This is a genomic window from Pseudomonas sp. P1_C12, from assembly GCF_056406435.1.
The window spans coordinates 1-57045 of sequence record NZ_JBFUAE010000022.1 but is presented as its reverse complement, the minus strand read 5'-3'; the positions used below and the strand labels follow the sequence as shown (position 1 = coordinate 57045).

General features: G+C 60.2%; 51 protein-coding genes, 1 rRNA gene and 3 pseudogenes (1 of these 55 only partly in view). 25 read left to right on the top strand and 30 right to left on the bottom strand.

Features of this window, described 5'->3' with window-relative positions; genetic code table 11:
- From mgtA to AC1D19_RS27160, 3 genes and pseudogenes are all read right to left on the bottom strand, one after another.
- A protein-coding gene (gene mgtA, locus AC1D19_RS27170) for a magnesium-translocating P-type ATPase (RefSeq protein WP_477765168.1) crosses the window boundary here: on the bottom strand, positions 1-331 show its beginning. Its footprint begins 2384 nt before the window's first position; 331 of the gene's 2715 nt are visible here — the first part of the coding sequence; it begins with the start codon at positions 329-331; the stop codon falls past the left edge of the window.
- Between the two features lie 587 nt (positions 332-918).
- Positions 919-1086 (bottom strand): annotated as a pseudogene (locus AC1D19_RS27165) (SidA/IucD/PvdA family monooxygenase); the annotation flags it as partial.
- Complete coding sequence (locus AC1D19_RS27160; RefSeq protein ID WP_477765167.1) at positions 1083-1565, bottom strand: sigma-70 family RNA polymerase sigma factor; 483 nt, start codon at positions 1563-1565, stop codon at positions 1083-1085. The pseudogene AC1D19_RS27165 and the gene AC1D19_RS27160, both read right to left, overlap by 4 nt.
- A 192-nt stretch (positions 1566-1757) precedes the next feature.
- On the opposite strand from AC1D19_RS27160, the pseudogene AC1D19_RS27155 reads away from it, so the two are divergent.
- A pseudogene (locus AC1D19_RS27155) lies at positions 1758-2172 on the top strand (hypothetical protein); the annotation flags it as partial.
- A 217-nt stretch (positions 2173-2389) separates the two neighbouring features.
- On the top strand, positions 2390-4807 hold the full coding sequence (locus AC1D19_RS27150) for a TonB-dependent siderophore receptor (RefSeq protein ID WP_477765166.1): 2418 nt from the start codon (positions 2390-2392) through the stop codon (positions 4805-4807).
- 113 nt (positions 4808-4920) lie between these two features.
- Here AC1D19_RS27150 and AC1D19_RS27145 read toward each other — a convergent pair whose 3' ends face one another.
- The 6 genes from AC1D19_RS27145 to relB form a co-directional block, all read right to left on the bottom strand.
- Positions 4921-5415: a PaaI family thioesterase gene (locus AC1D19_RS27145; RefSeq protein ID WP_477765165.1), complete on the bottom strand. Its 495-nt coding sequence runs from the start codon at positions 5413-5415 to the stop codon at positions 4921-4923.
- Between the two features lie 45 nt (positions 5416-5460).
- A complete protein-coding gene (locus AC1D19_RS27140; protein ID WP_477765164.1) occupies positions 5461-5922 on the bottom strand; it encodes a GyrI-like domain-containing protein in 462 nt (153 codons plus the stop codon).
- A 114-nt stretch (positions 5923-6036) separates the two neighbouring features.
- On the bottom strand, positions 6037-6573 hold the full coding sequence (locus AC1D19_RS27135) for a glyoxalase superfamily protein (protein ID WP_477765163.1): 537 nt from the start codon (positions 6571-6573) through the stop codon (positions 6037-6039).
- 275 nt (positions 6574-6848) lie between these two features.
- Positions 6849-7310 (bottom strand): GNAT family N-acetyltransferase, encoded by a 462-nt coding sequence (locus AC1D19_RS27130; RefSeq protein WP_477765179.1) that lies wholly within the window; start codon positions 7308-7310, stop codon positions 6849-6851.
- A 50-nt stretch (positions 7311-7360) separates the two neighbouring features.
- Entirely contained in the window at positions 7361-7768 is a 408-nt protein-coding gene (locus tag AC1D19_RS27125) for a VOC family protein (RefSeq protein ID WP_477765162.1), read from the bottom strand.
- A 104-nt stretch (positions 7769-7872) separates the two neighbouring features.
- The gene (relB, locus tag AC1D19_RS27120) at positions 7873-8064 is read right to left on the bottom strand and encodes a type II toxin-antitoxin system RelB family antitoxin (protein ID WP_477765161.1); all 192 of its coding nucleotides are present in this window, start codon (positions 8062-8064) and stop codon (positions 7873-7875) included.
- Positions 8065-8609: 545 nt separating this feature from the next.
- Here relB and AC1D19_RS27115 point away from each other — a divergent pair.
- Positions 8610-8969, top strand: a complete 360-nt coding sequence (locus tag AC1D19_RS27115) for a DUF6124 family protein (protein WP_477765160.1) — start codon at positions 8610-8612, stop codon at positions 8967-8969.
- 75 nt (positions 8970-9044) lie between these two features.
- On the opposite strand, the gene AC1D19_RS27110 is transcribed toward AC1D19_RS27115, so the two are convergent.
- Entirely contained in the window at positions 9045-10217 is a 1173-nt protein-coding gene (locus AC1D19_RS27110; protein WP_477765159.1) for an MFS transporter, read from the bottom strand.
- 256 nt (positions 10218-10473) lie between these two features.
- Between AC1D19_RS27110 and AC1D19_RS27105 the strand changes: the two genes are divergently transcribed.
- The 4 genes from AC1D19_RS27105 to AC1D19_RS27090 all read left to right on the top strand — a co-directional run bounded on the left by AC1D19_RS27105 (position 10474) and on the right by AC1D19_RS27090 (position 14435).
- The gene (locus AC1D19_RS27105) at positions 10474-12297 is read left to right on the top strand and encodes a glycoside hydrolase family 15 protein (RefSeq protein WP_477765158.1); all 1824 of its coding nucleotides are present in this window, start codon (positions 10474-10476) and stop codon (positions 12295-12297) included.
- Positions 12298-12474: 177 nt separating this feature from the next.
- A complete protein-coding gene (locus AC1D19_RS27100) occupies positions 12475-12864 on the top strand; it encodes a hypothetical protein (protein WP_458370074.1) in 390 nt (129 codons plus the stop codon).
- An 11-nt stretch (positions 12865-12875) separates the two neighbouring features.
- Positions 12876-13508, top strand: coding sequence for a BRCT domain-containing protein (locus tag AC1D19_RS27095; protein ID WP_477753891.1), 633 nt, complete (start codon positions 12876-12878; stop codon positions 13506-13508).
- 24 nt (positions 13509-13532) lie between these two features.
- Positions 13533-14435 carry an alpha/beta fold hydrolase gene (locus AC1D19_RS27090; protein ID WP_477753892.1) on the top strand — a complete coding sequence of 301 codons (903 nt, stop codon included), beginning with the start codon at positions 13533-13535 and terminating at the stop codon, positions 14433-14435.
- On the opposite strand, the gene AC1D19_RS27085 is transcribed toward AC1D19_RS27090, so the two are convergent.
- The gene (locus AC1D19_RS27085; protein WP_477765157.1) at positions 14404-15387 is read right to left on the bottom strand and encodes a GlxA family transcriptional regulator; all 984 of its coding nucleotides are present in this window, start codon (positions 15385-15387) and stop codon (positions 14404-14406) included. The two genes, AC1D19_RS27090 and AC1D19_RS27085, sit on opposite strands and share 32 nt — an antisense overlap.
- Before the next feature lie 88 nt (positions 15388-15475).
- Between AC1D19_RS27085 and inhA the strand changes: the two genes are divergently transcribed.
- Positions 15476-16162 (top strand): isonitrile hydratase, encoded by a 687-nt coding sequence (gene inhA / locus AC1D19_RS27080; RefSeq protein ID WP_477765156.1) that lies wholly within the window; start codon positions 15476-15478, stop codon positions 16160-16162.
- A gap of 284 nt (positions 16163-16446) precedes the next feature.
- On the opposite strand, the gene AC1D19_RS27075 is transcribed toward inhA, so the two are convergent.
- Complete coding sequence (locus AC1D19_RS27075) at positions 16447-16935, bottom strand: SRPBCC family protein (RefSeq protein ID WP_477765155.1); 489 nt, start codon at positions 16933-16935, stop codon at positions 16447-16449.
- Between the two features lie 196 nt (positions 16936-17131).
- On the opposite strand from AC1D19_RS27075, the gene AC1D19_RS27070 reads away from it, so the two are divergent.
- Positions 17132-17530, top strand: a complete 399-nt coding sequence (locus AC1D19_RS27070) for a GFA family protein (RefSeq protein ID WP_477765154.1) — start codon at positions 17132-17134, stop codon at positions 17528-17530.
- Positions 17531-17595: 65 nt separating this feature from the next.
- Positions 17596-18000 (top strand): lysozyme inhibitor LprI family protein, encoded by a 405-nt coding sequence (locus AC1D19_RS27065; protein WP_477765153.1) that lies wholly within the window; start codon positions 17596-17598, stop codon positions 17998-18000.
- Positions 18001-18120: 120 nt separating this feature from the next.
- On the opposite strand, the gene peaD is transcribed toward AC1D19_RS27065, so the two are convergent.
- From peaD to peaA, 4 genes are all read right to left on the bottom strand, one after another.
- Positions 18121-19239 (bottom strand): quinohemoprotein amine dehydrogenase subunit beta, encoded by a 1119-nt coding sequence (gene peaD, locus AC1D19_RS27060; RefSeq protein ID WP_477765152.1) that lies wholly within the window; start codon positions 19237-19239, stop codon positions 18121-18123.
- Positions 19240-19260: 21 nt separating this feature from the next.
- A complete protein-coding gene (qhpC, locus tag AC1D19_RS27055) occupies positions 19261-19584 on the bottom strand; it encodes a quinohemoprotein amine dehydrogenase subunit gamma (protein ID WP_008016081.1) in 324 nt (107 codons plus the stop codon).
- Between the two features lies 1 nt (position 19585).
- Positions 19586-21016: a quinohemoprotein amine dehydrogenase maturation protein gene (gene peaB, locus AC1D19_RS27050; RefSeq protein WP_477765151.1), complete on the bottom strand. Its 1431-nt coding sequence runs from the start codon at positions 21014-21016 to the stop codon at positions 19586-19588.
- Positions 21017-21108: 92 nt separating this feature from the next.
- Positions 21109-22689 carry a quinohemoprotein amine dehydrogenase subunit alpha gene (peaA, locus tag AC1D19_RS27045; RefSeq protein ID WP_477765150.1) on the bottom strand — a complete coding sequence of 527 codons (1581 nt, stop codon included), beginning with the start codon at positions 22687-22689 and terminating at the stop codon, positions 21109-21111.
- A gap of 567 nt (positions 22690-23256) precedes the next feature.
- On the opposite strand from peaA, the gene AC1D19_RS27040 reads away from it, so the two are divergent.
- The gene (locus tag AC1D19_RS27040; protein WP_477765149.1) at positions 23257-24747 is read left to right on the top strand and encodes an aldehyde dehydrogenase family protein; all 1491 of its coding nucleotides are present in this window, start codon (positions 23257-23259) and stop codon (positions 24745-24747) included.
- Positions 24748-24870: 123 nt separating this feature from the next.
- Here AC1D19_RS27040 and qhpG read toward each other — a convergent pair whose 3' ends face one another.
- The 7 genes and pseudogenes from qhpG to AC1D19_RS27005 all read right to left on the bottom strand — a co-directional run bounded on the left by qhpG (position 24871) and on the right by AC1D19_RS27005 (position 33525).
- The gene (qhpG, locus tag AC1D19_RS27035; protein ID WP_477765148.1) at positions 24871-26166 is read right to left on the bottom strand and encodes a flavin-dependent monooxygenase QhpG; all 1296 of its coding nucleotides are present in this window, start codon (positions 26164-26166) and stop codon (positions 24871-24873) included.
- Positions 26163-26840 (bottom strand): subtilisin-like serine protease QhpE, encoded by a 678-nt coding sequence (gene qhpE, locus AC1D19_RS27030; RefSeq protein WP_477765147.1) that lies wholly within the window; start codon positions 26838-26840, stop codon positions 26163-26165. The genes qhpG and qhpE overlap by 4 nt, the downstream gene beginning before the upstream one ends.
- Positions 26830-28548: an ABC transporter ATP-binding protein gene (locus tag AC1D19_RS27025; protein WP_477765146.1), complete on the bottom strand. Its 1719-nt coding sequence runs from the start codon at positions 28546-28548 to the stop codon at positions 26830-26832. The genes qhpE and AC1D19_RS27025 overlap by 11 nt, the downstream gene beginning before the upstream one ends.
- On the bottom strand, positions 28548-30452 hold the full coding sequence (locus AC1D19_RS27020; protein ID WP_477765145.1) for a sigma-54-dependent Fis family transcriptional regulator: 1905 nt from the start codon (positions 30450-30452) through the stop codon (positions 28548-28550). The genes AC1D19_RS27025 and AC1D19_RS27020 overlap by 1 nt, the downstream gene beginning before the upstream one ends.
- Before the next feature lie 259 nt (positions 30453-30711).
- Positions 30712-31737: a histone deacetylase family protein gene (locus AC1D19_RS27015; protein WP_477765144.1), complete on the bottom strand. Its 1026-nt coding sequence runs from the start codon at positions 31735-31737 to the stop codon at positions 30712-30714.
- Positions 31738-31888: 151 nt separating this feature from the next.
- Positions 31889-32371, bottom strand: a pseudogene (locus tag AC1D19_RS27010) (M20/M25/M40 family metallo-hydrolase); the annotation flags it as partial.
- Between the two features lie 380 nt (positions 32372-32751).
- Positions 32752-33525, bottom strand: a complete 774-nt coding sequence (locus AC1D19_RS27005) for a ParA family protein (protein WP_477765143.1) — start codon at positions 33523-33525, stop codon at positions 32752-32754.
- Between the two features lie 180 nt (positions 33526-33705).
- Between AC1D19_RS27005 and AC1D19_RS27000 the strand changes: the two genes are divergently transcribed.
- The 6 genes from AC1D19_RS27000 to AC1D19_RS26975 all read left to right on the top strand — a co-directional run bounded on the left by AC1D19_RS27000 (position 33706) and on the right by AC1D19_RS26975 (position 39507).
- Positions 33706-33975, top strand: a complete 270-nt coding sequence (locus tag AC1D19_RS27000; protein ID WP_008051067.1) for a hypothetical protein — start codon at positions 33706-33708, stop codon at positions 33973-33975.
- Between the two features lie 295 nt (positions 33976-34270).
- Positions 34271-35122, top strand: coding sequence for a sugar phosphate isomerase/epimerase family protein (locus tag AC1D19_RS26995; protein WP_477765142.1), 852 nt, complete (start codon positions 34271-34273; stop codon positions 35120-35122).
- A 14-nt stretch (positions 35123-35136) separates the two neighbouring features.
- A complete protein-coding gene (locus tag AC1D19_RS26990; protein WP_477765141.1) occupies positions 35137-36207 on the top strand; it encodes an isopenicillin N synthase family dioxygenase in 1071 nt (356 codons plus the stop codon).
- A gap of 45 nt (positions 36208-36252) precedes the next feature.
- Positions 36253-37047 carry an ABC transporter substrate-binding protein gene (locus AC1D19_RS26985; protein WP_477765140.1) on the top strand — a complete coding sequence of 265 codons (795 nt, stop codon included), beginning with the start codon at positions 36253-36255 and terminating at the stop codon, positions 37045-37047.
- Between the two features lie 64 nt (positions 37048-37111).
- The gene (locus AC1D19_RS26980) at positions 37112-38659 is read left to right on the top strand and encodes an amino acid ABC transporter permease/ATP-binding protein (protein WP_477765139.1); all 1548 of its coding nucleotides are present in this window, start codon (positions 37112-37114) and stop codon (positions 38657-38659) included.
- A gap of 59 nt (positions 38660-38718) precedes the next feature.
- Positions 38719-39507 carry an SDR family oxidoreductase gene (locus AC1D19_RS26975; RefSeq protein WP_477765138.1) on the top strand — a complete coding sequence of 263 codons (789 nt, stop codon included), beginning with the start codon at positions 38719-38721 and terminating at the stop codon, positions 39505-39507.
- A 74-nt stretch (positions 39508-39581) separates the two neighbouring features.
- Here the strand turns inward: AC1D19_RS26975 and AC1D19_RS26970 are convergent, their stop codons facing one another.
- From AC1D19_RS26970 to AC1D19_RS26950, 5 genes are read right to left on the bottom strand one after another with little or no spacing between them, the layout of a single operon-like run.
- Positions 39582-40415 (bottom strand): class I SAM-dependent methyltransferase, encoded by an 834-nt coding sequence (locus AC1D19_RS26970; RefSeq protein ID WP_477765137.1) that lies wholly within the window; start codon positions 40413-40415, stop codon positions 39582-39584.
- Positions 40409-41566 carry an acyltransferase family protein gene (locus AC1D19_RS26965; RefSeq protein WP_477765136.1) on the bottom strand — a complete coding sequence of 386 codons (1158 nt, stop codon included), beginning with the start codon at positions 41564-41566 and terminating at the stop codon, positions 40409-40411. Before AC1D19_RS26965 ends, AC1D19_RS26970 begins: the two co-directional genes overlap by 7 nt.
- Positions 41563-42447, bottom strand: a complete 885-nt coding sequence (locus AC1D19_RS26960; RefSeq protein ID WP_477756417.1) for a class I SAM-dependent methyltransferase — start codon at positions 42445-42447, stop codon at positions 41563-41565. The genes AC1D19_RS26965 and AC1D19_RS26960 overlap by 4 nt, the downstream gene beginning before the upstream one ends.
- Positions 42444-43739 carry a glycosyltransferase gene (locus AC1D19_RS26955; protein WP_477765135.1) on the bottom strand — a complete coding sequence of 432 codons (1296 nt, stop codon included), beginning with the start codon at positions 43737-43739 and terminating at the stop codon, positions 42444-42446. Before AC1D19_RS26955 ends, AC1D19_RS26960 begins: the two co-directional genes overlap by 4 nt.
- Positions 43733-45310, bottom strand: coding sequence for a glycosyltransferase (locus tag AC1D19_RS26950; RefSeq protein WP_477765134.1), 1578 nt, complete (start codon positions 45308-45310; stop codon positions 43733-43735). The genes AC1D19_RS26955 and AC1D19_RS26950 overlap by 7 nt, the downstream gene beginning before the upstream one ends.
- A 424-nt stretch (positions 45311-45734) precedes the next feature.
- Here AC1D19_RS26950 and AC1D19_RS26945 point away from each other — a divergent pair, with 424 nt between their 5' ends.
- From AC1D19_RS26945 to AC1D19_RS26910, 8 genes are read left to right on the top strand one after another with little or no spacing between them, the layout of a single operon-like run.
- The gene (locus AC1D19_RS26945) at positions 45735-46649 is read left to right on the top strand and encodes a GDP-mannose 4,6-dehydratase (protein ID WP_477765133.1); all 915 of its coding nucleotides are present in this window, start codon (positions 45735-45737) and stop codon (positions 46647-46649) included.
- Entirely contained in the window at positions 46646-47617 is a 972-nt protein-coding gene (gmd, locus tag AC1D19_RS26940; RefSeq protein ID WP_477760257.1) for a GDP-mannose 4,6-dehydratase, read from the top strand. The genes AC1D19_RS26945 and gmd overlap by 4 nt, the downstream gene beginning before the upstream one ends.
- Before the next feature lie 3 nt (positions 47618-47620).
- Entirely contained in the window at positions 47621-49063 is a 1443-nt protein-coding gene (locus tag AC1D19_RS26935; RefSeq protein WP_477765132.1) for a mannose-1-phosphate guanylyltransferase/mannose-6-phosphate isomerase, read from the top strand.
- On the top strand, positions 49064-49861 hold the full coding sequence (locus tag AC1D19_RS26930; protein ID WP_477765131.1) for an ABC transporter permease: 798 nt from the start codon (positions 49064-49066) through the stop codon (positions 49859-49861). It begins immediately after the preceding gene.
- Complete coding sequence (locus AC1D19_RS26925) at positions 49861-51114, top strand: ABC transporter ATP-binding protein (RefSeq protein WP_477765130.1); 1254 nt, start codon at positions 49861-49863, stop codon at positions 51112-51114. The genes AC1D19_RS26930 and AC1D19_RS26925 overlap by 1 nt, the downstream gene beginning before the upstream one ends.
- A complete protein-coding gene (locus AC1D19_RS26920) occupies positions 51111-52478 on the top strand; it encodes a glycosyltransferase family 4 protein (protein WP_477765129.1) in 1368 nt (455 codons plus the stop codon). The genes AC1D19_RS26925 and AC1D19_RS26920 overlap by 4 nt, the downstream gene beginning before the upstream one ends.
- Positions 52462-53592 (top strand): glycosyltransferase family 4 protein, encoded by a 1131-nt coding sequence (locus AC1D19_RS26915; protein WP_477765128.1) that lies wholly within the window; start codon positions 52462-52464, stop codon positions 53590-53592. The genes AC1D19_RS26920 and AC1D19_RS26915 overlap by 17 nt, the downstream gene beginning before the upstream one ends.
- Positions 53593-54723 (top strand): glycosyltransferase family 4 protein, encoded by a 1131-nt coding sequence (locus AC1D19_RS26910; protein ID WP_477765127.1) that lies wholly within the window; start codon positions 53593-53595, stop codon positions 54721-54723.
- Between the two features lie 36 nt (positions 54724-54759).
- Here the strand turns inward: AC1D19_RS26910 and mrdA are convergent, their stop codons facing one another.
- Both mrdA and rrf read right to left on the bottom strand, forming a co-directional pair.
- The gene (gene mrdA, locus AC1D19_RS26905) at positions 54760-56652 is read right to left on the bottom strand and encodes a penicillin-binding protein 2 (RefSeq protein ID WP_477765126.1); all 1893 of its coding nucleotides are present in this window, start codon (positions 56650-56652) and stop codon (positions 54760-54762) included.
- A gap of 187 nt (positions 56653-56839) precedes the next feature.
- Positions 56840-56955: ribosomal RNA gene (gene rrf / locus AC1D19_RS26900) — 5S ribosomal RNA — on the bottom strand.
- Between the last annotated feature and the right edge of the window lie 90 nt (positions 56956-57045).

Genomic DNA, 57045 nt, shown 5'->3' with positions numbered 1-57045 from the left:
GCAGCAGGTTGAACGGATTCTTGTAGCAGTGCCACAGGTGCGTCCACCACGGCAGCGGCTGTTCGTGCTCGACTTCATTGAGGCCGAATTGCTCGCGCAGGGCATCGGCTTCGAGTTCGCTCAAGCCGTCGGTGTGACTGCCCAGGGTGTTGAGCAATTGACCGGTGTCGCTGCCGGCAGCGGCCACCAGGGTTTGCGCCAGGGTGGGCGGGACTTCACGGCTGACCGTGGTGTCGGTGAAGGTTTCCAGCAACGCCAGGCGACGGAAGTGCCGGGCGATGTGGCGGTTACGCAGGAAGCCTGCGAAGAATTCCTTGAGGGTAAGTTTCATGGCTGGTGCCCCTTTGGTCAGCCGGGAAACCGTCGAGCAGGCAGGTCCACGCCGCTGCCGCCGGAACAACCGGCAAAGCAAGGCCTGGCGCGCCGGTCACGAATGACAGGCGTGTCGATAGAGCGGCGGCCACGACAAAAAGTCGAAACCACGCACTGTTCAGCGTCGATGAGAGGGACGTCGGGACATGGCCCGGACTGGCCATGATCAGGATGCCGCTGCTCGCTTTTCGGCGAGACAACGGCACAGGAGACTGCGCGTTATCTTGCCGAGAAAATGCCGGTTACCGAGACCGGCCGACAACTGTCACTCGAACAAGTACCCACTGTGGGTCTCCGTAATGGATGAAAACGCGCGAAGCTTACGCCCCGATGTTTGGCGAGTAAACCCGTTACAAAAGCTTGCAGGGGCAATCTCGGGGATCTTCAGGAAGGGTTCAGGATTGAGTGTATTGGGTGATTTCAATCGCCCCATCGCGAGCAGGCTCGCTCCCACAATGGACCTGTGTTCACTGGACTACTGTGGGAGCGGGCTTGCTCGCGAAGGCGGCCTTACAGACGCAGCAAATCTCAGCTCGCCGTCGCCAACAACAAATCCATCACCACCGAGTAATAGGTGTTGTGGTACTCGTTCACCAGTCGTTCGCGCTCGCTGTCGGGTTGCTGGAGCACCAGGTCGGTGAACTCCGGCGAGAACACTGCGTTGACGAAGGGGCTGTCGTCGACCGGCTTGAGTGCCGAGCCGCGCAGAATCACTGGGCGTCCCACTGGCGCATCCGCACACGGCAATGCTTCATGGCATTGACGATGTTCTTTTCGACCAGCGCACGGGAAATACCCAGTTGCTCGGCGATTTGCGGATGGGACAGGCCCTCGATCTTGCGCAACAGGAAGCTCTCGCGGCACAACCGTGGCAGCTCCGCCAAGGCCCGCTGGAGCATGTCCAGGCGCTGGCCGTGATCGAGGACCTTGTGCGGCGAAGGCGTGAAGTAGCGTTCTTCGCTGTCGAGTACGTCCAGCGGCTCGGCGCGACGCAAGGCGTTGCGTCGATGGTCATCGATGACCAGATTCAATGCAGTGCGATAAAGAAACGCCCGGGGCTGCTCGATCGGCGCTTCGCTGGTGCGTTCCAGCACGCGCAGGTAAGCGTCATGCACCACATCTTCGGCCACCTGGCGGTTGCCCAGCCTGGCGTTCAGGAAACACACCAGCTCGCGATAGTAGTTTTCCAACATGACTCCCGTCCGCATGGGGTGCGGTTTCTGTCCTTGAGCCGTTCCGGCGACCGCTGAATCACGCAGCGGCACGATAGTGGCAATTTGAGTCGCGTAATTTATAGTAATTCTCATATAGATTTAAAGTACTGCTTCGACTTGCCCGCTAATTAGCCACGGGCCCTGTAGGAGCGAGCTTGCTCGCGAAGGCGGCGGCACGTCATTGCCAAACTGCGCAAAGCGCTGGGGGAAAAAGTACTCTCGGCGCCCATCGAACAGATCGAGCGCTACCGCAGCCACCGGCTGATGATGGTGCTGGCGATTGCCATCGGCACCGGCATCCAGGGCACCGCCGATTTCATCTGTAACACCCAAGTGCGCTCGATCAACACCTTCGATCGCGGAGCTGTCCAGCCAGTTTTCCTCGCCCGAGCCGCACCTGCTGCTCAACGACAACGGTACCCGGCCGACCGTGGTCAACCATCTGCAACTGGACAACGTCAGCTACACCTTCCCGGCCGCACCGGGCAGTGATGCGTTTCGCCTGGGCCCGGTAAACCTGAACATCGAGCAAGGCGACATCATTTTCATCGTCGGCGAAAACGGCTGCGGCAAAACCATCATCGTCATCTCCCACGACGACCGCTATTTCGACATGGCCGATCAACTGGTGCGCATGGAATCGGGCCGGGTCGTCACCGAGCGCGCGACCGCCTGACGGTGGTTGTCGCACGCAAATCATTGTTTTTTTGAAGTTTGTTTTCCGGTTTAGCCAAAGTGGTCCGTCTAATAATAATTATCATTAACTAAAACGCTGCACACACCATTCTGGAGCGATTAGAGCAATGCAAAGCCTTACTCTGTCCCGCGCACCCTTGGCATTAGCCATCGAACGGCAAAAGAAATTCCGAACGGTCGTGCCGGGCGCGCTGTTGACCCTGTTGCTGCTGGGCACATCCCAGGTCGAGGCAGCCCCGGTCAGCGTCAATGTGCCGGCTCAATCGCTGGCCAGTGCATTGCGCCAACTGGGCCAGCAGACCAACCTGCAGATTCTCTACAGTCAGGACATGGTCAACAGCATCAAGTCCACGGCGGTGTCCGGCAACATGGAACCGGAACAGGCACTGAAAACCTTGCTGCTGGGGAGCGGCATCAATTTTCAGTTGAATGGCAACACCGTGTCGCTGGTGCCTGCGGCCGGTGACTCCAGTGCGTTGCAGCTGGTTGCGACGTCCATCACCGGCCTGGCGCTGGGGCCGACCACTGAAGGCACGCACTCCTATACCAGCGATGAAGTGACCATCGGCAAAGGCAACATCAAGGTCAAGGACATCCCGCAGTCGGTGTCCGTCGTCACGCGCCAACGCATGGACGACCAGAACCTGAACAGCCTGCAGGACGCCCTGCGTCAGGTCACCGGCGTGACCATCAAGACCTACAACTCCGGCTCCAGCCTCAACGACATCTACATGCGCGGCTTCCTCGTCGATCAGGTGCAGGTCGACGGCGTCTCGCAACCCACCGGCCAGGGCGACATGGCCACCAGTTTCGACCTGGCGATGTACGACCGCATCGAAGTGCTGCGCGGTCCTTCGGGCCTGTACCAGGGCGCGGGTGAACCCGGCGGTACGATCAACGTTGTGCGCAAGCGCGCCCTGAGCCAATTCGCCCTCGGTGGCGAACTGGCCGCAGGCTCCTACGATCGCTACCGTTCTTCGGTGGACGTCACCGGCCCGTTGAACGACCAGGGCACCGTGCGCGGTCGTTTCATCACCGCTTACGAAAACAACAAGTCTTTCGTCAACTACGCGCAGAACGCACGTCCGATGGTCTACGGTCGCCTGGAGTTCGACCTCGACCCGGCCACCACCCTGTCGGTCGGCGGCGCTTACCAGCAGAACCATTCCACCCCGGCCTTCGGCTTGCCGGCCTACGCCGACGGCTCATTGCTCGACGTGCCGCGCTCGACCTTCGTCGACGCCAAGTGGAACACCCTCGACGAAAAAGTCTGGGAAACCTTCGCCGAACTCGACCACGGACTGGACAACGGCGGTCAGTTCAAGACCACCCTGACCTACCGCGACGCCGAAACCCCGCAGCGTAACTTCACCTGGGCCGACGGCGCGGTCGACCCGGCCACCGGTGACAGCTGGGCCGTGGCCTACGACTACTACACCCACATCAAGACCATCGGTGTCGACAGCTTCGTCACCACGCCGTTCGAATTCGCCAATCGCCGACACGAGTTCACCCTGGGCGCCGAGTACCAGCACCTGGACAAGGACTTCACCTACGGCGGCGGCGAGTACTTCCCGATCAACGTGTTCGACCCGGGCAGCATCGACATTCCCCACAACGACTATGCGCACGTCAACGGCAACTGGTCCAAGTCCGATCAGTACGGCGTCTACACCCGTGCCAAGTTCAACGTCACCGACTGGCTCGATGTCATCGGCGGCAGCCGCGTCACCTGGTACGAAAGCGATGCGAAAAACGCCAACGCCTTCTTCAACAACTTCGGCGAAGCCCACACCAGCATCAACCGCAAGGTCGTGCCGTACGGCGCCATCATCGGCAAGATCACCCCGCAGCTGTCGACCTACTTCAGCTACACCGGCGTGTTCAAACCGCAGAGCGAAATCGGCACGGATGGCAAGCCGGTCGGCCCGCGCGAAGGCAAGCAGTACGAGATCGGCCTCAAGCGCGAATTCTACGACGGACGCCTGAACGCCAGCGTTGCGGCCTTCCGCATCTACGATGAAAACCGCGCCGAATACGACAACACCTCCGGTGCCTACATGACCGAAGGCAAGGCCCGCAGCCAGGGCTGGGAAACAGAGTTGAGCGGCAATCTGACCGAGAACTGGAGCATCGTCACCGGTTACGCCTACACCTCCACCAAGTTCCTGGACGGCGATCAGGCCAACAAAGGCAAGACCTTCAGCACCATTACGCCCAGGCACAACTTCAACCTGTGGAACAAGTACGAGTTCACCGACGGTGCGCTCAAGGACTTCAGCGTCGGCGGTGGCGTGCGTGTGGTCAGCGACACCTACTACCAGCGTGACGTGAAGTTCCAGCAAGGCGGCTTTGCCATCGCCACGGCGCAGGTCGGCTACAAGTTCAACGAACACCTGTCGTCGACACTGACCGCCAACAACCTGTTCGACCGCAAGTACTACGACCGCGTCGATGCCTCCTGGGGCACCAACTTCTACGGCGACCCGCGTACCGTGACCCTGAGCCTGCGCGCGCAGTACTGACGGCCGGCAGCTTCCACATGTAGGAGCGAGCATGCTCGCGATGGTCGTTAACGATAACGCGTGTTTACTGGTTGAACGCTGCGCCTATGAGTCCATCGCGAGCGAGCTCGCTCCTACATTGGCTGCGCGGCGGCCCTGAGTTGCTCGGTATCGGCGCGGACAAAGATGGAGTCCCCGACTGCGGTCAGGACATCTCCGGCGAAGACCTCACAGATGACGCGACTTTTGCGCCCGACATCGCCCTCGACTTTGGCACGCAGTGTCAGGGGTACGCCCATCGGGGTGGGCTTGATGAACTTGATGCCCAGGTTACCGGTGACGCAGGTGATGTGAGGCAAGCTGCCCGCTTCGCGCTGTTCTGCCCGGTAGTGATAAGCCATCGCGGCCCAGTTGGAATGACAATCCACCAGCATCGCAATCAAACCGCCGTAAACCAGATCCGGCCAGCCGCAATACTTGTCATCCGGCAAATGCTGCGCCATGACATGCACGCCGTCTTCATGCCAGAAGCTCTTGATGTGCAGCCCGTGCGGATTCTGGCTGCCGCAGCCATAACAAACGCCTTCAGGCGCGGCGATGTCTTGAAGCGAAGTGTCCTGCGTGGTCATAGCGTGTTCGTCCTTAAGATTTAACCCACACATTTCGTTCAGCGCTTATGCCACAACGCCAATATGAATCCGGACTTCGTCAGGGCTGCCATAGGATTCAAAGTCCGTGGCGTAACGACGTTGCACCTGTTGATGCTGTTCAAAGTAGTTCCAGATGTCCCCCCAGGCCTGAATGACCGCAGCGGGCATTGGGCCACGGGCTTCGAAGACCAGATACTTGCCTTCCTGAATCTCGATGCTGTCGAAGTCCGCGCTCGTCGCGGTCACGGGCACACCTGCCGTCACGTTGTACAAACCGTTGGCGTCAGATTCATAAGTTGAGTACACACCAACAACAGGGGCGTTGGGTAAACGGTCCGGGATCTGGTCAGCAACGCTGGCCGAAAAGAACTGGCCCCACAACCCGGGGATCTTCGCACTCTCCTGCCGGAATTCATCCTGGTTCTTCGTACGTACGGTCAGACCTGATACGAGGAAGCGAGAAATGTGTGCGATGTTGGGTTCCATTCCGAGATCTCCTGATTGAAGGTTTCAGATTAAAGCACAGCCTGAATCGGTGCGAGCGAGGTCGAATCGTTGTGCCTTGAAGCGGACCGGGTCACCCCGGTCCGCACCGTCGAATCAGTATTGGCAGAAGCGAATCCGATTGCCGAACGGGTCGTAGACTTGCAGCTCTTTACCCCAGCCCTGCTGAACAATATCCGGACGCCCGTATCCGTAGCGCTTGCCGAGCAATTCGTCCCGCAGCAGTTCAATATTTTTCATCGGCACAAATACCGTCGAGCCAGGACTGGCATCGCCATGATGTTCGGAAAGATGCAGTTGCAGCCCGTCGCGACTGATGCCCAGGTACAGCGGCAGATCAACCTCGAAGCGGTGCTCGAACTCGACGCTGAACCCCAGGAAATCCAGATAAAACTCGCGCGCCTTGCCTTCGTCGAACATCCGCAGGATTGGAATGGGTTTGTCGAAAGTCGCAGCAGGCGTGGACGGTATGCTTGCCGGGGCAAGCATCGCTGACGCGGTGTTCCAGTCCTTGTAGCCCAGTTGCTGCGCAACCAGTTCCAGCGCGGTGGAATGGGTCACCACTTGATTGCGTTCCTCCAGCGAGGCGCGCAACTGTTTGGCCATTTGCTTGGCTTGCTCGATTGAAAACATGACTGCTCCTGTAGCCGAGATGCCTTGGTGCTCGCATTGCCAAACCTCGACCGTCAAGAGAGGCGACAGGGTTCGTACAAGAAGGAGATGCTTTCACCTTTCCCAGCGGGAGCGAGCGGCGGGCAGCATCGGGCCGATGCCGATAATACATAGGCGATACGGGATGCGGAAGACGGCTCGGCAGAACCCTGTCCGAGGCCTGAGGACTATTCCTTCAGGCGTGAAAGTTGCTGAACCACAAATGCCCCGACGGTCCATCAGTGAGTTCGCATTGGCTATGTCACATCCACCAATGACTTCATATGCGTCGCAAAATCATCCTGTATCGGCCGGAACCCGCAGCGAAGGTAAAAGGCAGCGCCCTCGGGTGTGTCCGTGGTCAGTCGCACAACGCGGAAATGCTCAGACGCCAATTCCAGCAGTTGCTGCACCAACGCTTTGCCTACGTTCTGGCCCCTTGATGCACGTGCGACGTAGACCCGCCGTAATCGCCCTACATCCGGTTCGGCAAAGGGGTCGGATGAAAGACCTCCGATGGCAATCAGCCGTCCGTTGCGGAACGCCCCGAAAAGACACTCACCCTGCTGATCGAATCGATTGGCACCGTTTTCCCATTCCTCGATCAACCGGGAGAGGAACCTGAAGCCTTCTGCAACGGCCTCCGTTTCCAGCTCGCGGATTTGCGGCGCGAGCCCAGAGATTTTACATATCACCAATTCGTCCATTGACGTGACCATATGCTGGCTGCTGCCTGAGTTGTCCGCGTGGTTCGCTACACGCCCGGCTTTCAAGACTCACTCTCGGTAGCGTTTACGGGTGTGCACAGCTCAACCAGCGTTCCGTCAGGGCATCGAACGTAAGACACGGTTTGCCCCCAGGGCTTGGTAGTCGGGGCAGCGATTTCGCTAGCGCCTGCTTGAATCGCTTTGGCATGGGCTACGGGGACATCCTCGGTTATCAGCCCGACTTCGATGCCTAACGGTTTGAGGGAAGAGTGTGCCGGGACGTGGCCAGTACTGAAGTTCGTGGAAGCCAGCTCATCGGCGGCGAACGCCAGCGCGGTTTCGCCTGTTTCGAGTTCGCCATAAGTGCCCGACTCATGGAGAAACCGAACGCTGAGCCCGAAAGCCGATGAGAAGAATTTGAGTGAGGCCTCTACATCCTTGACGTAGATGATCAGGTAGCCAAATTTCATCAACGAACATTCCTTGTCGTGCCAATCGGGCGGTGAATTTAGCAGTTTTGAACCGAGTGTCGAAGTAGTAATAGTGAGACGGTGGACCGCGCAGCGATCACCACTCAAGCACCATCGTGTCCATTAGACTTTGATTCGAGAAGAGCTCGCATATCAGCCATTACCTGATCATGCGGGACGTTCGGGTACGGGCCGTCAAGCGAAGCTTGCACTTTGATGCGGAACCAGCAGTCATAGCTGGCGGCATGTTCGTCAGTCTCAACCTCTGGGGCGGTGGTGGAAAGCTCGGCGCTCACATTGACCTCCGGGATCGCTGTCGTCGCGGGCAAGATGAGGTGTCATTTGCCGGACCAGCTGTTCATTGCGCGTTAGATCGTAAGCAACGGACTTCCGACGGCCAACCGCAAAGTTACGTAGGATTCTTCCCGGCATTTTCCAATGTTTCTGTCGCACTTTGGTAAGGCATAACAGCAGGTTAAATACCGCTCTGCGGCACTTGTTTAAGCGGCCTACAGGTTACTTCGTGAAAGCCACAACGCCTTGCGTCGTTGCCTACAGGTACGCCAGAATCCGCCGGCTTGTGCGCCTTGGGGGTGGTCGGTAACTTGATTCGGGTCACTGATTGTCAGTGATCGGGTTTAGTAGCCCACCTCATCATCCAAAATCGGTGCATAAGTGTCCTTCAGTCAGGTGTTTGCCTGCATTTGATGGTGGCTGTGCGCATGGCGCCTTCGGGTGCGCCGGATTTGGATGGTTGTCCGGTCTACTAACTTGCGTACAGCCGCCACCCTTCCGTTTAGTAGCGAGACAGGTTGCGGCTCAACTGAGAGGTTTACCATCCATGTTCAAGCCCACACCCAATCCGCCAGACACCGACCCGGCATCCCCGTACGAAAGCCCCGACTCAAAACAATTCCACGAAGCCGCCGAGCGCGCCCTCGACCACGACCTCAACCCGGGCGCCCACATCATGGCCACCCCGCGCAAACCCAGCTCCATGTTCATCGTCAATCCCGAACTCAGTACCGAAACCCTGCTGGTGCATGCGTGCGAATCGCTGGCTTCGGCCAATGTCATGGCCAACGATCTGGTGGATCATCTGCAGGGGACAAGTCGCCATGCGCTGTTGGGGATTGCGCAGGTGATCATGCTCGGGGAACTGGCGGTGAGTCGGGCGCTGGATCGGCTCGATCCGCCTTAGTTATCTGAGTCAGTGCAAGACAACCTGTGGGAGCGAGCTTGCTCCCACAGGGGGGCTGTTTTCAGCAATGGATCTTCATTTCAGATGGCGATAGCTCGGGATCGCGGAACCGAGCACCGCCGCCCCCGCCGCAATCGCCAGCCAGAACCCGCTGCGCGCGCCGAAGGCGTCCACCAGCCAACCGGAGCCGGCGGCACCGATCGCCACGCCGATGCTCAGGCCGGTGACCAGCCAGGTCAGGCCTTCGGTGAGTTTGGCCGGCGGCACGATCTGCTCCACCAGGGCCATGGCGACAATCAGCGTCGGCGCGAAAAACAGGCCGGCGACAAACACCGCCAGGGACAAGCCGAAAATGTTCACCGCCAGCAGCAACGGCAAGGTGGTCACCGCCGTCGCTACCCCGCCGTACAGGAACAGGCGCGCCAGCGGCACTTTCGAGCGCAGTGCGCCGAACGCCAACCCGGCCAGGCACGAGCCGATGGCGTACACCGACAGCACGATGCTTGCCGCCGCCGGTTGGCCCTGCTGCTGGGCGAAGGCGACGCTGACCACGTCCACCACGCCGACGATGGTGCCCATGGCCACCATCAACAGCATCAGCAACTGAATGTCGCGGGAACGGATGATCGAGCCCTGGTGATGTTCTTCATGGGGATGCACCGGCGGTTCCGTGCTGCGCTGCAACACGAACGCGGTGACGCCGATGGCCAGCGCCAGCAAGGCCGCCAGCGGCCCGGCCTCGGGGAATGCCACCACGCACAACCCCACCGACAGCGGTGGCCCGACGATGAAGCAGACTTCGTCCAGCACTGACTCCAGGGCGTAGGCCGTCTGCAACTCGGGACGGCCGCGATACACCTCGGTCCAGCGCGCCCGCACCATTGCCGACATGCTCGGCATGCAACCGGCCAGCGCGGCGAAGACAAACAGCGTCCAGTGCGGCGCCTGCAACCGCGTGCACAACAACAGCAACAACAGTGCCCCACCGCCCAGCAACGCCGCCACCGGCAGAATCCGCCCCTGGCCATATCGATCCACCAGGCGCGAGACCTGCGGCGCACAAAAGGCCGTGGCCAGGGCGAACGTCGCCGCCACCGCACCGGCCATTCCGTAGCCACCCTGCAACTGCGAGAGCATGGTGATCAGGCCGATGCCGGTCATGGAAATCGGCATGCGCGCGATCATTCCGGCCAGCACGAATGCGCCACTGCCGGGGGCTTTGAACAACTCGCGATAGGGGTTTGCCATGGGTCCGGCCTCAGTCAGGGCATGCACGTTGCCATAACGGCGAATCGAGGGGGAAGCAGCAATTTGTTGGTTGAATGTGAAGGCCCCTTCGCGGGCAAGCCCGCTCCTACATTGGACGGTGTACACCCATCAACTGTAGGAGCGGGCTTGCCCGCGAAGAGGCCCTCACAGACAACTCACCCCCCTCGCCAAGTGAACTCTCGGCCACCCAAACCAGTCAGCTGATTAGGCCCCCGGTTCCCGGAGTTTCGCGACAATGGCTGATCCCCCTGAACGCCAAAGCCCCATCGACGCCCACGGCATCATCGGCGACATGCGCAGTGCGGCGCTGGTCAACGACAAAGGCAGTGTGGATTTTTTCTGCTGGCCGGAATTCGACAGTCCGTCGATCTTCTGCTCACTGCTGGACACCCCCGAGGCGGGGATTTTCCAGTTGTCGCCGGACTTGCCCGATGCCCGCCGCGAACAGATTTACCTGCCCGACACCAATGTGCTGCTGAGCCGCTGGCTCAGTGATCGCGCCGTGGTCGAAGTCACCGATCTGCTGCCCGTCGGCGACACCGAAGATGACCTGCCGCTGCTGATGCGGCGGATCCGTGTGGTCAGCGGCAGCGCCACTTTCCACATGCGTTGCGCTGTGCGCCATGACTACGCCCGTGCCACGACCCACGCACGCGTGGACAAACGGGACGTGATCTTCGAGGCCGACAGTCAACCGTCGCTGCGGCTATCTTCGGATCAGGCCTTACGCATCGACGCCAATGTGGCGGTCGCCGAATTCACCCTCGAGCAAGACCAGACAGGCCAGTTCCTGCTCGGCGCCGTCAACGATGCTCGCTTCAAGGAAGGCGCAGCCGAACTGTGCCTGGAGCGCACCCTGAAGTTCTGGCGCGACTGGATCGGCCAGTCCAACTACCGCGGCCGCTGGCGCGAAATGGTCAACCGTTCGGCCCTGGCGATGAAGCTGCTGACCTCGCGCAAACACGGCGCGATTCTCGCCGCCGCGACGTTCGGCCTGCCGGAAAGCCCTGGTGGCGAACGCAACTGGGACTATCGCTTCACCTGGATCCGCGACGCCTCATTCACCGTTTATGCGTTCATGCGCCTGGGCTTCGTCGAAGAGGCCAACGCCTACATGCGCTGGTTGCGCGGGCGGGTCAGCGATTGCCATGGCAAACCGATGAAACTCAACATCCTGTACGCCATCGACGGTCGCCAGGAATTACCGGAGGTCGAGCTGCCGCACCTGTCCGGCCATGCTGGCGCACAACCGGTGCGCATCGGCAATCAGGCCTACGAACAGGTTCAGCTCGATATCTTTGGCGAGCTGATGGACGCGATTTACCTGGTCAACAAATACGGCGAAGCCATTTCCCATGAAGGCTGGAAACACACGGTGGAAGTGGTGGATCAGGTCTGCGAAACCTGGGAGCAAAAGGATGTCGGCATCTGGGAAATGCGCGGCGGGCAATACCATTTCCTGCATTCACGGCTGATGTGCTGGGTCGCCCTGGACCGCGCCATCCGCCTCGCCTCAAAACGTTCGCTGCCGGCACCGTTCGCACGTTGGGACCAGACCCGTCAGGCGATCTACGCCGACATCTGGGAGAACTTCTGGAATGAAGAGCGCGGGCATTTCGTCCAGCACATCGGCGGCACCGGCCTGGACGGTTCGATGCTGCTGATGCCGCTGGTGCGTTTCGTCAGCGCCCGCGACCCGCGCTGGCTGGCGACCCTGCAAGCCATCGAAAAGAGCCTGGTGCGCGACGGCATGGTCTACCGCTACCGCAACGACGACAGCCAGATCGACGGCCTGCCCGGCAGCGAAGGCGCCTTCGCCGCGTGCTCGTTCTGGTACGTCGAATGCCTGGCCCGCGCCGGCCAGCTCGACAAGGCTCACCTGGAGTTCGAACAGTTGCTCAGGTACGCCAACCCGCTGGGGTTGTATGCCGAAGAGCTCGACAGCCATGGGCGGCACATGGGCAACACACCGCAAGCGCTGACGCACCTGGCGTTGATCAGTGCGGCGTGTTTTCTGGACCGGAGGTTGAGTGGGGAGAAAAACGTCTGGCAGCCGTGAGTACAAGCTTCCAACACCATCCACAGGTTTCGCAAACTTAGCCCTACACTTTTTAAACACCTGCCGTCAGCAAACACCCCCGAAATTACCCTTTGCCAGCCACTACATCCCCACCTAACATCCTTGCTCAACGGGTACAGCGGAGCTGTCCAGCCTCCCCGAATTCAAGGAACCAGAATGACCCAACGCATCCAACGCAGTATCGATTCCCCGCTCCGAACCGGTTTGAACCGCGAAGAACTCTGGGAGGCCGGTGACAAGGGCTTGATCAAATGCTGGGAAGTCGGCCGCCAGCGCGCCGCCCGCTTCCCTGACCTCGCCCGACAGTGCCTCGCCGGCGAGTTGCCGGTACTAGGCTGGAAAGGTGGCGTGAGCCGCAGCCTGAAGAAACTCGAAAAATATGGCTCCCTCAAATACCTCGCACAGTGGCAAGGGTTGCGTGGGGAAGACCTGGACGTGGATCTGGCACAGGAACGAGCACTGACATGTACTCGGACCGGCATGGTGGTGACGTTTACGCCGGATCGGGCGAAGTATTTCAATCAAATAGCGGAAGTTGAATCCTAGGAGCATGGACGATGGTCGATTTGCATCAGGAATTTCAAAACAGTGGATTCTTCCACGAAGCACGCATTGATAAACGTTCAGCCGACGCGCTGGTAGGCATTGCGGCTGGACTCGCTGCCGATGGCAAGATCAACCAGCAGGAAGCCGAGTTTCTCAAGAGCTGGATCGAAGTTCATTTGTGTCATCTGGGTGATCCAGTCGTGAACATCCTCTATAAACGCCTCTCCAACATGCTGAGTGATGGCGTGCTGGACTCCGAAGAATCGGCTGAGCTACTGGACATGCTGCACCAGTTTGCAGGTCTGCCGATTGGCTCTGACCAGATCTTCACAACTCCTTGCTGTCTTCCACTCGATAACCCTGCACCCGCACTGAACTGGATTGATCGGGTTTTCCTGTTCACCGGAGTTATGGCTTACGGTCCGCGCAAAGAATGCGAGTCGCTGATAGTCGAACGCGGCGGCCTGATTGGTGGCTCGGTCAGCAAAAAAATCAACTATCTGGTGGTTGGCAGCATCGGAAACGATCAATGGCTTCATAGCACTTATGGCACCAAGATCAAAAAAGCCGTTGAACTGAGAGAGAGCGGTGTTCCTATCGCGATCATCAGTGAAGAACACTGGCAAAGGGTGCTGTTCGGGTAACACAACTATCGGCACCAAGGGGGGATGATGATTGAGCAGCCACTAAAGACCGTCCGCACGTCACAACTCGACATTGCCTACGAAGAACACGGCCCCGCTACCGGCGACCCGGTCATCCTGCTTCATGGCTTTCCCTATTCACCGCGCGCCTACGACGAAATCGCCCCTGCTCTCGCCGCTAAGCGTTACCGCGTGATCGTCCCGTATCTGCGGGGATACGGCCCGACGCGCTTCATCAGAGCCGATACGCTGCGCTCTGGCCAGCAAGCCGCCCTTGCCCAGGATTTGCTTGACCTGATGGATGCCCTTTCCATTAAACAGGCGTCCCTCTGTGGCTACGATTGGGGCGGTCGGGCGGCGTGCATTGTGGCGGCACTGTGGCCGGAACGGGTGCGCTGCCTGGTTACGGGCGATGGCTATAACCTTCAGGACATCCCCCATTCGACACTGCCTCTGGCTCCTGAGGCTGAGCATCGCTATTGGTATCAGTACTATTTCCACACACCTCGTGGCGTCGCGGGCCTGACCGAAAATCGCCACGCTTTTTGCGAATTGCTCTGGAAACTGTGGTCACCCACCTGGGCCGACAACGCTGCACGCTATCCGTTGAGCGCCCCGGCCTTCGATAACCCGGATTTCGTCGACGTTGTGATTCACTCCTACCGCCACCGTTTCATGTATGCCCTTGGCGATCCGACGCTGGAATGGATGGAGCAGGCCCTGAGCAAACAGCCGAGTATCAGCGTACCGACGATTTCCTTGTGCGGTGCCGATGATGGCGTCGGTCCCGCGGAAGAAATCGACGAAGATATCAGGCATTTCACCGGCTCCTATGAGCGTCGAGTGCTGGCAGGCGTTGGCCACAACATTCCCGAAGAAGCGTCAGAAGCAACACTCAAGGCGCTATTGGATCTGCTCCAGCACTGACCGAAAACCGCTCCCGATAAGCCTGTGGCGTCACGCCCATGGCCCGCAGGAAGCTGCGGCGCAGGGTTTCTTCGCTGCCGAAGCCGCATTGCACCGCCAACCGTTTGATCGGCACACCGGTGTCGCTGAGCAAACGCCGTGCGGTTTCGACGCGGATCAGTTCGATGGCCCGGGCCGGGGTCTGGCCGGTGTCGGCGCGGTAGTGGCGCACGAAGCTGCGTTCGCTCATGCCGGCCTGCAAGGCCAGGGTCGGGATGCCAAGGTCGTGGGTCAGGTTTTCGCTGATCCAGGCGTGAAGTTCGTCGAAACGGTTGCCTTCCTGTTGCAGGGACAGGGTCACGCTGAATTGCGACTGGCCACCCGGACGCTTGAGAAACACCACCAGTTGCCGGGCGACCTCCAGGGCCATGTTGCGCCCCAGGTCCTGTTCGACCATGGCCAATGCCAGGTCGATACCGGCAGTCACTCCGGCCGAGGTCCAGACCGGACCGTCGTTGATGAAGATCGGATTGGGCTCGACCTGCAAGCGCGGGTGCTGCTGCGCCAGTTGCTCGCAACGGGTCCAGTGGGTGACCACGCGCCGGCCATCGAGCCAGCCGCTGGCCGCCAGCAGAAACGCACCGGTGCACACCGAAGAAACCCGCCGGCAGCCATGGGCATGTTCGCGCACCCAGGCGACCAACGGCGCATCTTGCGCCGCTGCGTAAACGCCCCAGCCACCGGCGATGATCAGGGTATCGCTGCCCCCCTCCGGCAATGGTTCGGCCAACAGCGCCAACCCCGCCGACGACATCACCGCCCCGCCGCCGCTGGCAATCACCGTCGGCGTGTAGGGTCGCGGCAGGCCTTGCTGACGGGCAATGTCGTTGGCCGAAGCGAATACCTGCAGCGGCCCGGTGACGTCGAGCAATTGCACGTTGGCGAAAGCGAGTACATGGATGGTTTTCGACACTTGGCGTAATTCGTGGGGATATTGGCGTATGCGCCAAAGCCTACGAGCCTACAGTCAAACCGTCCACCCACTTCACGAGAAAAACACCATGACGTTGCAGATCGGTTTTCTGTTGTTTCCACAGGTTCAGCAGCTGGACCTGACCGGCCCATATGACGTGCTGGCCTCGCTGCCGGATGTGAAAGTGCATCTGATCTGGAAAGACCTGATGCCGGTCACCGCCAGCACCGGCCTGCTGTTGAAACCGACCACCACCTTCGATGATTGCCCGGCACTGGACGTGATCTGCGTGCCCGGTGGCAGTGGCGTCGGGCCGTTGATGGAAGATGACCAGACCCTGGACTTTCTCAAGGCACAGGCCGCCAACGCCCGCTACATCACGTCGGTGTGTACCGGCGCACTGGTGCTGGGCGCGGCGGGATTGCTCAAAGGCAAACGCGCCACCACTCACTGGGCATATCACGAACTGCTCAAGCCGCTGGGCGCAATCGCGGTGAAAGACCGGGTGGTTCGCGACGGCAATCTGTTGACCGGTGGCGGCATCACCGCCGGTATCGACTTCGCCCTGACCCTGGCCGCCGAGCTGTTCGACCAGGCCACCGCCGAACTGGTGCAGCTGCAACTGGAATACGCCCCGGCCCCACCGTTTAGCGCAGGCAGCCCGGAGACGGCCCCGGCCAGTGTGCTGGAGGAAGCTCGCCAGCGGGCTGCCGGCTCGTTGAAGCTGCGGGCGCAGATCACCGAGCGCGCGGCGGCGAAACTCGACCGACAGTGAAAAAATGGCGGCGGGAACCCGGTTCCTGCCGCCATGACTTTTCATGCGCGCAAAAAAAACCCGCCGAAGCGGGTTTTTCCAAGACCATGACGACTCCTTGTCGTAGCGTTCCTTGCAGATGGTCGATCATCCATGATCCTGAGCACATCCTGTGCTTCAGTGGGTGAAGCAAGATTACGCATCGGATCCAATTTGTAACAGGCGACATTGCTACCATCGCGTGTAAGACATTCGCCATATACCCCTTCCGAAAACCCTCAGACGCCACAGGCTCCGAGCCGACTTCAGCCATTCTGTTGCTCGTGGGCTTTGGCACTGTCGATCAAAAACTGCTCGATATTGTTCATTTGCTCTTCCCAGCCACGACTGTCCATGCGGAAAGCCCTTTCGCGACGGGCCTGGGGAATGTGATCGAAACCGGACTCGGAGACCTTGAGCAACGTGCCGTTGTCCATGTCTTCGAGCTCGAATTTCACCAGTGTGGTGGGCTCCTGGGAGTAATCGACTTCCGGTCTCACGGCATAAGGGTGCCAGCGAAACGAAAACAGCCGTTCCGGCTCGACTCGCTCCACCAGTACATTCCAGCGCAAATGCTCATAACCGGGGTAGGTAACCTGCCCCTGGGTCCACTCGCCTGCCACAAAACGCTTGCCCTCCAGCGCCACGCCAAACCACTGTCCGAACATTTCGGCATTGGCCAGCACGCGCCAGACCTGTGAACGCTTGGCCTTGAGCAGGATTTTCCTTTCGATGCGATCAGATGCTGGGTTCATAAGTCACCTCCTGTACTGGAACAGTAGTCAGTAAGACCACACGACCACCCCTAAAGTTGTACCAATCGGGATGTGCAATCAACCATGCCCGAGACATTCGATTGCATTTGTGCGGATAGTTCTGGGGCAATCACAAAGCCAGAGGGTCGAAACTGCTAACGTTCTCCCTCGAAACAGCATCGAAAAGGATAGCGCCATGAAAAAATTGCGCGGCAGTTGCCTGTGCAAAGCCATCGAATACCAGCTCGACAGCCTCGACATGCCCATCAGCCACTGCCATTGCCAAACCTGCCGCAAGGCACACGCAGCCGCTTTTGCATCGACCGCCGGGGTCATGCGCGAGCATTTTCGCTGGACCAAAGGCCAGGATCGCCTGAGCCGCTACGAATCGTCACCGGGCAAGTTTCGGTATTTCTGTTCGGCCTGCGGTTCACACCTGATAGCCGAACGGCTGGCCCAGCCGCACGTGATTGTTCGTGTGGCGACACTGGATACCGATCCGCAGATGACGCCACAGGTGCATATCTGGACATCCCATGAGCAGCCTTGGCTTGAATATGAGTCGGTAAAAAAGTACCCGCAATGGCAGGCGTAGATGGCTGAACGTCCCACAGCGCTACACTGCCCCCCAAACTTCCCCTGTCACAGCGAGGTTCTGCCATGCACGCACGCTTTCTCCTGGCACTGACGCCTTTGTTGTTCACCTCCCTGGCCCATGCTGCCGTGAACTGCGACAACGCCACCGACCAGGCCACGATGAACCAGTGCGCGGCGCAGCAGCATGCGGCGGCGGACAAGGAGTTGAATGCGCTGTACCAGCAGATCACTTCGCGACTCAAGAGCAACCCGGACAGCAAGAAGCAGTTGGTGGGTGCGCAGCGGTCGTGGATTGCGTTTCGCGATGCCGAGTGCAAGTTCTCGGCGTCCGGGGTGGAAGGCGGGAGTGTGTATCCGCTGATCTACAGCAATTGCGTGACGGAATTGACCAAGGCGCGGGTGGAGACGTTCAAGACTTACCTGAAGTGTCAGGAGGGGGATTTGGGGTGTCCGGTGCCGGGGGTTTGATTTTGTGCTGTTCTTGAGGGCCTCTTCGCGGGCAAGCCCGCTCCTACAGTGGATTTGTGGTGTTCACGAAAACCTGTAGGAGCCGGCTTGCCGGCGAAGGCGTCAGGTCAGGCGCCGCAATTACCGGACAAATATCTGCGCCGTGGTAATTGCCATGTCCCCGCCCGGCAACTTGATGCTGCCCGTCTGCTTCAGGCTGTCGGCATCGAAGATCGCCACGTCGTTGAACGTCCCCGCCAGGTAAATCTTGCTGCCGTCCTTGTTGAAGGAAATGCAGTAGTAGGAATGATCCAGTGTGGCGGACTGGAGCATTTTCTTCTGTTTGATGTCGTACTTGGCCAAGCGGTTGAGCACGCCAAACATCAGGTTCGGGTCTTTGGGCGAGCGCATGCCGCTGAAGTAGATTTCGGTCAAGGGCCCGAAGTCGGTGGTTTCGGTCTTGCCGGTCTTCAGGTCGACGCTGAACAGGCCGTACAGGTATTCGGCGGTGGCCGGGTCCTGTTTCTTGTCCTTGAACTTCGCCGCGGTGTACAGCAGCGAGAAGTCATGCCGATACGTCTGCTGGTTCCACACGTAGAGCACGTCTGGCGCGCTGTAGTTCGGGCGTTTCCAGTGACGGCTGGGGATCAGCACGTCGAACTTGCCGGTTTGCACATTGACCTTGTAGACATCTGCCCCCGCCACATACAAGGTGCCATCGTTGCCACTCTGCATGATGGTCAGTTGCCGCGGTGCCGGGAAACTGCGCACCGGCTTGGCGTCCATACCGGCATCGGTCTTGTACACGTCGAGCCGTGGCTGCTGCACTTCGTAGCGATCATTCATCATCAGCGTCGGGTTGGCGACGGTGTACAGCTCCTTGCCGTCGTGGCTGAGGGTGAAGGCGAACATCGACTTCGCTTTCTCCCCCGGTTTCTGGGTGATGCTGGCGTGGAACACCTGCTTGCAGCTGTCCAGTTCGACACCGTAGACATCCGCATAGTGATTGTTCAGCACGTAGGCGGTCTTGCGGTCCGGCGACAGTTGCACGGTGCCGGGGCCGAAGGCATCGGGCATCTTGCAGGTCTTGAACAGGGTGTCGGTGGCCAGGTCGATCACGTGCAGGTTGTTGGGGTAATTGGTGGTCAACATGTATTCGTGACCGGCTTGCAACGCGGTGTTTTCATCGGCCAGAACACTGACCGAACAGCTGCTCAGGACGGCGAACGCGGCCAGGCCGCAGGCTTTGATGTTGTGCATGCTGGAATCCTTCTTCTGTGATCACTTGTCTTTGGGGAAGACAGTGCCGAGGTTGCGCCAGTTGTCGTTGGACGCCTGGGCATCCTTGTTCCAGTCCGGGTAGGTGCTCATCATGTCGGGCACCTGGGCCGGCCACCAGCAAGGGTCGGAGCAACCGTAGAGGTCGGCCTCCATCGGCTGGCACAGCGACGACACACCGCCAAACGCATCGATTTCCCAGCCCGGGTCGGTGGTCGAGGCACAGCCCGCCACGGAACTCATGGCCACCACTTCTTCAATGCGGTTTTCATCCGCGGCCTGATCCAGCTTCAACGCTTTGTTATTGATTGCCTTGAGATGTTTCATATCAGTGAGCCTTGCGCGGAGTGATGTAGCTGCTGATGAACGCAGGGTTATTGGCCATGATCCGGGTGTAGACCTCGATGCCGAAGTCGACCCAGTCACGCATCAGTTCGCAGTAGTGATAGGTCGGATGCGTCGGGTCGCCGTAGCGGGCGTAGCTCTCGTGGTAGCAGCCTCCGGAGCACAGGTTGCGGATCTGGCAGTCCTCGCAACCGGTGTTGGTGCGATCCAGACGCTGGGACAGGAAGTCGTTCAACTCCACCTGTTTCACGCCGCTGTGGACGTTGCCGAAGGTCGGCAGACTCGAACCGGTAAAGCGGTGGCACAGGTTCAGCTCGCCCTTGTGATCGACCGCCAGCATCTTCAGGCCCGCGCCGCACGGTAGGGCTTTTTTGTGGCCTTCGTGGATGTCGGTGATCAACTGGTGCAGGTTGGAGAAGCCAATGTTGCGATGCTCCAGCGCCGCTTCCAGGTAACGCCGACCGAGCTTCTTCATGTTGGCGAAGACTTCGATCAGCTCGTCACTGGTCAGGTTGAACGTGCTGATATCGCCGGAGGTCACTGGGGCGAAACCGACTTCGGCAAAACCCAGTTCATTGAACAGGTGATCCCAGATGGTTTCGACGTCGGTCACGCCGGTGGTCAGAGTCACCCGCGCGCCCACCGGGCGACTGTTGTAGCGCGACAGCAACATCTCGGCCTTGCGCCGCACCACGTCGTACGTGCCCTGCCCGCCCACGGTGATGCGGTTGCGGTCGTGCACGGTTTTCGGCCCGTCGATGCTCACTGACAAACCAAAGCGGTGGGCATTGAGGTAGTCCACGGTTTCTTCGGTGAGCAGCGTGGCGTTGGTGGTCATCACGAACTCGACGAACTTGCCGGCCTCGCGAAAACGCTTCTCGCAATAGTCGACCATGTACTCGATCAGCTTGCGGTTGCTCAGCGGTTCGCCGCCGAAGAACACCACGGTGAAACGCTCTTCGTCCGGGGATTCGCGCAGCAGCATTTCCACCGAGGCAATCGCCGTCTCGACGTCCATCTTCTTGCCGGCCGAGGGCTTGTCGAGGTCTTCCTTGTAGCAATAGGTACAGCTCAGGTTGCAGCCGGTGTTGACGTTGAGTACCACGGTATTGATCGCCGTGCGCTCGACACGCTTGGTGGCGATGTCCGGGGTCAGCGGCGAACCGTCGCTGACCAGTTCCAGGGCCATCAGCTCGCGCAGGGTCTCGGTGATTTCCTCGCCGTTGAAACGCGCGGCCAGGCGCTGGATCAGGTCGTCCGAGGAGCAGCCAGGGCCGCGCAGGGTATCGATGATGGTGCCCGTCAGTTCATCGCTGGCGAACAGCGAACTGCTGGGGATGTGAAACAGCATGCGGTCGGCATCGACCTGCACTTCGTGCAGGTTGCGTTCGACCAGATTCAAGATAGCGCCCATTGCCAACCTCCTGTGCAAGCCCCGGTCTGCGGGGCTTGCGGTCATTCCGAAAAGTGTCTGAAAACGTTTTCAGCCAAGCTCACGTTTCAACATCACGGAATGGGTGGATTGTTCCAGCGTTGCACGGTCACGATCATGTGGCCTTCGCCGGTCAGGGATTTCCCAGCGTCGTCGACGGCGGCGATCACCTTGAGGTTGCCGGCATTGTTGGTGGACATCTTGCGTGCCGGGTTCGGTCCGGCATCGCCCGGGGTGAACACGCCCGCGTCGGCCTGCATGGTGCCGGCGAACTTGACGTCTTCGTCTTCCTTGGCGCGGTCGTCGAAGGCTTCGACTTTCCATTGCGCCGGGAACACGCCGATGCGATACGGCTTGCCGTCAGCGCCCTTGCCCCAGGCTTCCGCGTCGAAACGGCCCTGGACCTTTGGCGTCGAACCGCCGCCCTCGCCGATCCGCGCCACCGAAAATTCCGGCACCACTTTGACCGAAGCGATCTTGCTGTACACCGACAGGCTCGGGCCTTTCAGCGTGCCGACGCTGACCGCGCGTGCACCCGGTTGGGCATTGGCGGCGGCCTTGAGTTTGACTTTGATCTGCTGCGGGCTCTGCGAGACCACTTCGAGCACTTCCACGCCTTTGCCAAAGTTCGGCTTACCGGCCAGGCCACTGCCGATCAGGGTCACTTCGGTTTCACTGCCGGCCTTCAGGTAGCCCGGTTGCACCGCCAGCAAACGCTGGGAACCCTGTTTGGCGGCGACGAAGTCCAGGCCACGCTCGTCGTGCTCGGCCTCAAACATCCGGCCCTGCATCGCATTGCCCTGGGCGGCGAACACCTGGCGCATGGTCACGCCATCGATGGTCACGTTGCCGCGCCATTCGTAGCCGGTGTAGAGAATCGCACTGCCGTCGCCATTGAACGGGCTGCCGTCGGCGTACTGGCCCTTGACGCTGACCTTGAAGGTGTCGCTGCCATCGGCACTCACGGTCATGACACCGGCCAGTTCACCCTTGCCCGGCAAGTGACCGCTGAAGCTCCAGTCGCCCACCAGCGCATCGGCTTTCGGCGTCACGCTCTGCCATTTTTTCCAGGCCGGATTGTCCAGCGGATAACGCTTGGCCAGCAGCGGCACCATGTCCTTGCGGGCGATGTCGAACCAGTCGCGGTCCCGGGCCAGCGCCTGATACTCCAGGGACGGCCACTGACCGAGGTGGAAGTTCACCAGGCGTTCCCACTCCTGCGCCGGACGCCGTTGCAGGGCCACCCGCGCACCGGAGTGGCAGCGGCCGCACATCTGGCTGGTCTGGTCGTCGAAGTGTTCGACGGTGTTGAGCCGACGCTCCAGCGCATAGCGCACGCCGTCGGTCTCGCTCGGCGCCAGGCCCTGGGTGTCGGCCAGGTACTTGACCAGCGTCCGGCGGTCGTCATCGCTGATCTGCAAGCCGTGCATGGTCTGCATGCGGGCGATGCTCATCAACCAGCCTTCCGGCGTTTTGCGCTGGTGGCTGATGCGGCTGAGGGCGTTATCGGCTTCGGGGGTGTGACAGCCCTGACAGGTTTCCTTGAGGATGGTCTGGGCGTCGCGAGCTGCCAGGCTATGAGGCGAATGCAGCGCTACACAAGCGGCTACGGCCAGCAGGCTGGCGCTCATGCCTGATCGGAGTTTTCTCTTCATCAACGTCGAACCTCGCACGGTGCGTTCTTATTGTTGTGGCTTATCGTTTTTATGGTTTCTGCCGCCGGCTTTGATCCGCTGACGGAGGCAAGAGAAACGTCTGAGATGAGCAATACACGGAGCGTGCCAGCTTGCGAATACCTCAATGAATCAATGATTTGCCGGAATCGGCGGGAGTTTTTCCAGTCATGCCATCGCGGCAACACGTTCAATTTCGCGACAACTGTTGCACTCTGAGACGAGCATAGGTGAGCGTGCGGCGGGCGGATGACCTTCTATCAATTCACCCGGCTTTTGTAGGAGCTGGCTTGTCGGGTCGCCGCATCGCAGCGATGGTCGTTAACGATAACGCGTGATGACTGGTTCAACGCGGCGCATTCGAGTCCATCGCTGGCAAGCCAGCTCCTACAGGACGCTACGAGTGTGTCAGCGACGTCTCAGTTTGCGACAGTCCTGCGCTCGTTCAAGAGCTGCTTTTTCCGCCAAAGCCTGCTAACACGGCGCTTTTGGCAAACTGGCACAACCGTTGCGAAAGACCTCGCCACACGAACAAGACGAGGTTTCAACATGTCGCTCCCAAACCTGCTTCCCGCCACTTCGGCGTTTATCCAACGCGCCCCGCGCATGCTGATCGGCGGTGACTGGGTCGAGGCCGCCGACGGCCAGACCATGCCCCTGCACAACCCGGCCACCGGTGAGGTGCTGTGCGTGGTGCCACGGGCAACGCCGGAAGATGTCGACCGCGCCGTTCTCGCCGCCCGCCAGGCGTTCGACGATTCAGCCTGGGCCCGCACCCGTCCCCGGGAGCGGCAGAACCTGTTGTGGAAACTCGCCGACCTGATGCAGCGCGACGCCGAGCTGCTGGCGCAACTGGAATGCCTGAACAATGGTAAGAGCGCGGCGGTGGCCCAGGTGATGGACGTGCAACTGGCCATCGACTTCCTGCGCTACATGGCCGGTTGGGCGACCAAGATCGAAGGCTCCACGGTTGACGTGTCGGCACCGCTGATGCCCAACGACCAGTTCCACAGCTTCATACGTCGCGAAGCGGTGGGCGTGGTCGGCGCCATCGTTGCCTGGAACTTCCCGCTGCTGCTGGCCTGCTGGAAACTCGGCCCAGCCCTGGCCACCGGTTGTACCGTGGTGCTCAAACCCGCCGACGAAACCCCGCTGACCGCACTGAAACTCGCCGAGCTGGTGCTGGAAGCCGGGTATCCCGAAGGCGTGTTCAATGTGGTCACCGGCACCGGCATCACGGCCGGTTCGGCCCTGACTCACAACCCGCTGGTGGACAAGCTGACCTTCACCGGTTCCACCGCCGTGGGCAAGCAGATCGGCAAGATCGCCATGGATTCCATGACCCGGGTCACCCTGGAACTGGGCGGTAAATCGCCGACCATCGTCATGGCCGACGCCGACCTGAAAACCGCTGCGGCCGGGGCTGCCAGCGCGATTTTCTTCAATCAGGGCCAGGTCTGCTGCGCCGGTTCCAGGCTGTATGTGCAGCGCAAGCATTTCGACAATGTGGTGGCGGACATCAGCGACATCGCCAACGCCATGAAACTCGGCAATGGCCTGGACCCGAGCGTCGACATGGGGCCGTTGATCTCGGCGCGCCAGCAGGAGCGCGTCTACGGGTACATCGAAAAAGGCCGCGAGAGCGGTGCGACCATTGCCTGCGGCGGTGAGCAGTTCGGCCCGGGGTTCTTCGTCAAGCCGACGGTGATCGTCGATGTCGATCAGAAGCACTCACTGGTGCAGGAGGAAATCTTCGGGCCGGTGCTGGTGGCGATTCCGTTCGATGATGAGGCCGATGCATTGCGCATGGCCAATGACAGTCCGTATGGATTGGGCGCGAGTATCTGGTCCAACGACCTGGCGGCGGTGCACCGGATGATTCCACGGATCAAGTCAGGGTCAGTGTGGGTCAACTGCCACAGCGCCCTGGACCCGGCGCTGCCGTTCGGTGGCTACAAGATGTCCGGGGTCGGGCGTGAGATGGGGTATGCGGCGATCGAGCATTACACCGAGTTGAAGTCGGTGTTGATCAAGTTGTGATTCGTAGCGTCCTTTAGGCCGCCTTCGCGGGCAAGCCCGCTCCTACAGGGGATTTGTGTTCAACGCAAAACCACTGTAGGAGCGGGCTTGCCCGCGAAGAGGCCGGTCCAGGCAGCTCAAATATCAGGGTTTGAAACCTTGAGCCAACAACCAACTCCTGACCATCCTTCCCTGTTCTGTGGTTAACCCAGCCAACACCTGCTCTGCCGGTTCACTGCGCAACCGCCGCACCAACGCCGCCACCTCAATCCCCTGCACATGCCAGATGCCCAACGGCTGATCCGACGTGATCACCACCTCGGCCTCATCGACAAAACCTTCACGCAACACCGGCGCCCGTTCGATTTTCAGTGCCGCAAAATCCACCGCGGCATGGGCCACCTCGGCGTCCGGCCAACTCCGTCGTGCCTGCCAGAACGGCTGATCCGGCCAGCGCTGCTCATCGGCATAAAAATCCCGGCCGATTCGCGCAAAACGCAAAAACAACTGCTCCACCCGCTGCTGATGGAAACGCTGGGCCAAAGCCGCTCGTTCGGGTTTGCACAGCAGCGTGTTGATCACCGCCGGCGCCTGCAACGCCGAGGACAACGACTGAAAGATCCCGTTGCCCGACAGCGGGTCGACGGCCATTGCCGCATCGCCGACCCGAATCCAGTTTTCGCCACACACCTGCGGGCTCAGAATCGCCGTGCTGCTGCGGGCGTGCAGTTGTAGATCACACTCCGCTTCGCCGACAAAAAATGCGGCGGCCAGCTTCGAACCCAGGCGCCGCTGCCGGCAGTAATCGAGCAACATGGCCTTGCCCGGCAACCCGGCGCTGGCCACGTCCACCGTCCATTGCCAGTAGCACTGACCGTCGGTGCGTCGCGCCATCCACGCCCAGCCATCCTCAAGGCTTTCCACGGCACTGGCGGTGCTGCCCGGCGAGCCTTGCCAGCGATTGAGCAAGCTGACCGTCTCGGGTCCACGCAAGCCTTTGCCGATAGCGGGGGCCTGACGTCCGCGGGCCTCGACGAGAAACGGAGTGAGCAGCGGTTCGCGGCCGTCGATTTCGATTCGATGGCCATTGGTCGATGACTGAACCGTCAGCACCCGGCCTTCGATCAGCTCGACCCCCGCCAGGCGCAAATCCTCACGCAGGCCTCGGTCAAACACCGGACGGTCGAGCAAGTACTCGATGTTCTGCGCATGGTGCTGGCCATTCCACGAGACCTGGCGTTGAGAAGGCGGCGCCGCTTCCGCCAACGCCTGATGCAGGCCCGCGCTGCGCAAGGCATCCAGAACCCGCACGGACACGCCTTCGAGCGCGGCAAACCGGCGCCATTCGCTGATCAGCGTGACGCCATGGCCCAGCCGCTGTAGCCCCAGCGCGACGGCGGCGCCGGCCGGTCCGGCGCCAAGAATGACGATGTCGGTCATGGCCCGAAGCGCCGTTCAGGGCCACGGTAACGGGCATGCTCGCGCAACCACTCGATGACTTGCGCATTGCTGGCGTCAGGCTGTTCGGCGAGGAACCCGGCGATGTGCCCGCTCAAGGCGGCACAACCGAGGCTCGCCCCGGATTGCCCCGGATAGGTGCCCTGCACACACGCGGCGAAATCCGCCTGGGCAGTGTTGAGCCACGACCATTCCTGCTCGGCGCAGCGCGCATCGCCGGTCACCCGCACCACCTGCGGATAGTTCGCCGGGAACACCCCTTCCCCCTGGGCCGGGCTCGACGCACACAGCAGCACGCCCCGCGCCACTGCCGCCGCGCAGGCCACGCGCAACAGGCTGCGATCCTGGCGCAGGCCAAGGCTCAGATTGATCAGTCGCACGTCCTGCGCCAGCAGCCAGTCAATCGCCGTGGCGATCTGCAAGGCGCTGGTGACACCGCGCTGGTCGAACACCTGCGCCACGCAAAACAGCGCCGAGGGGGCACGCCGGCCGATCGCCTCGATCACCGCGCTGCCATGCCCCAGCGGGTCGTCGCGCAACTCGCCCTCGGCCAGACCGTCTTCGAGCAATGCAAAGCGCCGACCGGCGATCACTCGCACCCGCTGTGCCGCCGAGTGGCCGCTGTCCACCACACCAATACGCAATTCAGGTTTCATGCAGCACCGTCTTCGAGGTCAGCACGCCGTCGAGCAATTCGAAACGCAGATCGGCATCGGCCAGGGTTGAGGGGCGATGGCTGATCAGGATGCGCGTACGCCCGGCGAACAAGCGGTCGATGGCGTCGATGACTTCGCGCTCGGTGGCTTCATCCACCGCGGACGTGGCTTCATCGAGCACCAGGATCAAAGGGTTCTGCAACAGCGCCCGGGCAATCGCGATGCGTTGCTTCTGCCCGCCGGACAACTGCTGACCGCGCTCGCCCAACGGACTGTCGAGGCCTTCGGGCAAGGACTCGATCAGGCTGTCGAGTTGCGCCAGTCGCGCCACTTCGGCAATCGCTTCGCGGCTGGCGTCCGGCACCGCATAGGCCAGGTTGTCGGCGAGGCTGCCGCGAAACAGCACGATGTCCTGGCTGACGATGGCGATGCGCCGACGCAACTGGAACAGGTCCAGTTCGCGCAGATCGACGTCGCCCAGCAGTACCCGGCCCGATTGCGGATCGTGATGACGTTGCAGCAGGTCAATCAGGGTGGATTTACCTACGCCGGAGCCGCCGCTGAGGGCCACTTTCATACCGTAGGGAATCCGCGCCTCGATGCCGCGCAAGGTCGATTGGCGGCCGGGATGGGCGAAGTGCACGTTGTCGAACCAGAGATCGCCGCCATTGGGCATCGGGCGTGGCGTGGCGGGCGTCAACACGGTCGGTTGTTCGCCGCGCAATTCCATGACCCGGCCGAGGCTGACCGTCATCCGCTGAATCGCGACGTAAAGCCCGAGCAGACTCTGCACCGGCCCCACGGCCATGCCCAGGTAAGTGGAAAACGCAATCAGGGCGCCGAGTTGCCAGGTGCCCTGCACCACCCAGTAACCGCCGATCAAGAATGCGCAGGCCCGGGACAGCGAGGTCAGGGTACCGGGCACGGCCTGGGTGAAAAACTCGGTGACTTGCAGGCGCAGCAACTGGCTCATGTAGCCCTGCCCCAGCGTCTCGAGGCGCCGCGCTTCGCGCTGTTGCTGGCCGGCGGACTGGATGAACTTCATCACCGGCAGCGTCTCGACCATGAACGACGACATGTCCGCCGAACGCTCGCGCAACTGCCGCACATCGCGCTCGACCTTGCGCCGCATCCAGCGCAGCCAGAGGACATCGAGGGGAATCAGCACCACCGCCAGCAGCGAGAGTTTCCAGGACAGCGTCAACAGCATCGCGATGGCAACCACCAGGCCGATCACACTGGACACGGCCGAGAACAGCGAATCCACGGCAAACCGCTGGATTTCCGCGACATCGCCATCGAGGCGCGACATCAGGTCGCCGATGCGCCGCTGGCCGTAGAAGCTCGGCGACAGGGTTTGCAAATGCCGGTAAAGGTCATCGCGCAGGGCAAACAGCATGCGCCCGGACAGGCGCGTGTGCAGGTAGCGGTTGATGCCCGACAGCGCCGTGCCCAGCAACCCGGCGACGATCATCAGCCCGGCAATCAACACCAGCATCGGGAAGTTGCGCGCCAACAGGCCATCGTCGATCAGCAGTTTGGTCAGCCACGGCTGCACCAGCACCAGCGCCGAGGCGCAGACCGACAGGCCCAACAGCCCGGCAATCGCCAGGCGATGGGGCCGCACAAAGCTGTACAGCCAGCGCAGCGACGCTTGCAGCGCCTCGGGGTTCTGGCTGTCGATCAGCCGAACGATCAGGCGCTGCATCACGAACGCAACTGTTTGAGCTTGCGATAAAGGGTCGCGCGGCTGATGCCCAGGGCGTCGGCGGCGGCCGAGACGTTGCCCTGGTGCGTGTCCAGGGACTGACGGATCAGCTCCAGCTCGTTTTCCCGGATGCTGCCGGCCTGGGGCCGTTCGCTGGCGGTCAGCTCGTCGAGCATGCTGTCGGGCAAGTGATCGATGGTCAGCACGGTTTCATCCGGCTCGCGCATGGCCAGCGCGGTGCGCAGGACCATCTCCAGTTGGCGGATGTTGCCCGGCCAGTGATAACCGCCGAGCAAGCGATTCAGATCGTCGTGCAGGACAGCGTTGGGGGCGCCCAGTGTCGTCAGCATGCGGTTGACCAGCGCGGCGAAATCTTCGCGCTCGCGCAGGGCCGGGAGCATCACGCTGATGCCGTTGACCCGGTAGAACAGGTCCTCGCGAAAGTGTTTTTCTTCCACCAGACGCTTGAGGTCGCGATGGGTGGCGCAGATCAGCGCAACGTCGATGTCCTGCTCTTCCCCAGCGCCCAGGGGCGCGACCTTGCGATCCTGCAATACCCGCAACAGTCGGGCCTGCAAGGCCAGGGGCATGTCGCCGATTTCATCGAGGAACAAGGTGCCGCCATGGGCCTGCTGCAAGCGCCCGACCATGCCGCCCCGGCGTGAACCGGTGAACGCGCCTTCGCGATAGCCGAACAGTTCGGACTCGATCAGGCCTTCGGGAATGGCCGCGCAGTTCACTGCCACGAAGGGTTTGTCGCAGCGCGCTCCGGCCATGTGCAGGGCGCGGGCGATAACCTCTTTACCGGTGCCGGTTTCGCCCAATAACAAGACCGGCAGTTCATTGGCCAGCCCCTGGCGGGCCATGCGCAAGGCACGGGCGTAGCGCGTATTGCTGCCGGCGAGCGCTTCCAGATCCGGTTGCGCCTTGGCCGGTTTCGCGACAGTGCGCGGCGGGCTGCTGACGTTGATCGAGCGTTGCGGCGCACGCAGGGTTTTGTAGAAGAACTCGCCCTTGGCGGTTTGCAGGCTGCCGGCCCCGCCCTGGTGCAGACGCGCCAACAACTGCAGGCCGTCGACTCCGAGAAACTCCTCGCAGCGTCGCCCGACCAGGGCCGAGCGCTCGGCGTTGAGCAACTGGCAGGCCTGGGCGCTGACCGCGAGGATCTGCCCGCCGAGACTCACCGCCAGCAAGCCTTGCCACGGGGATTCCAGATATTGCCTGCGGCTGTGGAAGGCCAGGACGATTTCGTCGGGATAACTGGCGTTGAACACCCGGCTTTCGATCTGGCTGACGGCCATGGCCAGCAGCGCAGTGCTGTCGTGGGCGCGGCCGAGCGGGCCTTCGCGGGTCAGGTCGAGGACGCCAAGAATGTCGCCTTGAGGGCAATGGATTGGTACCGAGGTGCAGGAAAAATCACTGAGGCGATCCAGATAATGTTCGCCGCAATCGATCAGGGTCGGCCGGGCTTCCACCAGTGCCGTGCCGAGGGCGTTGGTGCCGCGGACCGCTTCGCTCCAGCAGGCGCCCAGGGTGATGTCCTGCAGGCCGCTGCCCTTGAGACGGTCGGCGCGGCCTTCGACGGCGAGGATGGTGGCGTCGGAGTTGGCCAGGATGATCAGCCCTTCCTTGCCCTGACGCTCGGCCAGGTAATCGATCGCCGGCAACGCGGCATCGATCAATAAGCGATTGCTGGCCAACAACACGTCGAGGCTGGCACTCGATTCCAGCGCCAGCTCATGCTTGGCATTGAAATGCACGCCATGGCTCAGGCTGCGTCGCCACGAGGCATCGATTTCCGCACGCAGGACGCCATCCGGCACTTCGCCTTCCAGGTGCAGTTTTTCCCGGGCCAGCCGGGCTTCGCGATGCAGTTTGGGGGAGTTTGTTTTTATTAGCGTCATCAAGCGCTCCGGGTCGTCCGCCCTGCGCCTTCATACGTCGGCGCCCTGCCGCAATCTTTACGTTAACGTAAGGGCTATGGCAAGTGCCGTAGGGCGCTTGTGTTCCGTCAGGTGGACCGGGTTATCGTTCATCGCGGGCAAGCCCGCTCCCACAGTGTCCGAGTAGAACCGCAGATTTGTGGACGACGCGAAACCTGTGGGAGCGGCGGTGCGGCGATCCGACTTGCCCGCGAAAGCAATCTTCCAGACACCCAAGATCTCAGAGCTGCCAAACCTCAGGGCTCACAAAAAACGCCCGCGCATTATCCTCCAGACTCTCCAGGTGATACCCGCCCTCCTGCACGATCAGGCACGGCAACCCAAGGCTGCGAATCCGCTCACCGAGCACGGCAAACCCTTCGCGGGTCACCGCCACTTTGCTTTGCGGGTCCAGTTCGAAAATGTCGAAGCCCAGGGACAGCACCAGCACCTCGGCGCCAAAGTCCGTCACCGCCTTCAGTGCTACATCCAATTGCTCCAGAAAGTCGGCCTCGCTGGCGCCATGGGCCATCGGCAGGTTGAGGTTGAAACCCTCGCCCGCCCCGACACCGCGCTCATCGGCGAAACCTGCGACACCCGGATAGACGTTGGTCGGATCGCCGTGCACCGAAACGTAGAGCACGTCATCACGCTCGTAGAAGATCTCCTGAATCCCTTGCCCGTGGTGCATGTCGGTATCCAGCACCGCTATCCGCGAAAAACCGGCGCGCAATACCTGGGCGGCCACCGCCGCATTGTTCATATAACAGAAACCACCCGCCGCTTCGGCCCGGGCGTGGTGACCCGGTGGACGGCACAGGGCATACGCTGCCGGTTCACCCTCGAGCAACGCCCGGGCACCGGCGATGGCGCTTTGCGCCGACCAGTAAGCCGAACGCCAGGTTTGCTCGCCCACCGGGCAACTGCCATCGGCCAGATAGCGCGCGGCTTGCGCGAGAATTCCGCGCAGGGCATTGGGTTCGCGGACAAAGATGTTCGACATCACTTCGTCACCCCAATCTTCGGGAATCTCTTTCCAGCGCTGATGGGCTTCCTGCAAGAACGCCAGGTACGGTGCGCCGTGCACCGTCAGCAGCAGAGCGAGCCCGGCATCGGCCGGTTGCTCAACGGTAAAACCCAACGCATGAGACGCCTGCACCAGGCGCTGCGCACGCTCCGGCACTTCCTGCGGCGTACGCATCTGGCCACGGGAGTAGTAACTGCGTGGATGGTGGAGCAATTGTTCGGGGTGGAAAAAACTGCGCATGGGATAAATTCCTGTCAGCGAACGTAGGTCTTGAAACCAACCGCATCCCACTGTGGGAGCGAGCTTGCTCGCGATGAGGCCAGCACATTCAACATTGATGGCGACTGATCCACCGCTATCGCGAGCAAGCTCGCTCCCACAGGGATCGTGTTTATTCAGTGCTTCCGGCGCGGGCCAACACGGCGTTGAGCAACACATCAGTGCCCTGGCGCACATCCTCGGGCAGTACGTCTTCGGCTTCGTTGTGGCTAAAACCGCCCACGCACGGGATGAACACCATGGCCGTCGGGCAGAACCGCGCCAGGTGGATCGCGTCATGTCCGGCGCCTCTGACAATCGACTGCTGAGCGTAGCCCAGCGCGTCCATGGCCTGTTGTACCGCCGCCACGCAGTCCGCGTCGAACGGCGTCGCCGGGCTGATCCAGTGCGGGGTGATCGCCAGTTTCAAACCGCGAGCGTCGGCGATCGCCTGCAGCCGCCCACGGACCTGTTGCTCCATCGCCTCGATGGTTTCATCGCGGTGATGACGCAGGTCGACGGTGAAGTTCACTAGACCCGGGATGGTGTTGTGCGACGACTTGTTGATGCCCAACTCACCGACCGTGGTCAGGCCTTCGGGGGCGAAGTCCGTCGCTTTTACTGTTTGTAGAACGCTTATGCGTGGGCCTTCAGTAGAAATTAAAAATGTGTGCATGCCTCAAGGTAAAACTTGAGCCTGGCCTTAAACCGCTGGAGCACCTGTGGGCGGAGGCTTCCACCTGTGAACTTCGACAAGCCGAGGACGAAATGCAAAAACTGAAAATGCTGCGTCCAAAAATCTCGGGCAAAAAAAATGGCCATCCCAAAGGCGGCCAGGAAAACAGGTGTTGATTCGAAGCAGGAGCTAGCGATTGCGCGCGAGTTATCGTACTGGCATTTCGATTGCCATTTTATGTTCAGCACGCGGAATCAGATGGGCAACCAAGGCGTGCCATCCCATCGTCAGACGCTGAATATTCAACCTTGCTCTTGCGATCAACCGGCTCTTTCCAAAGCGGAAAACAGGCTGACGAACTCCAATGAAAGCTTATGGCGTGGCGCCAAGTGGATCATGGGCATCGACGCTTCATGGGACTCACGCATTTTGACCGTGCTGCTCAAATAATCCGGTAATACGGGCAAGCCTTCGGCCAGCAACTCGTCGATCAGCGTCTGGTGCACGCTGACACGCGCCACAAACTGGTTGACCACCACACCTTCCACGATCAACGACTCATTATGGTCAGCCTGCAACTCGGCCACTTGCGCGATGACGCTATAGAGCGCCTGACGAGAAAAGCTGTCGCAATCGAATGGAATCAGCACGCGGTCGGCGGCGATCAGTGCGCTGAACGTATAAAAATTCAGGGAAGGCGGCGTGTCGATATAAATGCGTTCGTAATCTTCGGAAAGCTCCACCAACAAGCGGCGCAGCTTGTTGATCTTGAATTTGGACTCAAGCTTTGGCTGCAGATCGGCAAGCTCGCGGCTGGCCGTGACCAGGTGCAGATTGTCGTAGCGAGTATCGGTGATGGCCACCCGATTCTTTTTGCTGGCCGGGCCGCTGGATAAGGTTTGCTTGAAGAAATCGGCAATCCCCATGGGGATATCATCGCCTGTCAGCCCTGTCAGGTATTGGGTCGAGTTAGCCTGAGGATCGAGATCCACCAGCAGCGTCCTGTAGCCTTCGGCAGCACTGACAGCCGCGAGATTGCAGGCGATGCTGGATTTGCCAACGCCTCCTTTTTGATTGAACACAACTCGACGCATGTGGGAGGTAACCTGAAAAAAGATCTCCCTCGATCATAGGATTGAAACATTTCAGTAATATTTCTACGCGACAATTTTGTTTCATTTTTAAGACAGCAACTGCCATACCCTGACTGTGTCATCCGAGATGCAGTTAACGATAGGCGTGCCTGTACTTATGGCATTACAAGGAGGTCGACAATGCAATGTTCACTGGATGAAATACGCCACCAGATCCTGGACGCACAGCCGGTGTTGAAACGACTCGATATCGAGATGGAAGGGATTCAGTTTGATCCGCTGGTACCTTCAAGCGTCACGGCTGCCTACGCCAAGGTAGATCGGGTGATTGAGCATCTGTTGGCCCGGTTCAAGGCAAACCCCATCCTTGGGCCGTTAACGACAGAGCTGAAGTCCCAATATCTTGATGGCATTCGAGCGAAGGTAGCGCATGCCAGGAATGGCAAGTAGCCTGGAACTTCGTTAGCCCGGTGTCGCTTGGGACTCTTCAAAATGATGCCGTAACAATGGCATCTCTCGCTAATAGCCAACGCAGACACGCTCTCGCCCATAAAAATCCCTCCTGGCAAGCGAGATAAATAGCTAGCTATTTGTTAGTGAAAGTCTGAAGTATTCATTTGAACTTTCAGATTCTTTCTGTGTGCGGCCTGTGTCTAACATCGACTCCACAGCGAACCAGGCGCTTGGCAGCCTGGCGCCGTCGAAGTGCTTTTGCAGCAGGCCCTGGGATTTTTGAGGATCACCGATGAAGCTGGAAATTTTCCGAACGCTGTGGGGCTATACCGCCAGCAAGGCTCAGGCGCTCGAGGAGTTGCTGCACGCGGGCTTTGACGGCATGGAAGCACGCCTGCCACTGAACGCCCGTGAACGGACCGAGTTCGGCGCTTTTCTCCAGGCCAATCGCCGGGGCTATATCAGCACAGTCTTCACCGCGTACGACGTGCTGCCGGACCAGTCGGCAACGCCTGCCGTTCACCTCGATGACCTCGACCAGAAACTCGCCTGGGCTGCCGAACTCGGCCCACGCTTCGTCAACGTGCTGGCGGGCAATGACCGCTGGTCCTTGCCACAACAAGTGGAATTTTTTGGCCAGGCGCTGGATCTGGCGCGCAAGCACGGCCAGGTCTGCAGTTTCGAAACCCACCGCTCGCGTTCGCTGTTCAACCCCTGGGTGACCCTGGAGTTGATCCGCCAACTGCCCGATCTGTTGTTCACCAGTGACATCAGCCATTGGGTGGTGACCTGCGAGCGCCTGTTGAATGACCCGGCCGATGACCTCAGCGCTTTCATCGAGCGGGTGCACCATATCCAGGCCCGGGTCGGTTATGACCAGGGGCCTCAGGTTCCGCACCCGGCGGCTCCCGAATATGCAAAAGAACTGGCTTTCCATCAGCAGCACTGGGAAAGCATCTGGCGCTCACAGCAAGCCCGCGGTTACCAGGTCAGCACCCTGACCCCGGAATTCGGCGCCGACGGCTACCTGCATCATTTGCCCTTCACCAATGTCCCGGTCGCCGACCTGTGGTCATTGAACGTGTGGATGGGCCAGACCGAGCGCGAACACTTCGAGCGTTTCACCCACTCAAGCCATCCTTAGGGAGCCGATGCGTCATGCCTGACAATAAAAACAACAGCGCCAGCACTGACACACACAAAGCCAACTTCAACAGCATTCCGGTGGTCAACATCGCCGGTCTGTTCAGCTTTGAACTGGAACACAGACTGGCCGTGGCCGAACAATTGGGGCGCGCCGCCAGCGAGGTCGGGTTCCTCTATATCACCGATCACGGCATCGACCCGCAACTGATCGCCAACCTGCGCCAGGCTGCCAAAGACTTTTTCGACCAGCCCTTCGACACCAAGATGCGTCACTACATCGGCACCTCACAAACCCACAAGGGCTTTGTGCCCGAAGGCGAAGAGGTCTATTCCAAGGGCAAGCCGGACCACAAGGAAGCCTTCGACGTCGGCTTCGAAGTCCCGGCCGATGACCTGCTGGTGCTGGCCAACACCCCGTTGCTGGGGCCCAACGACTGGCCGCAGCTGCAAGGTTTCAAGGCCTCGGTGCAGGCCTACTATGCAGCCATCTTCGCCTTGGGCCGGCGCCTGTTCGGCGGCTTCGCCCTGACCCTGGGCCTGGAAGAAAACTATTTCGACAGCCTGGTCACCCGTCCGCCGTCCAAGCTGCGCCTGATCCACTACCCCTTCGACGGTGCCGCCCATGATGCACCGGGTCTTGGCGCCCATACTGATTACGAGTGCTTCACCATCCTTTTGGCCGACAAACCGGGCCTTGAGGTGATGAACAATCTTGGCCAATGGATCGATGCACCACCGATGGCCGATGCCTTTGTCGTCAACATCGGCGACATGCTGGAAGTGATGACGGCAGGCGCTTTCGTTGCCACTGCGCACCGGGTGCGCAGCGTGAAGGAGGAGCGTTATTCCTTTCCGCTGTTTTATGCCTGCGACTATCACACCCAGATCAAGCCGCTGCCCGGGTTCGCCCAGGCAGGTAACGACTACGAAGAAATTACGATCGGCGAACACATGTATGGCCAGGCGCTGCAGACCTATCAGTATCTGCGCCAGAGGGTGGCCAACGGGGAGGTTCAACTGCCAGGCAAGGCACGCAAGCCCGCCAGTTTCGGACATTTGAAAAATCAGGCGCAACCGTCCTGATTGAAGTTTTCAGCTACCCCCTACCTACGCCGGAGTCAGTAAATAATGAAAAACAATAAAAAAACCCTTTTGAGCCTGGCTGTATTGGCAGCCGGCATGTTCGGTGCTTCGGTGAGCATGGCCGCGGCAGACACGTTCAAGGTCGGCATGGAAATCACCTACCCTCCTTTCGAGTCCTACGACAAGGACAAAAACGTGGTGGGTTCGGACCCCGAGCTGGCAACGGCTCTGGCCAAGCAAATGAACGCCGAGGTGGAGTTCGTCGACACCAAGTTCCCGAGCCTGATCCTCGGCTTGAACTCCGGCAAGTACGACGCGGTCATTTCCGGCATGTACATCACACCGGAGCGCCAGACCCAGGCCCAGACCATCGCCTATGCCAACACCGGTGCCGCGGTCATGGTGCCCAAGGGCAGCGAGATCAATGCAAAAAAGCCTGAAGACCTGTGCGGCTTGAAACTGGGCCTGGAACAGGGCACGACCTGGGTCAAGGAATTCCGCAAGCTGTCCGATGAATACTGTGTGCCGAACAACAAAGGCGCGATCACTGTCAGCGAGTACCCTTCGGCACCCGAAGTAACCCAGGCCCTGCTGTCCAAGAACATCCAGGCCCAGGTCGAAATCGCCGGCGCGGCAAAAATGATCGCAGAAAAGACCAACGGCCGGGTGGTGATCACCACCGAGCATCCGATCTATCAGCAAACCCTGGGCATCTTCGTCAAGAAAGGTAACGACGAAACCTACCAGGCCGTGCAAAAAGCCTTCGAGGAGAGCAAAAAGAGCGGAGAATACGCCGCAATCCTCAAGAAATATGGTTTGGAAGAACCGACTGCCAACTAAGAACCTGTCCTTGTAGTCTGGTTATCTGCCTGCCCTGCACCGGGGCGGCAGATCGAGGTGCCCCATGCAATTCGATTGGTCGTATTTCTTATCCCTGTTCTCCCTGCCGGACTTCTGGAAGGCCTGCGTCACGGTGGTCCAGCTCAGTGCACTGGCCTGGTTCATCGGCATGCTGCTGGGTTTTGTCCTGGCCACGGCCAAGCTGTCCCAATCGCCCCTGCTGCGCATTCCCGCGGCGGTCTACATCTGGTTCTTCCGCAGCATCCCGTTGCTGGTGCTGGTGGTGTTCGTCTACAACCTGCCGCAATTGTTTCCCGGCAGCGGACCGATTCTGTCCAACCCCTTCTACGCAGGCCTGCTGGCCCTGGTGGTCACTGAAGCGGCGTACATGGCGGAAATCCATCGTGGCGGCCTGATCTCCGTGGCCAAGGGCCAGAAGGAAGCCGGACGCGCGCTGGGTGTCGGCCTGTTCGGCATGCAACGCCTGATCGTGATCCCCCAGGCTTTCCGCATTTCGCTGCCCACCCTGATCAATGAATACATCACGGTGGTCAAGCTGACGTCGCTGGTCTCGGTCATTTCCCTGACGGAAATCCTCACGGTCGGCCAACGCCTCTATGCCACCAACTTCCTGGTCATGGAAACCCTGGCGGCGGTGGGCGTCTACTACGTGTTGATCGTCACCGTGTTCGGTTATTTCCTGCAGCGTCTGGAGCGCTACCTGGACCTGAACTTCCGCAAGCCGCACACGCTCGACGCGGCCACCATCGCCCGCTTCAAGGCCAGCGCCGAAGCCTTGCCCGACACTGCGCGCAAAGCCGCCGGCAACAACGCAACGCCCATCCTGCAACTGAAGAACATCCAGAAGAGCTATGGCACGCACAAGGTGCTGCTGGGTATCGACCTTAATGTCGAATACGGCCAGGTGGTCTCGATCATCGGGCCATCCGGCTCCGGCAAGACGTCGCTGATCCGCACGGTCAACGGCCTGGAAAGCATCGATACCGGCGACATTCTGTTGTTCGGCGAAAAATTCATCGAGGCTTCGGACAAGCCCAACAGCTCCCGCCTGCGCAAAGGCGTGCGGCACATCGGCATGGTGTTCCAGAACTTCAACCTGTTCCCGCACCGCACCATTCTCGACAACGTCACCCTGGCACCGCGTTACCACGGCCAGCCGGGCGAGCTGAGTGAACATCGCGCCTATGCGCTACTGGACAAGGTCGGCCTGCTGGCCCATGCCCACAAGTACCCGCACCAGCTCTCCGGCGGGCAGCAACAGCGCGTGGCGATCGCTCGAGCCCTGGCGATGGAGCCGCAGATCATGCTGTTCGACGAGCCGACCTCGGCCCTCGACCCGGAACTGGTCAACGACGTGCTGAACGTGATCCGCGACCTGGCGAAAGAAGGCATGACCATGCTGATCGTGACCCACGAAATGGACTTTGCCATGTCGATATCCGACCGGGTCGTGTTCATGGAGAACGGTAATATCCAACTGGATGCCGCACCTGAAACCATACGATGCGATGCCAAAGGAGAACGAGTGCGGCGCTTCATGGGAATCAGTGCCCGATCGCCAAGCCTGTCTGCAACGCTGGATCATGCATGAGCATGGTGCTGCCATAGGCGCCCCCTTACATTGAGCTTCCTTCTTTCAGGAAAACCCGCATGAATCTTGGAATAGCAGGACGCTGGGCGCTGGTATGCGCCGCCAGCAAAGGTCTGGGCAAAGCCTGTGCACAGGCTCTCGTTAACGAAGGCGTGAACGTGGTGATCACCGCACGGGGCGAGCACACGCTGAATGAAACAGCCCGTCAGCTCAGGGTGATAAACCCTGAAGTGACGGTCATCGCCGTAGCCGGAGACATATCGACGCCCGAGGGCCGGGCGGCAGCGCTCAAGGCCCATGAGCATTTCGATATCCTGATCAACAACGCTGGAGGCCCTCCCCCCGGGGATTTCCGCGAATGGAATCGCGACGCCTGGCTGAAGGCGCTGGATGCCAACATGCTGACCCCTATCGAGCTGATCAAGGCAACGGTAGACGGTATGGCGGCACGCGGATTTGGCCGAATCATCAACATCACGTCGAGTGCCGTGAAGTCCCCTATCGAAAGCCTGGGTCTGTCCAATGGTGCGCGCAGTGGTCTGACGGGGTTTATCGCAGGGCTTGCCCGGCAAGAAAACATTGCCAGTCGTAATGTGACGATCAACAACCTGCAACCGGGCTCATTCGACACCGATCGACTGCGTGACAACCTGGTCGCTGCTGCCCAGGAGTCAGGGCAAGACAGTGAGGCATTCCTTGACCAATGCCGTCGCGAAATTCCTGCCAGACGCTTCGGCTCAGCCGAGGAGTTCGGAGCGCTGTGTGCCTTCGTTTGCAGCAGCCATGCGGGCTACCTGACCGGGCAGAACCTGTTGATCGATGGCGGGGCCGTTCGCTCCAGCCAATAATGGGCAAGGGCTATGTAGGTGTACCCGGGCAATCAGGCTTGAGTTCGCGGCCCCGCCCGGGCGAGCTTTGCTGATCAGGGTTTACGCGCAATGATCACCTGACTTTTCGCCACCACGGCATCCAGCGCCTGCTTGATCTGTGCACCCCGTGGCGAGGCCAGGATCGCCTGCCAGGTATCCGCCCAGTGATTGAGCAACGGATGGTCCGGGTTGCTGAAATCGACCTTGGCTTCCCAGAACAACAGCATCCACATCGACCAGTAGAATCCGTACTGGCTGTGGCTGATCACTTCCAGGCCGGCATCGCTGACCATGGCCTTGAACTGCTCTTCGCTGATGATGCGAATGTGGTTGGGTTTCTGGAAATACTCGGCCGCCGCGATATCTTTCTGCAGGTCTTCGGAGCTGGGATGCGGGACGCTCAGCAGATACAGCGCGCCCGGTTTGCCGACGCGCACCAGCTCTGCGAGGAATTGGGCCGGATCGTCCACGTGCTCGATGACCTCGGTGGACACCACCCGCGTGGCGGTTTCATCGGCAATCGGCAGCGGGTTGCAGTTGGTGACATGGCATTCGACCTCGCGGGCCGGCGTATCGCCCAAGCGCTGGCGGGTTGCCTCGACCTTGGCCGCGTCGATATCGGCGATGATGATCTTTGCCCCGCGCATCCCGCAGAAATGCACGTTGCCGCCATCGCCACAGCCGACATCCAGCAGTGTGTCCTCGGGGGTCACCGGGAAGCCGGTGAACAGTTCGCCGGTTTGCTGGTTGAACCAGCCACTGAGCATCGCGTCGTGCAGGCCGAGCATGTAGGGGTCGACTTTCTCCGCCACTGGCGCCGCGGGCGCTGTCTCTGGCTGCACAGGCGCGGGCGTGCCCGCCGTGAGTTTCTTTAAAAGGCTCAGCATGAGGTAGCTCCAGAGGATGGGACGGCTGTTCGGGAGGTGCCCAGGCGTTTGACCAGCGAGGCGCCGCGGTTGCGCATGGGCATTTCGATGTAGCGATAGTTGAGTTCGCTCAGCAGCACGATCAGGCCGCCAGCCATCAGCAACATCAGAATCGGATGGCCAGCGGGACTGGGCAGCCCGGCAGCCTGTAAACGGAAAATGAATTCACGAACCAGCAAGTAGGCCGGGATATGGATCAAGTAGATCCCGTAGGAACGGCTGCCGACCCACGTCATCAGGTTTTTGAACACGCCGCGCGGCAACAGGTAATCGCGGTTGTAAGAAGCGATCCACACCAGCAGCGCACACAACAGCGCAATCACGCCGATCCGGTAAGAAGTGAAGGTGAAACGATCCGTTGCCATGAAGCTGAGCAGCAGCGACACCGCGATCAGTGCGGCAACACCCACCCATGGACGACGCAGGAATTTTGGCTCCCAGCGCCGGTACGAAGGCTGCACGCTCCACATCGCCAACAGCACGCCAAGGGCCAGCGCGTCGGTGCGCACCACCATCAGGATCGGCGTGCGCAAGGTCAACAATTGCAGCGCCACCAACGCCAGCAAGGCCCACACCAGGTGTTTGCGCAACAGCACGATCAGCAGCGGAAACAGCAGGTAGAACTGCTCTTCCAGCGACAGGCTCCAGTACACGAAACTGGTGCCGTACTCGTAGTGATAAAAACTGTCGGCAAAGCGGAAATTGGCGTACTGGGCGACGCCGGCCAGGGTCGCCTGAAGGTTCGCGTACAGCGTGCCGAACGCGCCGGAACGGTTGAGAAAAAGACACGCCAGCAACATCAGCGCCAGCCATAACCAGGCCGACGGCAGCAAACGAAAGGCCCGACGCAACCAGAAATTGCGCGTCTGTTGCCAATACTCCCGACGCGTGGTGCAGCGGCGCAAGGCCGGGATCAGGCTGCGGGCAATGACGAAGCCCGAGATCGCGAAAAACAGATCCACGCCCCACCACGGCTGGCTGTACAGCGTGATGCTCTGCAACAACGGAACAGCCGCCGCGAACAGGCTGTCCTGCAGGTGATGAAACAGCACGCCAAGCACCGCAATGCCACGCAGCAACTCGATGTCCATGATCCGTTTTTCGTTGCTCATGCGCCCTCCTGGACATACGGTTTGCGAGCAATGATCACCTGGCTCTTGGGCATGAACCGGTCCAGCATCTGCTTGATCGCCAACCCGTCGGGCTGGGCCAGCAAGTCCTGCCATGTTTTCGCCCAGCTCTCCATCAGCGGCGGATACGGCGCCTGAATCCGGTCGCGAACCGCACCACCCAGATCGCGCCCGGCGGCCCGTTCACTGGCCCAGAAAAAAATCATGCCCATCACCCAGAAAAACCCGGTGGCCTGACGATGTTCGATGACCAGGCCCGCGTCTTCCACCAGCGCGGCGAATCGCTCGGGACTGAAAATCTGCACATGATTGGGCGATTGAAAATAACTGGCCGGGGCGATGCCTTTCTGCAAATGCTCGCCCACCGGGGACGGTACGCTCAGCAGGTAGAGCGCGCCGGGGCGGCCCATGCGCACCAGTTCGGCCATGAAGGGTTCTGGCTGATCGATGTGCTCCAGCACTTCCATGCACACGACTTTGCTCGCGCAACCATCGGCCAGAGGCAGTGGCAGGCTGTTGCTGACCAGACCTAGATTCGCCTTGTCCGACTGCGCTTGCACTTGCCGCGCCAGATCGCGGACCTTGTCGTACTCACTGTCGGTGAAGATCACCGACGCGCACTGGCGCACCGCAAACAAGGTCGCGACCCCTTCACCACAGCCGACATCCAGCAAGGTGTCGTCGGCGGTAATGGCAAACCCTTTGAGCAATTCGCCGCTGTCGCCCGAAAACCAGCCGTCATGCATTGCATCGTGCAAGCCCACATCTCTTGGCGACACACGAGATTGCTCGACCGGCAACGGCGCGGGCCGGGGCTCGGGTTTCGTCTCTGCAAAGAAACGTCTGACCAATGCGCGAATCATGCCTCAGGGGTTTCCACGACACGGTTCTCGAACAGGCGCTCAAAAAATACGCCAAGCCGTTGCTCGGCGGTGGCCTGACTGCAGAATTTCTTGAGGCTGGCCACTGCGTGCGCGGACATCTGTGCATAACGCCCCGGATCACCCTTGGCCACGTCATAGCTTGATTGGTAAGCCCTGCACAACGACGCCCAATCGGTGACGTAGCGCAAGGTACGAAACGCCCTGCGCGGGTCATGTGGCCAGGCCGTCAGCTCATCGGTGGAGTCAATCAGGAATGCATTATCGGCATCCAGATAATCGATCATCGCCGTGGTCCGTGGCGCCACGGCCGGTTTGCCACAGGACATGAACTCCATCAGCGGAAGACATTGGCCTTCGCCGTAGGACGTGTTGACCACGTAACTCGTGGCCTGCACCAGCTGCTCATAGTCCGCGTCAGCCAGATAGCCGTAAATCAGCACGACCCGGCAGCGGTAAGACTGGTTTTTGTACAAGTGGTGAAGGATGTCGGTCAGCGCTTCTTCGGCATCGTGATGCGTCAATTTGAGCACCAGCGTTGCGTCGTCCACCTCGCGAAACGTCACGCAAAAGGCACTGAGCATGTCTTCCCAATTCTTGCGCCCGTCACTGGGGTTGAACACAGAAGTGTAGATCACGCCGTCGAGGACCAACTCGTGTTCACTCGGCGGGGCCTCGAAATCAATACCCACACCTTGACGAGTGGCCACGGGGCCGAAGGCTCGCAAGTCGAGTTCACGGCTGTCTGCCAGCAACCCCTTGAGCGTCAACCGCACCTGACTGGCCAAGGGCTGACATTGCAAGTGGGCGCCGCGCTCGGAAAACCGATCCCATACCGGGGCCGGTACCGCGATGACCGGATAGTCGGTGCCCATCGCCTCGCGCACCGCATTCACGGTGTAGCTGGAATGTGTAATCGCTGCACCCGCTGCCCGCAACACCGTGCGCCAGTCATTGAGCGGGTCACCGGCAAAGGGTTCGTTGGGGATGGTGCTGAATTCCCACGCGAACACCGGCAGCGTCGGGCAGGCGAAATTGACCGGCGTGCGATGAGGCGGTGAGAACGACAGGAACACGCATTCTTCACCACGGGACAGACAGTCCATGTACAAAGCATCGACTTCGGTCTGCGGGTCGCTGACTTCTACCACTCGCCCCAGCCGCTCCAGCACGGGTCGGTACTCCTTGAGCACGAAGTAATAGCTGTACTCCGAGCGGCCAAGGTTCTGGGCAATAGTGTGCTGGTTGGTTTCCGAATGAATGATGATCAGCATGAGGCGGTATCCGTCACGGTTGCTGTCGGCAAAGCCTGTGGTGCCAGCCCGAAAAAATCCGCCATGCGTTTCTGTACCGGGGCGAAAGCGCAGTAATCGTGCATGCGCTCGACGGCGGCGAGGGACATGCGCTGATACTCCAGGGGTTGTTCCTTGGCCAGACGGTAGCTGTTTTCGTAAGCGGTTTTCAGCGAACCCCAATCCGGCCGGTAACGCAGGGTGCGGTAGATGATGCGAGTGTCCTGCGGCCAGATGGTCAGCTCTTCGCTGGACTTGACCACAAACGCCACACGCTCATCGATGTAGTCCTCCATGGCCGTGTGATCCGGGGCAATCACCGGTTTACCGCTGGCCATGAACTCCATCAGCGGCAGGCACAGCCCTTCGCAGCGCGAGGCATTGACGTAGTAACTGGCGGCTTCGTACAGCCGGGCGTATTGCGGGTCGTCCAGGTAGCCGTGCATGACCACCACCCGACAGGCGAACGGCGAAAGCTGCGCGAGCAACGTCATCAGTTCGTCGTGGTAGGACGACAGATCGCTTTGGGTAATCTTCAGCACCAGTGTCGCGTCAGGCGTTTCGCGGAACGCCCAGCAGAATGCAGTGATCAGTTGATGCCAGTTCTTGCGACCGTCACGCGGGTTGAACACGGTGACGTACACCACACCGTCAACCTGTGTTTCGACCTGGGCGGTGGTGTCCGGCCACTGTCGCGGTTCTGGCTCGGGTACTGCAATCGTCTGCGGGCCGGCGATGGCCGGCAGCCAGCCAGCGAGACGCTCATGGGCGGCATCCGACAACAAGTCGCGAATCCCTTCCCAGTACCACTGGCTTAGAAAATGCGTGCGATGCACCGGGATCGGCAGCGATTTACCTTTGTCCAGGCGCCACATATGCAGGTAATGGCGAGCAATCACCAAGCGGCGCTTGAGCGTCAGCGGCGGTGGCTTCAATGCCTCCAGCTCGGCCTCGAGCGCCGCCAGTTCCTCGGCGGTCGGCACGACGGGAATCAGTGCATCGGCACTCAGCCCGAGTGTGCGCGTATCGAAGATGCACCCCTTGATGTCCAGGGTCGAGCCGGCGCTGATCGGGACGCTGGTGTGGCGACTACGAATGTCGGCGAAGTTTTCCCACAACGGCGTCGGCAACACCAGCACCGGAAAGTCTTCACCCATGGTCCGGCGAATCGCCCGGGCGGTATGGCTGGAGAGTGTGATCACCCGGCCCTGCCGCGCCAGCATTTGCGTCCAGTCCTGACGCGGGTCGTTATCCCATTGTTCATCGGGAATCGAATCAAACTCCCAGGCCACCACGCAGATCGTCGGGCACTCAAGGTCGTTCGGGGTTTTCTGCGGCGGCGTAAACGACAGGAACAGACTGTCTTCGCCGGCGGCCAATAACTGTTTGTAGAGCGGATCGACCTCGGCGGTGGAGGACACCACATGCACTCGCCCAAGGCTTTCGAGCACAGGGCGATACGCCTTGAGCACGAAGTAGTAACTGTATTCGGGACGACCAAGGTTCTGGCTGATGGAGCTGTCGTTGATGTCCGAGTAAAGAATGAAATTCATGGCATCCCACGATGAAACCGCCATCCCGGCGGCCTCACTCTATGACGGAAAAACCATGGATCGAGCCGGCACTCGCCAGTCCTCGTCCATCGTCTTTTTGCCCGTCTACGTTCTTGTTTTAAAGGACAGATTCGCAGAGTCCCGGAACAACCCACACGAACGCCGGTTAATCGTGACGAGGGGCATTCTAAACACATCCATTGAGGATTCGTGAACCGCCCGGCGAGAATAAATCAGGCTACGCTGAGGAGAACCGATCAGTCACTTTTGGACTTGTTGAAATTACCGAGCAAATGGCACAGATTGGCTACCAAACAACTACAACAAACATTTCACCTGTCTTTCGAGCGATCATATCGACTCGTGAGACCTTTCCATGAAGACTGTGGAAACTGGATGAAATGCATGACCAAGGGGTCGCTGTTTGAAAAAGCGTCTGTTTGTCACGGGTCTGACCGGATTCGTAGGACAACACATCCAATCGCGTTTGCAGGCTGATGCCTCGGAATGGGAGCTTCTACCTGCTCCTTGTCGCTACGATCTCTGCGAGCCGGACAGCCTCGAAGGCCTGTGGCCGGAAATGCCCGATGCGGTGATTCACCTGGCCGGCCAGACTTTCGTCCCGGACGCCTTTCGTGATCCGGCGCGCACCCTGAAAATCAACCTGCTGGGCACCCTGAACCTGCTGCAAGCCCTCAAGGCGCGCGGCTTCACCGGCACATTTCTGTACGTCAGCTCCGGTGATGTCTATGGCCAGGTCACCGAAGAGCATCTGCCCATCACTGAATTGCAGCCACCCTGCCCGCGCAATCCATATGCCGTGAGCAAACTGTCGGCAGAATTCCTGAGTTTGCAATGGGGCCTGAGCGAAGGCTGGCCGGTACTGGTCGCCCGCCCGTTCAACCACATCGGCACAGGGCAGAAAGACAGCTTCGTCATCGCCAGCGCCGCCCGTCAGATCTGCCGGATCAAGCAAGGCCTGCAAGGGCCAGAGCTGGAGGTCGGGGACATCGATGTCACGCGCGATTTCCTTGATGTCGCGGACGTGGTCTCGGCCTATCTGGCCTTGCTGGAAAAAGGCACACCGGGGCAGGTGTACAACATTTGCTCGGGGCACGAGCGGAGCATTCGCAGTTTGATCGAGCAGCTGGCAGATCTTGCCCAGGTCGACCTGCAATTGGTCCAGGACCCAGCGCGACTTCGCCGCGCGGATCAGCGTCGGGTGTGTGGCAGCCCTGCCAGGCTGGTCCAGACCACCGGATGGAAGTCTGAAATCACAACACAACAATCCCTGCGGGCGATCCTGTCCGACTGGGAGAAGCGAGTACAACAAGAATGACTAAAAGTGCATTGATCACAGGTATCACCGGCCAGGATGGCGCGTATCTGGCCAAACTGCTGCTCGACAAGGGCTACAAGGTCCACGGCCTGGTGGCGCGTCGCAGCAGCGACTCGCGCTGGCGCCTGCGCGAGATGGGAGTCGAAGCGGACATCGTCTACCTGGACGGCGACATGGCCGATGCCTGTTCAGTGCAGCGCGCGGTGATCAAGTCGGCGCCGGACGAGGTCTACAACCTCGCCGCGCAAAGCTTTGTCGCGGCCTCCTGGGATCAACCGGTGACCACCGGCATCGTCGACGGTCTGGGCGTTACCCACCTGCTCGAAGCGATCCGTCAGTTCAGTGCGCACACGCGTTTCTACCAGGCGTCGACCAGCGAAATGTTCGGCCTGATCCAGGCCGAACAGCAGGACGAGAACACACCGTTCTATCCGCGCAGCCCTTATGGCGTAGCCAAGTTGTACGGCCACTGGATCACCGTGAACTACCGCGAGAGCTTCAACCTGCACGCCAGTAGCGGCATCCTGTTCAACCATGAATCACCGCTGCGCGGCATCGAGTTCGTCACACGCAAAGTCACCGACGCCGCCGCCCGGATCAAGCAGGGCAAGCAGCATGAACTGCGCCTGGGCAACATCGACGCCAAGCGCGACTGGGGCTTTGCCGGGGACTACGTCGAAGCCATGTGGCTGATGCTGCAACAGGACAAACCCGACGACTTCGTGGTGGCCACCGGCGTGACCACCACCGTGCGCGAGATGTGCCGGATCGCCTTCGATCACGTGGGCCTGAACTACCGCGATTACGTGAAGATCGACCCGGCGTTTTTCCGCCCGGCCGAAGTCGAAGTGCTGCTCGGCAACCCGGCCAAGGCCCAGCGTGTCCTGGGCTGGAAACCAAAAACCGATCTGGATACCTTGATCCGCATGATGATGGATGCGGACATGAAACGCGTCGCCAAGGAGTAGGCCATGCTGATTCCCGTGATTCTCTCCGGCGGTGCCGGGACCAGATTGTGGCCGGTGTCGCGTGAAGGCCATCCCAAACCGTTCATGACCTTGCCTGACGGCCAGTCGCTGCTGGGCAAGACCTATCGGCGGGCCGCGGACCTGCTCGACGGCTGGGGCGATATCGTCACGGTGACCAACCGCGAGTACTACTTCCAGAGCAAGGATCACTTTCGGGACGCGCACCTGGGCCGTCATCGCGGGCACTTCCTGCTGGAGCCGACGGGGCGCAATACGGCGCCGGCCATTGCCGCCGCCGCCCTCTCCCTGCAGGCCCTGCATGGTGACGACGCGATCATGCTGGTCATGCCCGCCGACCACCTGATCGTCAATGTCGACGCGCTGAAGGACGCAGTCGAGCATGCCGTGACATTGGCCAGGTGTGGTCACCTGGTGACCTTCGGTGTCGTGCCGACCGCTGCGGAAACCGGTTTTGGCTACATTGAAGCCGGCACATCGCTGGACGATAAAGGCGCTGCCAGCGTGCGGCGCTTCGTCGAAAAACCCGACCTGCAAACCGCGACGCATTACCTGGAAAGCGGCAACTTCCTGTGGAACTCCGGGATGTTCTGCTTCTCGGTCGCCAGCGTACTGGCCGAGCTGAAAACCCATGCTCCCGACCTGCTGGAGCAGACGCAGACCTGCATGACCGCCAGCGCTGCGGTGGAAAACGCCGGGAGCCTGCAACAGGAACTGTCGCCGGCCCTGTTTGGCGAAATCATGGATATTTCCATCGACTACGCGTTGATGGAGCGCTCCGACAAGGTAGTCGTCGTGCCGGCCCGTTTCGACTGGAGCGACATCGGCTCCTGGGGTGCGGTGGCCGCGCTGGTACCGGCGGATGCACAAAACAACCGCGCCGTCGGCGAGTCGATATTCATCGACAGCCACAACAACTTCGTCCAGAGCGATAACCGTCTGGTCGCGACCGTCGGTGTGGATAACCTGATCATCGTCGACACCGCCGACGCGGTGCTGGTGGCCCACGCCGACCGCGCCCAGGATGTGCGCCGGGTGGCCAGGCAGCTCAAGGATAAAGAGCACGAAGCCTATCGCCTGCACCGTACGGTCAGCCGGCCATGGGGTACCTACACCGTGCTCGAGGAAGGCCCGCGCTTCAAGATCAAACGCATCGTGGTCAAGCCCGGCGCCAAGTTGTCGTTGCAGATGCACCACCATCGCAATGAGCACTGGGTGGTGGTCGAAGGCATGGCCAAGGTCACCAACAATGGCACCGGCACGCATCTGGTGGCCAAGAACGAATCGACCTTCATTGCAGCCGGTCACAAGCATCGCCTGGAGAATCCCGGCGTGATCGACCTGGTGATCATCGAGGTGCAAAGCGGCGAATACCTGGGAGAGGACGACATCGTCCGCTTCGAAGATCAATACGGCAGGACGGTTTGAATGCTGCTTTCCCTTTACCGCACGCTGGGCAGCTATCGAGGGTTCATTCTCGGTAGCGTCCAGCGAGAGTTTCAGGCGCGTTATCGCAATTCGTTGTTCGGTGCCCTGTGGACCGTGCTCAATCCGCTGTCGATGATCATTGTCTACACCGTGATTTTTTCCCAGATCATGCGCGCGCGTTTGCCAGGGGTAGATGATGGCATGGCCTACAGCATCTACCTCTGCGCCGGGTTGCTGACCTGGGGCTTGTTCGCAGAGATCACCGTGCGCAGCCAGAACATGTTTCTGGATAACGCCAACCTGCTGAAAAAAATCAGCTTTCCACGGATCTGCCTGCCGGTGATCGTGCTGTTGAATGCCGGTATCAACTTCGCAATCATCATCGGCCTGTTCCTCGGTTTTCTGTTGATCACCGGTCGACTACCGGGCCTGGCGCTGTTGGCGCTCATTCCTCTGCTGGCATTACAGGTGATGTTCTGTGCCGGGTTGGGGATTATTCTTGGCGTATTGAATGTGTTTTTTCGCGATGTCGGGCAATTTTTCGCCATCTGTCTGCAATTCTGGTTCTGGTTGACGCCAATCGTTTACCCGATGAGCATCCTGCCCGACTGGGTGCAGCGCTTGCTGCAATTCAACCCCCTGACCAACCTGATCACCAGCTACCAGAACATCTTCCTGTACGGCCAATGGCCCGTCTGGAGTTCGTTGCTGCCGATCATGGTCGCCAGCGTATTGCTCTTCGTCATCGGCCTGCGGCTGTTTCGGCAGAGGGTCGGTGAAATGGTGGATGAACTCTGATGGGGCACATACGCGTCACCGGCCTGGGCAAGGCCTATAAACAATACCCTACCCGCTGGAGTCGACTGGCCGAGTGGCTGATCCCGTTTTCGCCGATCCGCCATCGGCAACACTGGGTGCTACAGGACGTGACCTTTCAGATTGCCCCCGGAGAATCGGTGGGCATCGTCGGGGTCAACGGCGCCGGCAAAAGCACTTTGTTGAAGATGATCACCGGCACCACCCAACCCACCTGCGGCACCATTGAGCTAGAAGGCCGCGTCGCCGCCCTGCTGGAATTGGGCATGGGTTTTCATGCGGACTTTACCGGCCGGCAGAATGCGGTCATGGCCGGGCAGCTACTGGGCATGCAAGTCGAAGAAATAGAAGCGTTGATGCCGGACATCGAACGTTTCGCGGAAATAGGCGACGCCATCGACCACCCGGTGCGCACCTATTCCAGCGGTATGCAAATGCGCCTGGCGTTCAGCGTGGCCACCGCACGGCGCCCGGACATTTTGATCGTCGACGAAGCGCTGTCGGTGGGCGACGCCTATTTTCAGCACAAAAGTTTCGACCGCATCCGCAGCTTTCGCAAAGCCGGTACCACGCTGTTGATCGTCTCCCATGACCGCTCGGCGATTCAGTCGATCTGCGACTCGGCGATCCTCCTGGAAAACGGCCACATGGCCATGCACGACACACCCGAAACCGTCATGGATTACTACAACGCCCTGCTCGCCAAGCGTGAAGGACAGACCGTGCGCCAGGAAGCCCTCGCTGGCGGCCAGGTCAGTACCATTTCGGGAACGGGTGAAGCCAGGATTCTGAGCGTGCGCTTGCTCGACCAACATGAACGCTCCATCGACACCGCCGAAGTCGGCCAGCCGGTCGTGCTGGAGGTCAATGTCGAGGTTCGCCAGGACATCGAACGGCTGGTACTGGGCTTCATGATCAAGGATCGCCTGGGCCAGGCCATGTACGGCATCAACACCCATCGCCAGGATCAGGCATTGACCGATCTGCAGGCTGGCGAGCGCGTGACCTATCGCTTTGCGTTCGTCATGGGGCTGGGCAAGGGTAACTATTCCGTGGCGTTGAGCTTGTCACGCCTGGATTCGCACCTGGACCGCAACTTCGAGTGGCGCGATTACGGGTTGGTGTTCCATGTGATCAACAACCGCCAGGAAGATTTTGTCGGCTGCTCGTGGCTGGCCGCGAAGACCACCGTCACGCGCTCGAGCGCGCCGGTCACCTCGGAGAGCACGCCATGACGCGTCTTTTGGTGGAGTGCACGCACGTATTCCAGCACCCCAAGGTCAATTCGGGCATTCAGCGGGTGGTGCGCAACGTCGTCAACCAGCTACCGGAATCGGTCGACGGTGTTGAATGCATCCCGGTTGTGATGCTCAAGGGCAAACTCTATCGGGTACTGAAACTCGGCGCGCTGAACATTCCGTTTTTCGATCAATTGATGATGTTCGGCGGGCGACTTGGCCGGCTGGCACATCGTTTCTGGCAATGGCACCAGCGGCTCGACCAACGTTTGGCATCGCGGTTCGCCCGACGCGTAGTGTACGTGGCTTATCGACTGACAGCGCTGACCTGCTTCAGCGTGCCGCTGCACCTGATCGACCAGCTCGATCAGTATCAACTGCCCAAACGTTGCGCACCGTTGCAGCATCAACCGGGGGACCAACTGGTGTTGCTGGACTCGTCCTGGCACACCGACTTTTTCCCGTTTGCCGAACAGCTCAAACGTGAAGGCGTGGGTATTGTTTCAGTAATCTACGATTTGATTCCCCTGACTCACCCGCAGTTTTACGACTCACGGCTGGTGCAGGTGTTCAACGAGTGGTTCGACTGGATCACCCAAACCGCCGATGGCTACGTGGCCATTTCCGCCACGGTGCGTGACCAGGTGCGTGAGGAAGTTCAGCGCCGTCTGGGCTCCGCCAAGGCCGCCGAGTTGTGGTTCGATTATTTCCACCTGGGCTCCGAACTCGATCTGAGGGAAGTCAACGCCACCGTGGAACCGCGTCTTGCCCGGCTGTTCGCGACATCGGAACCGGTGTTTCTGATGGTCAGTACCATCGAGCCGCGCAAGAACCACGCCTACCTGCTGGACGCCTTCGAACGGGCCTGGGCGGCAGGCTCCACTGCCCGGCTGTGCATTGCCGGGCGAGTCGGCTGGAAATGCGATGCACTGCTGGCCCGGGTCCGTAATCACCCGCAGCTGAACCAACGACTGTTCATGTTCAATGATCTGAGCGACACCAGCCTCGAGCATGCCTACACCCACGCCAGCTCACTGGTGTTTCCGTCTTTTGTGGAAGGCTTCGGCCTGCCGCTGGTAGAAGCCATGCAGCGTGGACTGCCGGCCATGGGCAGCGACATTGCGGTCTTTCGCGAAATCGGCGGCGAGTTCATGGCGTACTTCGATCTGGCCAAGCCACAAAGCCTGGCTGATCTGGTCATTGGTTTCGAGGGCAGCGGTCAATTCCCGGCCACTCGCGACGTCGCGGACTGGCGCTGGATCGGCTGGCGTGAAGCCAGTGCGCAACTGGCTTCACGCACCCTGCGCAATCTCCCGGACGTGCCGCTCATACAAGAGAGGCAACATGCGCATTGCCCTTAACGCGCGGATTCTCCAGGCGCCGCGCACCGGCATCGGCCACTACGTCGCCGAACTGGCGAACGCCCTGGCGGGTGAACCGGATATTGAATTGGCGCTGTTTCATGGCTGGGGCTGGAGTGATGTGCTGCCGGAAGCGGCCATGCCCGGTTATTCCCGACTGACGCCATTGCTGCGGCAGATTCCGGGGGCTTATCAGGCCCGACGGTGGCTGGAGCAGAAACGCTTCGATCAGGGCCGCGCGCAAGCCATCGACCTCTACCACGAACCGAGTTTGTGGCCGCTGTCGTTCGACGGTCCGACCGTCATCACCCTGCATGACCTGACTCACCTGCACTATCCCGAAACGCAGCCACCGGCGCGCTTGCGAGAAATCGAACGGCGCGTGGCCGACGGCGTGCGACAGGCAAGCCTGATTCTGACCGACTCGCAGTTCATTGCTGACGAAGCCCAGGCACATTTCGGGTTACCGACCGAGCGATTTGTCGTCGCCCCACTCGGTGTAGCCGCGCGTTTTCACCCGCGGTCCCCCGAGGCTATCGACGCCGTACTCAAGACCCATGGCGTCGAAGCGCGGGAATACTTCCTCTGTGTCGGTACCCTGGAACCGCGCAAGAATCTGTCCCTCGCCCTGCGCGCCCACGCCCGACTGACGGAATCAGTCCGTCAGCGTCTTCCATTGCTGATCGTCGGCATGGCCGGCTGGCAGCGCGAGCAGTTCAGCGAAGAATTGCACCAGGCCCTGGCCAGCGGTCATGTCTGTTTGCTCGGCTATTTGCCTGACGAGCACGTTGCACAGCTACTGGCCGGCGCCCGGGCATTGATTTTTCCGTCGCTTTACGAAGGTTTTGGCCTGCCGGTGCTGGAGGCCATGGCCTGCGGCACACCGGTCATTCTGACCAGCCGTGCGGCCATGCCCGAAGTGGCAGGCTCTGCGGGTAACTATGTTGAACCGGATGAAACCGACGGCTTGCGCGATGCAATGAGTCGTCTGATCGAGGATCTAGCGCATTGGCAGGCATGCCGAGAAGCCGGATTGCTACAGGCAAGGCTTTTTACCTGGGAAGGCTGCGCGCAAGTCACGGCCAGCGCTTACCGCCAGGCAATGGGAGGTTGAATGCGAGTTCTTCATTTTTTCAAGACGTACCTGCCTGACTCGGTCGGCGGGATCGAACAAGTGATTTTCCAGTTGTGCGAAAGCGGTGCCCTGCACGGCGTTGAAGGCAAGGTGCTGACCCTCAGTGCCGATCCGACACCGCCGGTGATGCAGATCGCTCAACATGAAGTCCATCGAGCCAGACTCGACATTCAGTTCGCCTCCACAGGGTTTTCCTGGAGCGTCTTCAAACAGTTTCGCGAGCTGGCAGCCGAGGCCGACGTGGTCAATTACCACTTTCCCTGGCCGTTCATGGACCTGGTGCATTTCGCCAGCGGCCTGAACAAACCCAGCGTGGTGACGTACCACTCGGACATCATCCGCCAGAAACACCTGCTCAAACTTTACCGGCCGCTGATGAATCGCTTTCTGCACAGCGCCGACCGGATCGTCGCTGCATCGCCCAATTACCTGCACACCAGTGATGTGCTGCAACAGTTTCAGCACAAGACCCGAGTGATTCCCTATGGACTGAACAAAGCAGGTTACCCACAGCCTGACAGTGATCGAGTGGCCCACTGGCGGCAAAAGCTCGGCGACAAGTTCTTTCTGTTTGTCGGTGTGATGCGCTACTACAAAGGTTTGCACATTCTGCTCGACGCCCTGAAGGACCTGGATTACCCGACAGTGATTGTCGGTGCCGGCCCACTGGAAGCAGAGCTGCATGCCCAGGCGACCGCCTTGGGTTTACGCAATGTCCACTTCCTCGGGCGTCTGGGGGACGAGGACAAAGTAGCGCTGCTGCAACTGAGCTACGCCATCGTGTTCCCGTCACACCTGCGCTCCGAAGCCTTCGGCATTTCGCTGCTTGAAGGCGCGATGTATGGCAAACCGATGATCTCCAGTGAGATTGGCACTGGCACCAGTTACATCAACATCCATAACGAGACCGGGCTGGTGGTGCCGCCGAGCAATCCATTGGCGTTTCGTGAGGCGATGCGCACGCTTTGGGAAAACCCGGCGCTGGCGGCGCAAATGGGCGAGAAGGCGCAGGCCCGTTATCAAAATCTGTTTACCGCGGACGAAATGGGTCGCAAATGGACGGCCTTGTATGAGGAACTGCTGGAAGAAAAAGCCCTCGCCTACGCATGAGCATCCGTGATGCCTGTGCTATGAAGCCATGTGGGCTCAGACGTGAGGATCGCCCGGCACCTTGCTCGGCGCGGCGTACTGCGGCTTGAGGTGCCCTTCTTGATCGAGTAGCCAGGCGTCCATGATCTCCCGGACGACCGGTCCGGCGACGCGGCCACCCGCCTCGCCGTTTTCGATCATCACCGAAATCACGATCTTCGGATGTTCGGCCGGGGCGAAGCCGACGAACAAGGCATTGTCGCGGTTACGCTCGCGGGTTTTCTCCCGGTTGTAACGTTCGCCCTGCTTGATCGCCACCACCTGCGCGGTACCACTCTTGCCGGCGATACGATACTGCGCCCCTGCCGCTGCGGCCCGGGCAATCCCGCGGGCATCGTGCATCACCATCTGCATACCATGGTTGACCTGCTCCCAGTCGCGCGGATCCTTGAGCAGAATATTCGGCATCGGATGTTCATCCACCGGCGCGACGCCGTCCACGGTTTTGGCCAGGTGCGGGCGATTCCACACGCCTTTGTTGGCAATCAGCGCCGTGGCCTGAGCCAACTGCAGCGGCGTAACCTGCATGTAGCCCTGGCCGATGCCGAGAATCACCGTCTCGCCCGGAAACCAGGCCTGACGGCGGGTGGCGCGTTTCCAGGCTTGGGATGGCATCAGCCCAGGGGCTTCTTCATTCATGTCCAGGGAGACTTTCTCCCCCAGCCCGAACATGGCCATGTAGTCGTGCAGGCGATCGATACCGAGCTTGTGTGCGAGGTCATAGAAATAGGTGTCGTTGGAACGCATGATCGCCGCATCCATATCCACCCAACCATCGCCGCTGTGGTTCCAGTTGCGGTACTTGTGATCGAAATCCGGTAGCTGGTAATAACCGGGGTCGAACACACGGGTCTGTGGCGTGACGACACCTGCATCGAGGCCAGCGATTGCCACTTCCGGCTTGATGGTCGAACCCGGGGCATAGAGACCACGCAGCACACGATTGAACAGCGGCCGATCAATGGAATCCCGTAGCGAAGAGTATTCCTTGGAACTGATACCGGTGACGAACAGATTCGGATCGAAACTCGGGTTGCTGACCATGGCCAATACTTCGCCGGTCGACGGATCCAGCGCGACCACCGAGCCACGGCGATCGCCCAGGGCTTGCTCGGCGGCTTCCTGCAGCTTGACGTCGAGGCTCAGGACAATGTTTTCGCCTGGCACCGGGTCAGTGTGCTTGAGCACTCGCAGCACGCGGCCCTGGGCACTGGTTTCGACTTCCTCATAGCCGACATGGCCGTGCAGTTGCGCCTCGTAGAATTTTTCGATTCCGGTCTTGCCGATGGATTGGGTGCCTCGGTACTCGACCGTATCCAGAGCCTTTGACTCTTTCTCGTTGATACGTCCGACGTAGCCGACCGAATGAGCGAAGTGCTCGCCCAATGGATAGTGCCGAACGAACTGCGGCTCTACATCAAGGCCCGGCAGGCGGAACTCGTTGACGGCGAGAATGGCAATCTGCTCTTCGGTCAGTTCATAGAACAGCGTCACGGGTACGAAGGGGTGACGAGCCTGCTTCATCACCTTGTCGAACTGCGAGCGGTCTTCAGCGGGCAGGTGCAGGAGATTTACGACTTCGTCCAGCTCTTCGCTGACATTGGAAGCACGTTCGCGGGTGATGGTCAGGTTGAAGCTGGGACGGTTGTCAGCGAGGAGTACACCGTTGCGGTCATAGATCAATCCGCGGGTAGGCGTAATCGGCAGGACATGAACGCGATTGTTTTCGGAGATGGTCGAGTGATAGTCGAATTCGACGACTTGCAGGACGTACAGGCGTACTACCAGCGCACAGGTGACAGCGGCAACGAACAAGGCGCAGGCCATGAGTCTCTTGTTGACCAGGCGTGTCTCTTTTTCGTGGTCCTTGATCGGTATCGGTTCAGGCACTTGTGCAGCAACTCATTGAAAGGAATGCCGATCCGTGGGCGCAAACTCAGTCCATTAAAAATGAGCTGCACCATAGCAAAACCGTGGAGTCAGATTTGTGTGATTTTTTTTAAAAAGCTCGCCCTGCTTTTCGAGCGCAAAAACAAAACCCCTACCTGCATGCGCAGATAGGGGTTTCGGAATTTAATCTTGACGATGACCTACTCTCACATGGGGAAACCCCACACTACCATCGGCGATGCATCGTTTCACTGCTGAGTTCGGGATGGGATCAGGTGGTTCCAATGCTCTATGGTCGTCAAGAAATTCGGGTACCGAAGCGTCTTTCGACGTTTCAGTAAATTGGGTATGTGATAGCTTATAGCTTTCGGTGTTTTGCGAGCGTCGAACTTT

Bases quoted from the DNA above. Each gene is read 5' to 3' on its own strand.
- peaD (WP_477765152.1), bottom strand. From the start codon at position 19,239: ATGCACAACATCAAAGCCTGCGGCCTGGCCGCGTTCGCCGTCCTGAGC.
- AC1D19_RS26965 (WP_477765136.1), bottom strand. From the start codon at position 41,566: ATGAGCAACGAAAAACGGATCATGGACATCGAGTTGCTGCGTGGCATT.
- AC1D19_RS27160 (WP_477765167.1), bottom strand. From the start codon at position 1,565: ATGTTGGAAAACTACTATCGCGAGCTGGTGTGTTTCCTGAACGCCAGG.
- AC1D19_RS27140 (WP_477765164.1), bottom strand. From the start codon at position 5,922: ATGGAACCCAACATCGCACACATTTCTCGCTTCCTCGTATCAGGTCTG.
- AC1D19_RS26995 (WP_477765142.1), top strand. From the start codon at position 34,271: ATGAAGCTGGAAATTTTCCGAACGCTGTGGGGCTATACCGCCAGCAAG.
- AC1D19_RS27130 (WP_477765179.1), bottom strand. From the start codon at position 7,310: ATGGTCACGTCAATGGACGAATTGGTGATATGTAAAATCTCTGGGCTC.
- peaA (WP_477765150.1), bottom strand. From the start codon at position 22,689: ATGAAGAGAAAACTCCGATCAGGCATGAGCGCCAGCCTGCTGGCCGTA.
- AC1D19_RS27100 (WP_458370074.1), top strand. From the start codon at position 12,475: ATGACCCAACGCATCCAACGCAGTATCGATTCCCCGCTCCGAACCGGT.
- AC1D19_RS26910 (WP_477765127.1), top strand. From the start codon at position 53,593: ATGCGAGTTCTTCATTTTTTCAAGACGTACCTGCCTGACTCGGTCGGC.
- AC1D19_RS27070 (WP_477765154.1), top strand. From the start codon at position 17,132: ATGAAAAAATTGCGCGGCAGTTGCCTGTGCAAAGCCATCGAATACCAG.
- AC1D19_RS27110 (WP_477765159.1), bottom strand. From the start codon at position 10,217: ATGGCAAACCCCTATCGCGAGTTGTTCAAAGCCCCCGGCAGTGGCGCA.
- AC1D19_RS27105 (WP_477765158.1), top strand. From the start codon at position 10,474: ATGGCTGATCCCCCTGAACGCCAAAGCCCCATCGACGCCCACGGCATC.
- AC1D19_RS27150 (WP_477765166.1), top strand. From the start codon at position 2,390: ATGCAAAGCCTTACTCTGTCCCGCGCACCCTTGGCATTAGCCATCGAA.
- qhpG (WP_477765148.1), bottom strand. From the start codon at position 26,166: ATGACCGACATCGTCATTCTTGGCGCCGGACCGGCCGGCGCCGCCGTC.
- AC1D19_RS26935 (WP_477765132.1), top strand. From the start codon at position 47,621: ATGCTGATTCCCGTGATTCTCTCCGGCGGTGCCGGGACCAGATTGTGG.
- AC1D19_RS27125 (WP_477765162.1), bottom strand. From the start codon at position 7,768: ATGAAATTTGGCTACCTGATCATCTACGTCAAGGATGTAGAGGCCTCA.
- AC1D19_RS27000 (WP_008051067.1), top strand. From the start codon at position 33,706: ATGCAATGTTCACTGGATGAAATACGCCACCAGATCCTGGACGCACAG.
- AC1D19_RS27020 (WP_477765145.1), bottom strand. From the start codon at position 30,452: ATGACGCTAATAAAAACAAACTCCCCCAAACTGCATCGCGAAGCCCGG.
- AC1D19_RS26970 (WP_477765137.1), bottom strand. From the start codon at position 40,415: ATGCTGAGCCTTTTAAAGAAACTCACGGCGGGCACGCCCGCGCCTGTG.
- AC1D19_RS26915 (WP_477765128.1), top strand. From the start codon at position 52,462: ATGCGCATTGCCCTTAACGCGCGGATTCTCCAGGCGCCGCGCACCGGC.
- AC1D19_RS26920 (WP_477765129.1), top strand. From the start codon at position 51,111: ATGACGCGTCTTTTGGTGGAGTGCACGCACGTATTCCAGCACCCCAAG.
- AC1D19_RS27015 (WP_477765144.1), bottom strand. From the start codon at position 31,737: ATGCGCAGTTTTTTCCACCCCGAACAATTGCTCCACCATCCACGCAGT.
- AC1D19_RS26990 (WP_477765141.1), top strand. From the start codon at position 35,137: ATGCCTGACAATAAAAACAACAGCGCCAGCACTGACACACACAAAGCC.
- AC1D19_RS26955 (WP_477765135.1), bottom strand. From the start codon at position 43,739: ATGCTGATCATCATTCATTCGGAAACCAACCAGCACACTATTGCCCAG.
- peaB (WP_477765151.1), bottom strand. From the start codon at position 21,016: ATGGGCGCTATCTTGAATCTGGTCGAACGCAACCTGCACGAAGTGCAG.
- AC1D19_RS27040 (WP_477765149.1), top strand. From the start codon at position 23,257: ATGTCGCTCCCAAACCTGCTTCCCGCCACTTCGGCGTTTATCCAACGC.
- AC1D19_RS27005 (WP_477765143.1), bottom strand. From the start codon at position 33,525: ATGCGTCGAGTTGTGTTCAATCAAAAAGGAGGCGTTGGCAAATCCAGC.
- AC1D19_RS26960 (WP_477756417.1), bottom strand. From the start codon at position 42,447: ATGATTCGCGCATTGGTCAGACGTTTCTTTGCAGAGACGAAACCCGAG.
- AC1D19_RS27090 (WP_477753892.1), top strand. From the start codon at position 13,533: ATGATGATTGAGCAGCCACTAAAGACCGTCCGCACGTCACAACTCGAC.
- AC1D19_RS27115 (WP_477765160.1), top strand. From the start codon at position 8,610: ATGTTCAAGCCCACACCCAATCCGCCAGACACCGACCCGGCATCCCCG.
- AC1D19_RS27095 (WP_477753891.1), top strand. From the start codon at position 12,876: ATGGTCGATTTGCATCAGGAATTTCAAAACAGTGGATTCTTCCACGAA.
- AC1D19_RS27135 (WP_477765163.1), bottom strand. From the start codon at position 6,573: ATGTTTTCAATCGAGCAAGCCAAGCAAATGGCCAAACAGTTGCGCGCC.
- AC1D19_RS27065 (WP_477765153.1), top strand. From the start codon at position 17,596: ATGCACGCACGCTTTCTCCTGGCACTGACGCCTTTGTTGTTCACCTCC.
- AC1D19_RS27145 (WP_477765165.1), bottom strand. From the start codon at position 5,415: ATGACCACGCAGGACACTTCGCTTCAAGACATCGCCGCGCCTGAAGGC.
- inhA (WP_477765156.1), top strand. From the start codon at position 15,476: ATGACGTTGCAGATCGGTTTTCTGTTGTTTCCACAGGTTCAGCAGCTG.
- AC1D19_RS26985 (WP_477765140.1), top strand. From the start codon at position 36,253: ATGAAAAACAATAAAAAAACCCTTTTGAGCCTGGCTGTATTGGCAGCC.
- AC1D19_RS26930 (WP_477765131.1), top strand. From the start codon at position 49,064: ATGCTGCTTTCCCTTTACCGCACGCTGGGCAGCTATCGAGGGTTCATT.
- gmd (WP_477760257.1), top strand. From the start codon at position 46,646: ATGACTAAAAGTGCATTGATCACAGGTATCACCGGCCAGGATGGCGCG.
- AC1D19_RS27075 (WP_477765155.1), bottom strand. From the start codon at position 16,935: ATGAACCCAGCATCTGATCGCATCGAAAGGAAAATCCTGCTCAAGGCC.
- AC1D19_RS26950 (WP_477765134.1), bottom strand. From the start codon at position 45,310: ATGAATTTCATTCTTTACTCGGACATCAACGACAGCTCCATCAGCCAG.
- AC1D19_RS27025 (WP_477765146.1), bottom strand. From the start codon at position 28,548: ATGCAGCGCCTGATCGTTCGGCTGATCGACAGCCAGAACCCCGAGGCG.
- qhpE (WP_477765147.1), bottom strand. From the start codon at position 26,840: ATGAAACCTGAATTGCGTATTGGTGTGGTGGACAGCGGCCACTCGGCG.
- AC1D19_RS26980 (WP_477765139.1), top strand. From the start codon at position 37,112: ATGCAATTCGATTGGTCGTATTTCTTATCCCTGTTCTCCCTGCCGGAC.
- AC1D19_RS26975 (WP_477765138.1), top strand. From the start codon at position 38,719: ATGAATCTTGGAATAGCAGGACGCTGGGCGCTGGTATGCGCCGCCAGC.
- qhpC (WP_008016081.1), bottom strand. From the start codon at position 19,584: ATGAAACATCTCAAGGCAATCAATAACAAAGCGTTGAAGCTGGATCAG.
- AC1D19_RS26925 (WP_477765130.1), top strand. From the start codon at position 49,861: ATGGGGCACATACGCGTCACCGGCCTGGGCAAGGCCTATAAACAATAC.